The 57671-nt window shown below is 60.9% G+C and carries 48 protein-coding genes, 1 tRNA gene and 2 pseudogenes (1 of these 51 running past the window's edge); 17 read left to right on the forward strand and 34 right to left on the reverse strand.

Annotated elements, in window-relative coordinates:
* The 5 genes and pseudogenes from ACINK1_RS05670 to ACINK1_RS05690 form a co-directional block, all read right to left on the reverse strand.
* A pseudogene (locus ACINK1_RS05670) lies at positions 1-205 on the reverse strand (hypothetical protein); the annotation flags it as partial.
* Positions 206-241: 36 nt separating this feature from the next.
* Positions 242-1972 carry a flagellar basal-body MS-ring/collar protein FliF gene (fliF, locus tag ACINK1_RS05675; protein WP_376803146.1) on the reverse strand — a complete coding sequence of 577 codons (1731 nt, stop codon included), beginning with the start codon at positions 1970-1972 and terminating at the stop codon, positions 242-244.
* A gap of 232 nt (positions 1973-2204) precedes the next feature.
* Positions 2205-2480 carry a DUF1153 domain-containing protein gene (locus ACINK1_RS05680; protein WP_376801269.1) on the reverse strand — a complete coding sequence of 92 codons (276 nt, stop codon included), beginning with the start codon at positions 2478-2480 and terminating at the stop codon, positions 2205-2207.
* A gap of 167 nt (positions 2481-2647) precedes the next feature.
* Positions 2648-3370, reverse strand: coding sequence for a flagellar hook assembly protein FlgD (locus tag ACINK1_RS05685; RefSeq protein ID WP_376801270.1), 723 nt, complete (start codon positions 3368-3370; stop codon positions 2648-2650).
* A gap of 12 nt (positions 3371-3382) precedes the next feature.
* Positions 3383-4936: a flagellar hook-length control protein FliK gene (locus ACINK1_RS05690; RefSeq protein WP_376801272.1), complete on the reverse strand. Its 1554-nt coding sequence runs from the start codon at positions 4934-4936 to the stop codon at positions 3383-3385.
* Positions 4937-5289: 353 nt separating this feature from the next.
* Between ACINK1_RS05690 and mnmA the strand changes: the two genes are divergently transcribed.
* Complete coding sequence (gene mnmA, locus ACINK1_RS05695) at positions 5290-6471, forward strand: tRNA 2-thiouridine(34) synthase MnmA (protein ID WP_376801273.1); 1182 nt, start codon at positions 5290-5292, stop codon at positions 6469-6471.
* A 15-nt stretch (positions 6472-6486) separates the two neighbouring features.
* Entirely contained in the window at positions 6487-7131 is a 645-nt protein-coding gene (locus tag ACINK1_RS05700; RefSeq protein WP_376801274.1) for a class I SAM-dependent methyltransferase, read from the forward strand.
* An 8-nt stretch (positions 7132-7139) separates the two neighbouring features.
* Here the strand turns inward: ACINK1_RS05700 and ACINK1_RS05705 are convergent, their stop codons facing one another.
* Positions 7140-7406, reverse strand: coding sequence for a DUF6356 family protein (locus tag ACINK1_RS05705; RefSeq protein ID WP_376801275.1), 267 nt, complete (start codon positions 7404-7406; stop codon positions 7140-7142).
* A gap of 151 nt (positions 7407-7557) precedes the next feature.
* On the opposite strand from ACINK1_RS05705, the gene ACINK1_RS05710 reads away from it, so the two are divergent.
* The 4 genes from ACINK1_RS05710 (at position 7558) to ACINK1_RS05725 (ending at position 11076) form a co-directional block, all read left to right on the forward strand.
* Positions 7558-8031 (forward strand): Lrp/AsnC family transcriptional regulator, encoded by a 474-nt coding sequence (locus ACINK1_RS05710; protein ID WP_376801276.1) that lies wholly within the window; start codon positions 7558-7560, stop codon positions 8029-8031.
* Between the two features lie 112 nt (positions 8032-8143).
* Entirely contained in the window at positions 8144-9100 is a 957-nt protein-coding gene (locus tag ACINK1_RS05715; RefSeq protein ID WP_376801278.1) for a glycosyltransferase family 2 protein, read from the forward strand.
* A gap of 31 nt (positions 9101-9131) precedes the next feature.
* On the forward strand, positions 9132-9548 hold the full coding sequence (locus ACINK1_RS05720; RefSeq protein ID WP_376801279.1) for a GtrA family protein: 417 nt from the start codon (positions 9132-9134) through the stop codon (positions 9546-9548).
* A gap of 223 nt (positions 9549-9771) precedes the next feature.
* Positions 9772-11076: a UDP-glucose/GDP-mannose dehydrogenase family protein gene (locus ACINK1_RS05725; protein ID WP_376801280.1), complete on the forward strand. Its 1305-nt coding sequence runs from the start codon at positions 9772-9774 to the stop codon at positions 11074-11076.
* Between the two features lie 42 nt (positions 11077-11118).
* On the opposite strand, the gene ACINK1_RS05730 is transcribed toward ACINK1_RS05725, so the two are convergent.
* The 3 genes from ACINK1_RS05730 to ACINK1_RS05740 all read right to left on the reverse strand — a co-directional run bounded on the left by ACINK1_RS05730 (position 11119) and on the right by ACINK1_RS05740 (position 13910).
* Positions 11119-11195, reverse strand: a tRNA-Met gene (locus tag ACINK1_RS05730).
* 169 nt (positions 11196-11364) lie between these two features.
* Positions 11365-12633 (reverse strand): MFS transporter, encoded by a 1269-nt coding sequence (locus ACINK1_RS05735; protein ID WP_376801281.1) that lies wholly within the window; start codon positions 12631-12633, stop codon positions 11365-11367.
* Between the two features lie 74 nt (positions 12634-12707).
* Positions 12708-13910, reverse strand: a complete 1203-nt coding sequence (locus ACINK1_RS05740; RefSeq protein ID WP_376801282.1) for an alanine--glyoxylate aminotransferase family protein — start codon at positions 13908-13910, stop codon at positions 12708-12710.
* 135 nt (positions 13911-14045) lie between these two features.
* Here ACINK1_RS05740 and ACINK1_RS05745 point away from each other — a divergent pair, with 135 nt between their 5' ends.
* The gene (locus tag ACINK1_RS05745) at positions 14046-16979 is read left to right on the forward strand and encodes an FAD-binding and (Fe-S)-binding domain-containing protein (protein ID WP_376801283.1); all 2934 of its coding nucleotides are present in this window, start codon (positions 14046-14048) and stop codon (positions 16977-16979) included.
* A 57-nt stretch (positions 16980-17036) separates the two neighbouring features.
* Here ACINK1_RS05745 and ACINK1_RS05750 read toward each other — a convergent pair whose 3' ends face one another.
* The 4 genes from ACINK1_RS05750 to ACINK1_RS05765 all read right to left on the reverse strand — a co-directional run bounded on the left by ACINK1_RS05750 (position 17037) and on the right by ACINK1_RS05765 (position 22480).
* Positions 17037-19169, reverse strand: coding sequence for an acetate--CoA ligase family protein (locus ACINK1_RS05750; RefSeq protein WP_376803267.1), 2133 nt, complete (start codon positions 19167-19169; stop codon positions 17037-17039).
* A gap of 61 nt (positions 19170-19230) precedes the next feature.
* Positions 19231-19743, reverse strand: coding sequence for a tripartite tricarboxylate transporter TctB family protein (locus tag ACINK1_RS05755; RefSeq protein WP_376801286.1), 513 nt, complete (start codon positions 19741-19743; stop codon positions 19231-19233).
* Between the two features lie 65 nt (positions 19744-19808).
* Entirely contained in the window at positions 19809-20792 is a 984-nt protein-coding gene (locus tag ACINK1_RS05760; protein WP_376803589.1) for a Bug family tripartite tricarboxylate transporter substrate binding protein, read from the reverse strand.
* A 176-nt stretch (positions 20793-20968) separates the two neighbouring features.
* On the reverse strand, positions 20969-22480 hold the full coding sequence (locus tag ACINK1_RS05765; protein ID WP_376803588.1) for a tripartite tricarboxylate transporter permease: 1512 nt from the start codon (positions 22478-22480) through the stop codon (positions 20969-20971).
* Between the two features lie 345 nt (positions 22481-22825).
* Here ACINK1_RS05765 and ACINK1_RS05770 point away from each other — a divergent pair, with 345 nt between their 5' ends.
* The 8 genes from ACINK1_RS05770 (at position 22826) to modC (ending at position 33478) form a co-directional block, all read left to right on the forward strand.
* Positions 22826-23515 (forward strand): GntR family transcriptional regulator, encoded by a 690-nt coding sequence (locus ACINK1_RS05770; RefSeq protein ID WP_376802979.1) that lies wholly within the window; start codon positions 22826-22828, stop codon positions 23513-23515.
* 140 nt (positions 23516-23655) lie between these two features.
* Positions 23656-25395 carry an oxalyl-CoA decarboxylase gene (oxc, locus tag ACINK1_RS05775; RefSeq protein WP_376800552.1) on the forward strand — a complete coding sequence of 580 codons (1740 nt, stop codon included), beginning with the start codon at positions 23656-23658 and terminating at the stop codon, positions 25393-25395.
* A 10-nt stretch (positions 25396-25405) separates the two neighbouring features.
* The gene (frc, locus tag ACINK1_RS05780) at positions 25406-26683 is read left to right on the forward strand and encodes a formyl-CoA transferase (RefSeq protein WP_376800533.1); all 1278 of its coding nucleotides are present in this window, start codon (positions 25406-25408) and stop codon (positions 26681-26683) included.
* A 109-nt stretch (positions 26684-26792) separates the two neighbouring features.
* Positions 26793-28487 carry an NADH-ubiquinone oxidoreductase-F iron-sulfur binding region domain-containing protein gene (locus tag ACINK1_RS05785; protein WP_376800534.1) on the forward strand — a complete coding sequence of 565 codons (1695 nt, stop codon included), beginning with the start codon at positions 26793-26795 and terminating at the stop codon, positions 28485-28487.
* A gap of 14 nt (positions 28488-28501) precedes the next feature.
* Positions 28502-31270: a formate dehydrogenase subunit alpha gene (fdhF, locus tag ACINK1_RS05790; protein WP_376800535.1), complete on the forward strand. Its 2769-nt coding sequence runs from the start codon at positions 28502-28504 to the stop codon at positions 31268-31270.
* Positions 31271-31323: 53 nt separating this feature from the next.
* Positions 31324-32121, forward strand: a complete 798-nt coding sequence (gene modA / locus ACINK1_RS05795; RefSeq protein ID WP_376800536.1) for a molybdate ABC transporter substrate-binding protein — start codon at positions 31324-31326, stop codon at positions 32119-32121.
* A gap of 24 nt (positions 32122-32145) precedes the next feature.
* A complete protein-coding gene (gene modB, locus ACINK1_RS05800; protein ID WP_376800537.1) occupies positions 32146-32841 on the forward strand; it encodes a molybdate ABC transporter permease subunit in 696 nt (231 codons plus the stop codon).
* Positions 32834-33478, forward strand: coding sequence for a molybdenum ABC transporter ATP-binding protein (gene modC / locus ACINK1_RS05805; protein ID WP_376800538.1), 645 nt, complete (start codon positions 32834-32836; stop codon positions 33476-33478). Before modB ends, modC begins: the two co-directional genes overlap by 8 nt.
* A gap of 3 nt (positions 33479-33481) precedes the next feature.
* Here the strand turns inward: modC and ACINK1_RS05810 are convergent, their stop codons facing one another.
* The 21 genes from ACINK1_RS05810 to uraH all read right to left on the reverse strand — a co-directional run bounded on the left by ACINK1_RS05810 (position 33482) and on the right by uraH (position 54858).
* Positions 33482-34339 (reverse strand): carbon-nitrogen hydrolase family protein, encoded by an 858-nt coding sequence (locus ACINK1_RS05810; protein WP_376800539.1) that lies wholly within the window; start codon positions 34337-34339, stop codon positions 33482-33484.
* A 74-nt stretch (positions 34340-34413) separates the two neighbouring features.
* Entirely contained in the window at positions 34414-35118 is a 705-nt protein-coding gene (locus ACINK1_RS05815; protein ID WP_376800540.1) for an ABC transporter ATP-binding protein, read from the reverse strand.
* Positions 35118-35843 carry an ABC transporter ATP-binding protein gene (locus tag ACINK1_RS05820; RefSeq protein ID WP_376800541.1) on the reverse strand — a complete coding sequence of 242 codons (726 nt, stop codon included), beginning with the start codon at positions 35841-35843 and terminating at the stop codon, positions 35118-35120. Before ACINK1_RS05820 ends, ACINK1_RS05815 begins: the two co-directional genes overlap by 1 nt.
* The gene (locus ACINK1_RS05825) at positions 35840-36847 is read right to left on the reverse strand and encodes a branched-chain amino acid ABC transporter permease (protein WP_376800542.1); all 1008 of its coding nucleotides are present in this window, start codon (positions 36845-36847) and stop codon (positions 35840-35842) included. The genes ACINK1_RS05820 and ACINK1_RS05825 overlap by 4 nt, the downstream gene beginning before the upstream one ends.
* 14 nt (positions 36848-36861) lie before the next feature.
* Positions 36862-37731, reverse strand: a complete 870-nt coding sequence (locus ACINK1_RS05830) for a branched-chain amino acid ABC transporter permease (RefSeq protein ID WP_376800543.1) — start codon at positions 37729-37731, stop codon at positions 36862-36864.
* 85 nt (positions 37732-37816) lie between these two features.
* Complete coding sequence (locus ACINK1_RS05835; protein ID WP_376800544.1) at positions 37817-38746, reverse strand: hypothetical protein; 930 nt, start codon at positions 38744-38746, stop codon at positions 37817-37819.
* Positions 38747-38750: 4 nt separating this feature from the next.
* Positions 38751-40007, reverse strand: a complete 1257-nt coding sequence (locus ACINK1_RS05840; protein WP_376800545.1) for an ABC transporter substrate-binding protein — start codon at positions 40005-40007, stop codon at positions 38751-38753.
* Between the two features lie 132 nt (positions 40008-40139).
* On the reverse strand, positions 40140-40784 hold the full coding sequence (locus ACINK1_RS05845; protein WP_395760027.1) for a hypothetical protein: 645 nt from the start codon (positions 40782-40784) through the stop codon (positions 40140-40142).
* A gap of 123 nt (positions 40785-40907) precedes the next feature.
* The gene (locus tag ACINK1_RS05850; RefSeq protein WP_376800547.1) at positions 40908-41546 is read right to left on the reverse strand and encodes an SCO family protein; all 639 of its coding nucleotides are present in this window, start codon (positions 41544-41546) and stop codon (positions 40908-40910) included.
* 95 nt (positions 41547-41641) lie between these two features.
* Positions 41642-42148: a hypothetical protein gene (locus ACINK1_RS05855; protein ID WP_376800548.1), complete on the reverse strand. Its 507-nt coding sequence runs from the start codon at positions 42146-42148 to the stop codon at positions 41642-41644.
* Between the two features lie 18 nt (positions 42149-42166).
* Entirely contained in the window at positions 42167-42601 is a 435-nt protein-coding gene (locus ACINK1_RS05860; protein ID WP_376800549.1) for a hypothetical protein, read from the reverse strand.
* A gap of 236 nt (positions 42602-42837) precedes the next feature.
* Entirely contained in the window at positions 42838-43248 is a 411-nt protein-coding gene (locus tag ACINK1_RS05865) for a cytochrome c family protein (RefSeq protein ID WP_376800550.1), read from the reverse strand.
* 159 nt (positions 43249-43407) lie between these two features.
* On the reverse strand, positions 43408-44796 hold the full coding sequence (locus ACINK1_RS05870; protein ID WP_376803722.1) for a tetratricopeptide repeat protein: 1389 nt from the start codon (positions 44794-44796) through the stop codon (positions 43408-43410).
* Positions 44797-45298: 502 nt separating this feature from the next.
* Positions 45299-46468, reverse strand: a complete 1170-nt coding sequence (locus ACINK1_RS05875) for an OpgC family protein (protein WP_376800640.1) — start codon at positions 46466-46468, stop codon at positions 45299-45301.
* Complete coding sequence (locus tag ACINK1_RS05880; protein ID WP_376800641.1) at positions 46468-48087, reverse strand: thiamine pyrophosphate-binding protein; 1620 nt, start codon at positions 48085-48087, stop codon at positions 46468-46470. The genes ACINK1_RS05875 and ACINK1_RS05880 overlap by 1 nt, the downstream gene beginning before the upstream one ends.
* 132 nt (positions 48088-48219) lie before the next feature.
* Complete coding sequence (locus tag ACINK1_RS05885) at positions 48220-50271, reverse strand: M3 family metallopeptidase (protein ID WP_395760028.1); 2052 nt, start codon at positions 50269-50271, stop codon at positions 48220-48222.
* 51 nt (positions 50272-50322) lie between these two features.
* Positions 50323-51402: an FAD-dependent oxidoreductase gene (locus tag ACINK1_RS05890; protein ID WP_395760029.1), complete on the reverse strand. Its 1080-nt coding sequence runs from the start codon at positions 51400-51402 to the stop codon at positions 50323-50325.
* Between the two features lie 132 nt (positions 51403-51534).
* Positions 51535-52356: a helical backbone metal receptor gene (locus ACINK1_RS05895; RefSeq protein WP_395760030.1), complete on the reverse strand. Its 822-nt coding sequence runs from the start codon at positions 52354-52356 to the stop codon at positions 51535-51537.
* Positions 52353-53984 carry a histidine ammonia-lyase gene (hutH, locus tag ACINK1_RS05900; protein WP_395760031.1) on the reverse strand — a complete coding sequence of 544 codons (1632 nt, stop codon included), beginning with the start codon at positions 53982-53984 and terminating at the stop codon, positions 52353-52355. Before hutH ends, ACINK1_RS05895 begins: the two co-directional genes overlap by 4 nt.
* A 5-nt stretch (positions 53985-53989) precedes the next feature.
* Positions 53990-54502 (reverse strand): 2-oxo-4-hydroxy-4-carboxy-5-ureidoimidazoline decarboxylase, encoded by a 513-nt coding sequence (gene uraD, locus ACINK1_RS05905; protein WP_376802761.1) that lies wholly within the window; start codon positions 54500-54502, stop codon positions 53990-53992.
* Positions 54502-54858 carry a hydroxyisourate hydrolase gene (gene uraH / locus ACINK1_RS05910; protein ID WP_376802762.1) on the reverse strand — a complete coding sequence of 119 codons (357 nt, stop codon included), beginning with the start codon at positions 54856-54858 and terminating at the stop codon, positions 54502-54504. Before uraH ends, uraD begins: the two co-directional genes overlap by 1 nt.
* Before the next feature lie 166 nt (positions 54859-55024).
* On the opposite strand from uraH, the pseudogene ACINK1_RS05915 reads away from it, so the two are divergent.
* Together ACINK1_RS05915 and xdhA are read left to right on the forward strand one after the other, a co-directional pair.
* A pseudogene (locus ACINK1_RS05915) lies at positions 55025-56230 on the forward strand (urate hydroxylase PuuD).
* Positions 56227-57671: the 5' portion of a xanthine dehydrogenase small subunit gene (gene xdhA / locus ACINK1_RS05920; protein WP_376802764.1), read on the forward strand. The gene runs 52 nt beyond the window's last position; 1445 of the gene's 1497 nt are visible here — the first part of the coding sequence; its start codon is at positions 56227-56229; its stop codon lies off the right edge, out of view. Before ACINK1_RS05915 ends, xdhA begins: the two are co-directional and overlap by 4 nt.

Consider the following 57671-nt stretch of genomic DNA (forward strand, 5'->3'; position numbering starts at 1 on the left):
TCAGCGTCACGAACTCGACGAAGGTGCTCTCCAGCATCGAGGGCTCGACCGGCCCGAGTTTCGACATGGCCACCGAGATATCCCGGATCTCATCTTCGGAAAATTCCTGAAGAATGATCTTTGCCTTTTCCTGCCCGAGCGCCAGCAACAGCAACGCCGCCCGCTCCATGCCCTTCATGGTCGGCTTTGAATTGAGGCTGTTCATTGGGGCGGGCATGGAGGTTCAAACTCTTTTGCGGTTTCAGGCGGCAGCCGATTCATACATCCAGTTGCGGATGATCTGCGCGGCTTCCCTCGGGTTCTGGTTGACGATGTCGCCTATGCGCTCAACAGCCTGGGCGTGCATTTCCGAAGTGACGCTGGCGACTTCGATGGCGCGGGCGGTTGCACTTTCGGGCAGGACGATCTGGGCGGATTCGCTGACCCTGACGGAGCTCTTGGCGCCGTTATCGATCATAGCCTGCCCCGATGCCCCCTCGCCGCCTGCCCCGTGGCTCATCATCATGTGGTCGCCACTTGCTGCTTCCATGCTGGCTGCTTCCAGCATTTTTCCTGCAGCTTCGCGTCCGCTCAGCGCCGTTTTCAGCATCGGGCGGACGATGAGCAGCAGGATGAGGATGCCCAAAAGGAAGGTGAGGCCGATCTCCACGAGGTTGACAATCTCCTGACGGGTATAGCTCAGGAAATTCGCCGTAAAGTCCTTCGCTTCGGCCGCCGGCAGCGTCGGCCCCTCGGCAAAGCGCAGATTGACAACTTCGATCTTGTCGCCCCGCCCCTCGTTGAAACCGATGGCTGAGCGCACGATTGCCGCGATGCGCTCCAGCTCTTCAGCGGGGCGGGGCTGATAGGTGACGGCGTCGCCTTGACGCTCGTACACACCATCAACCACCACGGCGACCGAAATGCGCTTCAGCCGCCCGGCCTCAGTGACTTCTTGTCTCTGCGTTCGTGAAATTTCGAAATTGGTGATTTCCTCGCTTTTTTCACCGTTTTCGCGTTGCGCGTCAGCCGCGTTGGCATTGGCAGCCGGTGGCGCACCGCGGCCAGGCGCGCCGGGCAGTTCATTACCGACGGTGACCTGATTGTTGCCCTGCTGCGACGCTGATTTTTCGTTGCGTGTCTGCGTCGAGCGCACCACTTTCTGCTCGGGATCGAAGAGGTCCTGCGTCTGGGTGATGCGGTTATACTCGAGTTCAGCGGCAACCTGGACACGAACCCGTTTGGGGCCGACGATCTTGCCAAGAATATCCTCGATCTCGCCGCGCAAGCGGGTTTCCTGCGCCAGGCGCCGCTCGTCGAGGCCGCTCGCGGCAGCCGCCGCATCATCGCCCTTGGCGCTTGCCAGCAATTGGCCGTTTTCATCGATGATGGCGATATTCTGCGGCTTCAGCCCCGGCACGGCGGAGGCAACAAGATGCTGGATGGCGCGCACTTTCGATTGTTCAAGGGCACCACGGACGTTCAGCACAATCGAGGCGGTCGGGTCCTGGCGGTCGCGGGCAAACAGTGCCCGCTCGGGGACAACCAGATGAATGCGGGCGCCCTGGACACGATCAAGCGAGCGGATGGAGCGGGCGATTTCGCCTTCGAGTGCGCGCAACTGGTTGATGTTCTGGAGAAAGGCTGTTGTACCGAGGCTTTCACCCTTGTCGAAAATTTCATAGCCAACGCCGCCCCCCTTGGGCAGGCCCTGTTCGGCGAGGCGCATGCGGATGCGTGGCAGTTCCAGCTTGGGCACAAGGAGTGTCGCGCCTTCATTGCGCGCTTCGTACTTCACTTGCAGCCGTTCGAGCTCGCGGGCGATCTGCGCTGATTCCTGCAGACTGACATCGGCAATGAGGACGGTGTAGTCGGGTGTTTGCCAGCGCAGGATCAGGAATGCGAAAAAGCCGATGAGGATGACGGCAACCCCGCCCATGGCGGCGAGACGCGCGGCGCCCATGGCTCTGACGAAATCGGTAATGGCGTTCACGTTGTAACCCCGGCCTCTGGCACGAAACGTCATTTTTCGCGCTAGGCAAGTTTTGCCGGGTACATGGTAAAGGGACGGTTAATAACCGGGACGATGACGCGAAAAGACCATCCGGATAATCGTGTGACGTTCCGGTCCCCTCGATGGAGCGAGGCGGCAAGGATCATGCGCAAGGCAAAAAAGCGCCGATGGCTGTCCATCGACGCTCTCTGATCAGATCAGCCAAAAGCAGCTAGTGGCGGTACTGCTGAATGCGGGTCGTGCGCAGCCCCTGAAGGCCGTGGCGGTCGATCGAGGCCTGCCAGGAAAGGAATTCGTCCACTGTCAGCGTATAGCGCTTGCACGCTTCTTCCAGTGACAAGAGACCACCGCGCACTGCAGCCACGACTTCCGCCTTGCGGCGGATGACCCAGCGGCGCGTATGGCCTGGCGGCAGATCAGCCAGCGTCAGCGGGCTGCCGTCCGGCCCGATGACATATTTTACCCTCGGTCTCAAGTTATCGGTCATCTTACTCTCACACTCGTGTGACCATAAACACCAGCGCAGAATAAAGGCCGCGAGTTAAATAATTCCCACATAACTCCTTAAAAAACCTGCAATTTTGAGCGATTTATAACCCAAGTCTTAAATTGCGGACATTCCGTCTGACCCGAACTGATACGCTTCAGCCGCGATCAGCCGCCCGGCGTACTGACGGAGGTGACATCAGACAATTTGACCTTGGCGCCGTTGACGGTGAGGATCGCCTCGCCGTTTGAGAGGTCAACCGCAGTCACCCGGCCGCTCGATCGTGTGGAGACGGTTTGCTGCGTGCCGTCGGAGGAGCGGGCGGTGATGGCGATCTGGTAACTGCCATTGGCCTGCGCCACACCGGTATCATCACGACCGTTCCATTGATAATTGGTGCTGCCCGCCTGCAGGGGCAGTTGGTCGGTACGCACGATCTGGCCGGTGGCATTGGTGATGGTGATGGTGGCGTTGACATTGCTGGTGGCATTCAGCGTCCAATTCGCCTGACCATTACTCAATTGCGCACTATCGCCGTTTGCCACGACGTTATTGCCAAGAAAGCCCAGAGCCGAGGTGAGCGAGCCGCCGGACTGATTGTTCACGAGCCTTTGCAGGAGATCATTGGTTCTCAGCTGCTGTTCGACGCCGGTGTATTGCGTGATCTGCTGCGTGAACTGTTCGGTGTTGAGCGGATCGAGCGGGTTCTGGTTTCGCAGCTGCGTCGTCAGCAGCGTCAGAAAGGTGTCGAAATTGGCGTTCAGCCTCGTCTGCGCGTTGCTGGCGGCAGCAGGATTTGTCGCGGCGTTCGCTTGTGCGGTTGCCTGATTTCGCAGGGCCAGCGACAGGCCGGTCTGGCCGGAAGAGGTATTGGTTGGTGAAACGGCCACGGGGATGTCTCCTTACAGACGAACGTCGATGCCCTGCCGCGACGGAGCGACATAGGCGGCTTGAACGGCGGCAGCTGAATCGGCGGTGCCGCTGATCCCGTCGATGGCAAGAATGCCGCGACGGGTGCGGCGACCATCGCCGCCTTGCTGGCGATAGGGCTGGTTCTGGTCCTGAAGAGAAAATTGCAGAGAGCCGGAATCGGCCTTGAGGCCCGATTGGTTAAGCAGGCGCTCCAGATTGGGCGCATCGCGGCGGAGTTGATCGAGCGTCGATGCGTGCTCGACCACAAGATGGGTATTCACCTGGCCGCTGTCGTCAATGTCGATGCGCACATCGATGCGGCCGAGTTCGGGAGGGTCGAGGCGGACGGCGATTTCCTTGACGCCCGCCCGTGCGGTCGTGGCGATCTCGACACCCAGTCGGTCAAGCGGGACGTTGTCACGAATGATTTGTGTTGTCTCAGCCGGGGCCAGGCTTGGCGTGGCATTGGGCTGAAGGGTCGAAGCCGCGCCCTGGACAATCGGCGTCGTTGTTGGCTGCGTCGCGCCCGATGATGTCTGTGTGTCGGATAATGCGAGGGCCGGGGCGGCGATCTGTGCGTCTGGTTTAGGCTCCACGGGTGTGGCCGCTTGATTTCCCGGCGCAACAGCCGCTGGCGATCGCCCTGCTTCGCCATTGGGCAGGCCAAGCGAGGGCAGCAATTGCGGCGTGGGCAGATTGCCGAGGATTTTGTCGGAAGAGGCGGCTGGTTTTTTCTCTGATGCTGGCTTGGCCGCGTCGGCGTCAGTTTCAGGGATAATGACAGCGACGTCCTCGGGTTTCGTGATACCTGAAAGCAGCACGGTGGCCGACAGCGCGGCGGTTGCCTTTGCCGTGTTTTGATCGACAGCACCTGCGGTGCCGCCGCCTCCGCTTTGTACCGGCTGGTCTGGCGTCGCTGTAGCCTGAGTGGCGAGGGCCGTAGCAGCCGCCGCTGCCGCCTGGCTCGTCACTGTGCTGTCGGCGGCAACCGGCGCGTCAGGCGCGGGCGCGATATCGCCCGGCACGGCCGTATCGAGGAGCGCCGTTTGATCTGCGCCAAGTGCCGCACCAGCGTTTGCGGCGTCAATTTCTGGCGTTGGCGCATCGCTGGGTACAGCCTCTGCCGTGGCATCGGCGCTGTCCGTCGTTGCCGCAACGTCTTGATCGCCGGAGGGTTTTGCGGTCTGGCTTTTTGCGTCCTCGCTGCGCTCCGCGGTGTTGTCTGAGGTGGCGCGCGGTGGCGGCGCCGAGCGATCGTCAATGGCGCGCTGTGCGGTGTCGGCCGGGTTGCTGCCCGATGTGGCGGCGCGTGGATCGACCTTCACTTTGTCGCGGGTACGCAACGGCTCGTCGTTATCGATGTTGCCTGTGCGATCCTGTGGCGCCAGAGTGCCAGGACGGGCTTGAATGCGAGGCAAGGCCGATTGCACCAAACTCGTTTCGAAGCTTTCGGATGCTTTCACCGGGCGGGAGGCCGAAGGCCTGCCGGCGCCACGTGTGCCCGTATTCGAGGGTGTAAGCTGCAGGGGATCGAATGTCGCCATGGTCGATATCTCGCTCGTGAAGTCGCCCGCAGATGGATTGCGGCGCGGTTCTCGCCGGCAGGCCATCACTTTGATTATTGTTCGGTTTGCAACATCCGTGCCGCCCGCTCAGATAAAAATAATTTATAATTATCAAATAGATGATCTGATGTAACGGGTTGTGACGACGGCTTGGGGACTGTATAAATTGCCTATCGGCATATTCTGCCCGGTTGCGGCAAGTTGCACTCCATGCCTCCAGGCTGTACGCCTTCGGCGATGATACCTGTCATAACAAGGGCCATTGCTGCGAGAGATCGCTGTTTGCCTGCCTGATTGATCTATCCTGTTACTCCGATGCAGCTGCTGACCCCATGATGAATTCGCTTGATCTTCCCAAAAAGCCCAGCGCCACACGCGTTGTCGTGGCGATGTCGGGCGGGGTTGATTCAAGTGTTGCTGCGGCGATGCTGAAGAGCGAGGGATACGACGTCGTCGGCGTCACCATGCAGCTCTACGATCATGGCGCGGCCACCCATCGCAAGGGCGCCTGTTGCGCCGGGCAGGACATTGTTGATGCGCGCCGCGTCGCCGAGCGGCTGAATATCCCCCATTACGTTCTTGATTACGAATCCCGCTTCCGTGACACGGTGATTGCTGATTTTGCCGATGCCTATGTGGCGGGAGAAACACCTGTCCCCTGCATCTCGTGCAATCAACGGGTCAAATTCCAGGATTTGCTCTCAACCTCGCGCGATCTCGAGGCTGATGTGCTGGTCACGGGCCATTATATCGCCTCAGCCGCGCTTGATGGACGTCGCGCACTCTACCGGCCGCTCGATACGGCACGCGACCAGAGCTACTTCCTCTTTGCAACCACGCAGGCGCAGCTGGAGCGGCTGCGCTTTCCGCTCGGCGGGCTGACCAAGAGCCAGACCCGCGAGATTGCGCGCGCGCATAATCTGGTGGTGGCGGAGAAGCCGGACAGCCAGGATATCTGCTTCGTGCCGTCAGGCCATTATGCCGAAGTGATCGAGCGGCTGCGTCCGGGCGCGGCTGAACCCGGTGATATCGTCCATGTCGATGGCCGCATGCTCGGCCACCATCGCGGCATCATTCACTATACCATCGGTCAGCGGCGCGGTCTGGGCGTTGCCGCTGGCGAACCGCTTTATGTGGTGCGGATAGATGCCGCCGAGCGACGCGTGATCGTCGGGCCGCGGGAGGAGCTGGCGAGGCGGCGGATCGTTCTGCGCGATGTCAACTGGATCGGTGATGGCACGCTGGCTGATATCGGCAGCGATGGCATTGAGGTTTTTGTCCGCGTGCGCTCGACACGCCCGCCCCGCCCGGCGCAATTCATGATCGACAAGGGCGAGGCCGTCGTCATGCTGGCAACCAGCGAAGAGGGTGTATCACCGGGTCAGGCCTGCGTGCTCTACGATGCGGAGGCGGGTCAGGCGCGGGTGCTGGGCGGCGGCTTTATTGCCGCGACGCCGGACGCCTTGCAAGGCTGGCGTCAGGCCGGTGCCATGGGTATACCAGCGTCAGCATAACCACAGGACATCATTTTGGCAGTTCATTACGATCTTGACGGGCAGAAGCGCGCCTATGCGCGCTGGGCCGGTTTTTACGACAAGGTCTATCTGCGACTACTGTCGGACGCGCAGCGTCAACTGGCGCAAAAGGCGGCATCGGCCGGACCGCAAATCCTTGAGATCGGTGTCGGGACCGGGCTTGTCCTTCGTTATTACCCGCAGACTGCCAGCGTCATCGGCGTTGATCTGTCGGAGGCCATGCTGGCGCGTGCGCATGACAAGATCGTGCAGGACGGTCTGGCGCAGGTTGGCGGGGTGGCTGCCATGGATGCCTGCCGGCTCGGTTTTGCCGATGGAAAATTCGACGCCGTTACCTTTCCCTTCGTCATCACCCTCGTACCTGATCCTGAGGGCGCGCTTGACGAGGCGATGCGGGTCCTGAGGCCTGGCGGGCTTATCGTCATTGCCTCCAAGCTTGGCGATGACCGCGGGATCATCCCCACCATCGAGGAATGGGTTGCTCCGCTCGCCAAGTTGGTCGGCTGGTCGTCGGCCTTTCGTCTGTCACGCATTGCCCGCTGGGCTGAGCGACGTGGTGACGTCGTGCTTGCAGAAGTGCAACCGGCCTTTCCAGCCGGCTTTTTCCGGCTGGCCATCCTGCGCAAATCGGCTGACTGAGAAGCGCCTCAGATTCCCATACCGTAGAAAAATTCGCCAGTAGCGGCCGCAGCCGGCGGCGCGGTCTTGCGACGGCGATTGGCAACCATGCGCTCATGCAGATGGGTGATGGTGCGAGATCCCGTTGAGGTGAAGAGGAAAGGCAGCAGGCCGTGGAGCAGGCAGGCGATGCCGGCTGTAATCATGCGGGTGCCGAAATAGGTCGCCTGACCCATGTGCTCGACATAGCTCTCGCCGACGCTTTCGGGATGGTCGGTGAAAGAAATCCGGATCATCGGGTGCCCTCCATGTGTGATGCCTCGTGTGGCGCGTTCATCATGACCATTATGCCGCAAGGCGTGCGCAAATTGTTTGTGAATTTGATACGCGGATTGCGAAAGATTAGAATCATTTTGCGAGTTAAGAAAATTTCTGCAAAAATAATGCATGGATGACATTGATCTTAGAATTCTCAACTGCCTTCAGAGCGATGCCTCTTTATCGGTCGAGATGATCGCCGAGAAGGTGGGGCTGACGCCGTCGCCGTGCTGGCGGCGCATCCAGCGGCTCGAGGACAAGGGCATTATCGCGGCGCGGGTGGCGTTGCTTGATCCGCGCCATCTCAATGTCGGCGTAACGGTATTCGTATCAGTGCGCACCAATCAGCACAGCCTTGACTGGGCGCGCCGCTTTCTGGCGGCCGTGCGCGATATTCCCGAAGTCGTCGAATTTTACCGGATGAGTGGCGAGACGGATTATCTTCTGCGTGTCGTTGTTCCTGATATCGCGGCCTATGACGCGGTCTATCAGCGCCTCATCGCGTCAATCGAGCTGTCGGACGTGACCTCGAACTTCGCCATGGAACGCCTCAAATATACGACGGCGCTGCCATTGCGCTATGCGGTGCGGAAGGGGGCGTGACGGGTCGAGGCGAGGGCCCGGCGGGAGGCTTGCCGCGATTGCCACAGGCAGCGAATAATGCCACACGCGGGGTGAATGAACATTGGCCAGAAGCGTCTGGATTGCCTAGTCCATGAGCATAACGACCTTCAGTGGCGAGGCAGACAAGCGCAAGCCGGCGGTGGCTGTTCTGGTGCCATGTTACAACGAAGCTCTCACCATCGCCGAGGTGATTTCCCGCTTTCGCGACGCGCTGCCCGATGCCGCGATCTATGTCTACGACAACAATTCGAGCGATGACACGGCCGCAATCGCCCGTCAGGCGGGCGCCATCGTGCGCACCGAGCGGCGCCAGGGCAAAGGCAGCGTCGTGCGCCGCATGTTCAGCGATATCGAGGCGGATGTCTACGTGATGGTGGATGGTGATGCGACCTATGACGCCAGCGCCGCGCCGCGTCTTGTCGATGAGCTGCTCGCCGGGCCAAACGACATGGTCAATGTGGCGCGCGCGGCGGAGCAGGCGGGCGCTTATCGTTCCGGCCATGCCTGGGGCAACCGCATGCTGACAGCGCTCGTCCAGTATATTTTTGGCAATGCAACGAGCGATATGCTGTCAGGCTACAAGGCTTTTTCGCGGCGCTATGTGAAATCATTTCCTTCCGGGTCACGCGGCTTTGAAATCGAGACGGAACTCGTTGTTCATGCGCTTGAACTCAATATGCCGATTTCCGAACTTGTTGCGCCTTACAAGGAGCGGCCGGTTGGATCGCAGAGCAAGCTTCGCACCTATCGCGACGGGCTACGCATTCTCTTTCTCATCGGCTATCTGGTGAAGGAGGAACGCCCCATGGTGTTTTTCTCGTTTGTGGCGGCAGTACTCGCAGCGTTGGCGCTGGTGCTCGGAACAAGTGTCACGCTGGAATATCTGGCCACCGGGCTTGTGCCGCGCCTGCCCACAGCCGTTTTGGCTGTCGGCCTCATGCTGTCATCGCTGCTGGCAGTTTCCTGCGGATTTATTCTTGATACCGTCACACGCGGCCGGCGCGAGGCAAAGCTTCTGGCCTATCTGCGCTACCCGGCGGCGCGATGACCTGGCGCATCATAGCTGGCACCCGCCCGCAATGAGTGGCGGCAGGCTGCCCGTATTCAGCCGTTTCAGGCGTTTTCTCGGGGTGGGCGCCATTGGCTTTGTGGTTGATGCCCTGGTGTTTTTCGCCTCCTTGAACGGGCTTGGCCTGCCTCCACTGGCGGGGCGTATCGTCGCTTCGGCGATTGCCATTATCGCGACCTGGTTTCTCAACCGGCGCTACACATTTGGTGACCGGCCAGCGCGGCATCAGCTGGTGGCATTCCTGCGCTATGGCGCTGCGAGCCTGTCAGGAGCGGCCGCCAATCTGGCGGTTCTTGCCGTTTTTTCGGCACATGATGAAGCCTATGGGCATGTGCCGTCCTATCTGGCCGGGACAGCCGCCGGACTCGTCGTGAACTTTCTGCTCTATGACCGGGTGGTGTTCGCCAAAGGGCGCAAGCCGTCCTGAAGGCACAGCATGTGTCACAAAGCTGTCGTCGTTCCGTGGCTCTTTGCGCCATCACCTCGACTTGATGCGATTCCTACGCTGCTCCTTTCAAATCTGCACAGCCTTGCTATGACAGGCAGCTGAGATGACGTGGTGTCGATTGACCGCGTTTGGCCAGCGCGTCGCCGGCATGTCCTCATGCTTGCGTTGAGGTGATATCTCCGGACAACATGATGGTGGGACAATGCGTATTGCGATGGTGGGATCGGGCTATGTCGGTCTGGTATCGGGAGCGTGCTTCGCCGATTTCGGCCATCAGGTTGTCTGCGTCGATAATGACGCGGACAAGATCGCCGCGCTGGTTCAAGGCAACGTGCCGATCTTCGAGCCTGGCCTTGATGCCTTGCTGCAGATCAATTTGCGCGCCGGCCGGCTGACCTTCACTACCTCGCTTGCCGACGCGGCGCGCGAGGCCGACGCCATCTTTATCGCCGTTGGCACGCCGACCAGGCGCGGCGATGGCCATGCCGATCTCAGCTATGTCTACATGGCGGCTGAAGAGATCGCTGATGTTGCCCGCGACGGGACGGTGATCGTCACCAAATCGACAGTGCCGGTAGGGACGGGTGATGAGGTTGAGCGCATCCTCAAAGCACGACGCCCTGAGGCGCATCTGCCGGTCGTCTCCAATCCGGAATTCCTGCGCGAGGGCGCGGCGATCGAGGATTTCAAGCGGCCTGACCGCATCGTTGTCGGCACCGACGATGACGACGCGCGCCGGGTGATGAGCGAAATCTACCGCCCGCTTTATCTCAATCAGGCGCCGCTGCTTTTTGTCAGCCGGCGAACCTCCGAGCTCATCAAATATGCGGCCAATGCGTTTCTGGCGATGAAAATCACCTTCATCAATGAAATCGCCGATTTGTGCGAAAGATTGCAGGCGGACGTGCAGGACGTGGCGCGGGGCATCGGCTTGGACAATCGCATTGGTGGCAAGTTCCTGCATGCCGGGCCGGGCTATGGCGGCTCGTGTTTTCCCAAGGATACGCTGGCGCTGGTCAAGACGGCCGAGGATGTCGGCAGCCCGATGCGCATCATCGAGACGGTGATTGATGTCAACGACAAGCGTAAGCATCGCATGGCGCAAAAAATTATCACGGCATGTGGCGGCTCGGTTGCCGGCAAGCGCATCGCTGTTCTAGGCCTTGCCTACAAGCCCAATACGGATGATATGCGCGATGCCCCATCCCTCACCATCATTCCGGCGCTGATCGCGGCTGGCGCGACCATCATTGCTCATGATCCGGAGAGCATGGAATCGGCACGGCCTTTGCTGACGGGCGTCAGGATGATGGATGACCCTTACGCGGTGATCGACGGCGCCGATGCGCTTGTCATCATCACCGAGTGGAATGCCTATCGGGCGCTTGATCTGAAGCGCGTGCGCGAGACGTTGGCAAAGCCCGTTGTGGTTGATCTGCGCAATATCTACCGGCCGGCGGAAATGGCGGCGCTGGGATTTTCCTACCACGCCGTCGGGCGTGGCTGACGGTGGGAAGCGATTGAGCGATGGATGTGACAACGTCAAAAATGGTAGCGGAGGAGGGACTTGAACCCCCGACCCCAGGATTATGATTCCCGTGCTCTAACCAGCTGAGCTACTCCGCCCCGCACGATGGCGGACGCGCCAACCATCGCGGAAGGGCGGATATAGGAGGGGGGCTTCCGGCCTGTCAAGGGAAGGGCACTGATTGAGGTGAATTCCGGTAGCGGTCAATAACGGCTGCCGGAATTAAGGTCACACGGCCGGCAGGCGGCTTTTGCCGGCCATCATCGTTTACGCCATCGCTTTCATCGGCATGTCGCCTTCTGCATAGGGCAGTTCGGGGCGCATGAGGAAGGTCGAGACGGCGCCAACCGCCAGCAGCCCCATCGACATGATAAACGGCAGTTCCCAATTGCCGGTCCAGTCGATGACGTAGCCCGCCACGACGGGCGAAACGATCGCTGCGATTGCCGAGCCGGTGTTCATCAGGCCTGCGGCGGTGCCGGAGTATTTCGGCGCGATATCCATCGGTATTGACCAGATCGGGCCGATGATCAGCTCGGCGAAGAAGAAGCCGGAGGCAAGGCAAATCGCAACCGTGGTGATGTCGTGATAGTACAGGATCGGCAGCAGCGACAGGAAGGCGCCGACGAAGCCGAGCAGGATGATCGACAAGCGGGCGAGGCGGATATTGCCGGTGCGATGCAGGATCTTGTCCGACAAGACGCCACCCAGCGTGTCGCCGACCACACCGGCGAGGAATACGCCAGCTGCAAAAATCGCCGATTGCTTGATGTCGATCTTGTAGTTGTTGAGGAAGAAGAGCGGCAACCAGTTGAGGTAAAGCCACAACGTCCAGCCATAGCAGAAATAGGTGAGCGTCACGGGCCACATTCGCTTGAAGAGCGGGCCAAGTGGTGCCGACGGGCGCGGTCCAGGCCGCCTGGCTGGCAGGATTGCCAGTTCTTCCGGTGTGATGGCGGGATGGTCCTTGGGCTCGTCGCGGAAATACCAAACCCAGGCGATGACCCAGATGAAGCTCACCAGGCCGAGAATGACGAAGGAGCCGCGCCAGGTGAATGCCTCGGTCAGGGCGGCGACAATCGGCGGGGTGATGGCATTGCCGAGGCGGGCGAAGGAATGGGTGATGCCTTGGGCAAATCCACGCTGGCCCGGCGCCGTCCAGTATTGCATGGCGCGCGTTGCGGTCGGGAAGGTCGCCCCTTCGCCGATACCAAGGAGAAAGCGCACCAGGAACAGGCTGAGGAAGCCGCCGGCAAGGCCGGTGAGGACAGTTGCGGTTGCCCAGATAATGCCGCACCAGAAGAGCGTGCGGCGTGGTCCGAAGCGGTCGCCCATCCAGCCACCGAAGATCTGGAACAGGGCGTAGGGGTAGGCAAAGGCGGAAAAGATCCAGCCGAGCTCAATGTTTGAAAAGCCGAATTCCGTCTTGATAGCGCTTGCTGCAGTGCCGATGTTGACGCGGTCAACATAGGTGATGAAATACATCACGCACAGCAGTCCCAAGACGACGTGCGTCGCCTTGAACGGGCTCTTCATGAGCGTACCCTTCAGTTTCCGTCCCTGCCTTGCAGCAAAGAAGGCCCCCGGTTGATCCCGGGGGCGATTATTGTTCAGGCCGCTGCTTGCGAGGCTTGTGGCGCGCTAGAGAGGTAAGCCATGGCTGCGGCGACCCCTCCGGCCTTGTGCGGCACACCGGCGAGTTTAAGTGTCATTTCCACGCCGGCAAGCGTGCCGAGAATGGTGAGATCATTCGTGTCGCCCAGATGGCCGATGCGGAAGACCTTGCCGGCGAGCTTGGAGAGGCCGGTGCCCAATGACAGGTCGAAGCGATCAAGGGCAATCGTGCGGAAGCGGTCGGCGTCATGGCCATCAGGGAGAATCACGGCCGTCAGGACAGGCGAATAAAGACGCTCGTCGCGGCAGAGGATTTCCAGACCCCAGGCGCGGACCGCGCGACGGGTTGCCTCTGCGTGACGTTCATGGCGCGCAAACACCCGGTCAAGTCCCTCTTCGTGCAGCATGTCGATGGCCTCCACCAGACCATAGAGCAGATTGGTCGATGGCGTATAGGGGAAGAAGCCGGTGCTGTTGGGCTTCATCATCTCGTCCCAGGCCCAGTAGGATTTGGGCAGGTTGGATGTTTTCGTCGCGTTCATCGCCTTCTGGCTGATGGCGTTGAACGACAGGCCCGGCGGCAGCATCAAACCCTTCTGCGAGCAGGCAATGGTGACGTCAGCCCCCCATTCGTCATGACGGAAATCGACCGAGGCAAGCGACGAGATGGTATCAACCAGCAACAGCGCCGGGTGCCCTGCGGCATCGATGGCCTTGCGCACTTCGTCGATGCGCGACGTGACGCCCGTCGACGTTTCGTTATGGACAACGCAGACCGCCTTGATCTTGTGGTCCTTGTCCTGCTTCAGCCGGGCTTCGATCGGGCCGGCATCAGCGCCGCCGCGCCAGTCGGTCGGCAGGAATTCGGGAACGAGGCCGAGCCTCAGCGCCATGTTCTTCCACAAAGTAGCAAAATGGCCCGTCTCGACCATCAGGACCGTATCGCCGGATGACAAGGTGTTGACCAGCGCTGCTTCCCACGCTCCGGTGCCGGATGCGGGAAATATAACGACAGGGCCGGCGGTTTTGAAAATGGACTTCATACCCTCCAGTACGCGCTTGCCCAGAACCTGGAAATCAGGACCGCGATGATCAATGACCTGGCGCGACAGGGCGGCCAGCACGCGCTCGGGCACAGGCGAGGGGCCAGGGATCTGAAGGAAATGACGACCGGCATTTCGTGGGCTATTCTGGTTCACGTTTGTCTCCCCTTGAAAAAGTTGGGCCTTGATTAATTGGGCCTTGATTAACTCGGCTTACGGTGCAATGAATAATGAATTCAAAATTATGTCAAGTGACGTTTTGAACGTCGCGAAGGAAATATGAGGGAGAACATGGGCATCGTTCATCGTCCAGGCTTGGAACGTCGTTTGAAGGCGCAGATCGACGGAGAAGTTCATTTCGACAGCTTCAGTCGCGGTCGTTACGCGACAGACGCCTCCTCCTACCAGATGATGCCCATGGGCGTTGTCATCCCGCGCACCGGTGAAGCAGCGGTCGCAGCGCTTGCCATCGCCCGCGAGGAGGGGGTGGCGGTTACCGCGCGCGGTGGCGGCACCTCGCAGGCCGGGCAGACAGTCAACGAGACGCTGGTCATCGATTGCTCGCGGAATCTGACGAAGCTTGTTTCCCTCGACAAGACGGCGCAGACATGTGTGGTGGAGCCTGGTATTGTTCTTGATGAGCTTAACCGCCAGCTCAAGCCCCACGGCCTGTGGTTTCCAGTCGATGTGTCAACCGCTTCGCGTGCCACGATCGGCGGCATGGTGGGCAATAATTCCTGCGGCGGGCGCTCGCTGCGCTATGGCACGACGCGTGACAATGTCATCGGCCTCGATGCGGTTCTGGCCGACGGCAATGCGATGCATTTTGGTGCCGTTCGGGCCGATCTGTCCGATGTGAACGACCTCAGCCGCCGCGCGCTTTTCAGCGATCTGCTGGCGCTCGGCGCACGTGAAGCCGAGGAAGTGGCGGCCCGTTTCCCGGCCGTGCAGCGCCGCGTTGGCGGTTACAATCTCGACGCGCTGGTTCCCAATGGCGACACACATAACATGGCGCATGTGCTGGTGGGCTCGGAGGGTACGCTTGGCTTCACCACCAGGGCAGAGCTCAAATTATGGCCGCTTCTGGGTAAGCGCGGACTTGGCGTCTGCCATTTCGGCTCGTTCCATGCTGCCATGGAATCAGCCCAGCATCTGGTGAAGCTGAAGCCGATTGCCGTTGAACTTGTCGACCGGACGATGCTGGAGCTGGCAGCTGAGATTGCCGTGTTCCGCCCGACCCTTGATGCCTTTCTCAAAGGCAAGCCCGACGCGTTGCTGCTCGTGGAATTCGCGGAGAGCGACGAGGAAAACCGTGTCCGCCTCAAGCAGCTTGGCGAGATGATGGGCGATCTCGGCTTTTCATGGGGCGGCGAGGGCGCGCGCTGGGGCGGGGTTGTCGAGGTCTATGACCCGCTGCTGCAGGCTGGCATCACGGAAGTGCGCACGTCGGGGCTCAACATCATGATGTCGATGAAGGAGGCGCGAAAGCCCGTATCCTTCATCGAGGATTGCGCGGTGCCGCTTGAACATCTGGGCGAATATACCGCGCGCCTCACCGCACTCTTCGAGCGTAACGGCACGCGCGGCACATGGTACGCGCACGCATCCGTTGGCTGTCTCCATGTGCGCCCGGTGCTGAACCTCAAGCTCGACCAGGATGTCGCCACCATGCGGGCGATCGCGGAGGAAGCCTTCGATCTCGTCAAGCAGTTCAAGGGCTCGCATTCGGGCGAACATGGCGACGGGATCGTGCGCTCGGAGTTCCACGAGAAGATGTTTGGCGAACGGCTGGTCGGCGCTTTTGGCGAGATCAAGAAGCGCTTTGATCCGACCGATCTGCTGAACCCCGGCAAGATCGTCCAAGCGCCCAAATTCGATGATCGCAAGGTGCTGCGCTTCAACGATCACTATCACCCGGCCGTCCAGCAACCGGTGCTCGACTGGTCAAGTTTTCCCGGGGCGGCGGCCGGCCTGCAGGGTGCGGTCGAGATGTGCAACAACAATGGCGCCTGCCGCAAGCTTTCGGGCGGCGCCATGTGCCCGTCCTACCGGGCGACGCTGGATGAAAAACATGTGACGCGCGGGCGCGCCAATGTGTTGCGTCTGGCGCTCTCCGGCCAGCTTGGTGCTGACGCCTTCGCCAGTGACGATATGGCTGAGGCCATGAGCCTGTGCGTGTCGTGCAAGGCGTGCCGGCGCGAATGCCCGACGGGGGTTGATATGGCGCGCTTCAAGATCGAGGTGCAGGCAGCGCGACGCCAGAAAAAAGGCCTGAGCCTGCGCGATCGTCTGATTGCCTATCTGCCGCGTTACGCTCCCTATGCGGCGAAGCTGCCCTTCCTGTTCAATCTGCGTGACCGTGTGCCGGGTATGGCGCGGTTGAGCGAGAGCCTGCTTGGTCTCAGCGCCGAGCGTACGCTGCCAGCATGGCGGGCGGATATCTTCGCGCCGGATGCGGATGCGGTGGGGCCGGCCGACGGGCGCGAAGTGGTGTTCTTTGCTGATACGTTCAACCGCTATCAGGAAAGCGAGAATGCGCAGGCGGCGCTGAAAGTTCTGGTGGCAGCCGGTTACCGTGTTCATCTGCCAAAAGCGGCAAGTGGTGGTCCCCGACCGCTCTGTTGCGGGCGCACTTTCATCGCCACCGGGCTGGTTGACGAGGCGCGCAGCGAGATGGAACGTTCGCTCGCGGTCCTCGCTCCGTTTGCCGAGCGCGGTGTGCCGATCATCGGGCTCGAGCCAAGCTGCCTTTATGGTTTCCGCGACGAGGTGCCGGCGCTGCTGCCGACGCCGGCGGCAAAGGCAGTCGCCGCGCAGGCGATGCTGCTTGAGGAATTCCTGGCACGCGAAGCTCAGGCGGGGAATCTAAAGCTCCCGCTCAAGGCCATGAAAAAGAAAGCGTTTCTCCATGGACACTGCCACCAGAAATCGTTTGCCGGGATGGGTGCGGTGGAGCGTGTGCTTCGCCTTGTACCTGAACTTGATGTCGCGGTGATTGAATCAAGCTGCTGCGGCATGGCGGGTGCCTTCGGCTATCAGGCGGAAACCTACGAGGTGTCGAAAGCCATGGGCGAATTGTCGTTGCTGCCGGCGGTGCGGGCTGCTGACAGCGAGGCGATCATCGTGGCTGACGGCACCTCATGCCGCCATCAGATCAAGGATGGCACCGGGCGCCAGGCGATCCATGTGGCGCGGCTGCTCGCCGACAGCCTGGAGCGGGCCTGATAGAACGTAAAAGGGGCGCATCAAGCGCCCCTTTTCGGTTGTGCTGGCGGTCGCTGCTTACTTCAGCAGACCGGCGGCGCGCGCCCATTTATATTTGGCAGCGAGCACCTCGACCGGCTTTTCGGTGGTGTAGGGGTAGGCAACGATGCCGTGATCATAGAGATACTGGCTGGCTTCCTCGACCTCGACGTCACCGGCAAGAGAGGCGACGATCGGCTTGTGGATGCCCTTCTTGCGCATCTCGTCGACCACTTCGACCATGCATTTGGCAAAGACCATCGGCGGGGTGACGATGGTGTGCCAGTAGCCCAGGATAAGGGCGTGGATGCGCTCATCCGACAGGCCGAGGCGCACCGTGTTCTGGTAGGTTGACGGCGGCTCGCCACCGGTGATGTCGACCGGGTTGCCGGCAGCGCCAAAGGGCGGGATGAATTTGCGGAAGGCGGTATCGAGATCCTTCGGCATCTTCATCAGGCTGAGGCCGTTATCGGCGCAGGCATCCGACAGCAGAACACCCGAGCCGCCAGCACCCGTGATGATGACGACATTCTCGCCCTTGGGCGTCGGCAGAACCGGGATGCCGCGGGCAAATTCCAGAAGATTGTTCAAGCTGCGGGCGCGGATGACACCCGACTGCTTCAGCACGTCTTCATAGATCTTGTCATTGCCGGCAAGCGCGCCGGTGTGGCTGGCGGCAGCGCGCGCACCAAGCGAGGTGCGACCGGCTTTCAGCATGACAATCGGCTTCTTCTTGGAGACCCGGCTGGCAACCTCGGCAAATGAGCGACCATCCTTGAGGTCCTCGCAATGCATGGCGATGACCTGGGTGTTATCGTCATCTTCAAAGAAGGTGAGGAGATCATCCTCGTCGATGTCGGATTTGTTGCCCAGTCCGACAATGGCTGACACGCCCATCTTGGCCGAGCGGGAGAAGCCGATGATCGCCATGCCGATGCCGCCCGATTGCGAGGACAGGGCGGCCTTGCCCTTCACGTCATAAGGCGTGCAGAAGGTCGCCGACAAATTCTTGGGCAGATAGTAGAAGCCGTAAATGTTCGGCCCCATCAGGCGCATATCGTATTTGCGGGCGATTTTGATGATCTCGTCCTGCGCTGCGACGTTGCCGGTTTCAGCAAAGCCCGACGGGATGAGAATGGCCCCCTGGATCTTCTTTTCTCCGCACTCGATAAGAGCGGCTGGAACCAGCGGGTGAGGAATGGCGAAGACAGCAATATCGACATTGCCCGGAACGTCCTTGACCGAAGCATAGGCCTTGAGGCCCATGATTTCCGACTGCTTGGGATGGATGGGATAGATCTTGCCCTTGTAGCCGCCATTGATGAGGTTCTTCATCACCGAATTGCCGATCTTGCCGGCTTCGTTTGACGCGCCAATCACGGCAACCGCGTCGGGCTTCATGATGCGGTTCATCTGGCGGACAATGTCGGCCTGCTTCGGGCTGTAGCGCTTCACGGGTACCGTGAAATCGACAACCACGCGGACGTCAGCGGCAATCGCTCCCTTCTCGCTCGCGAAGACCGGGTTCAGATCCATTTCCGAAATCTCGGGGAAATCCGAAATGAGTTTCGACACCTTGGAGATCATGTCAGCGATGGCGCCGCGATCGACGCCCTTGGCGCCGCGCACACCCTTGAGGATTTCAGCAGCCTGGATGCCCTCGATCATCGATTTGGCTTCTGCCTCCGAGGTCGGCGCGAGGCGGAAGGTGATGTCCTTGAGCACTTCAACGAGAACACCGCCGAGGCCGAAGGCCACCAGCTTGCCGAAGCTCGGGTCTGTCACCGCGCCGATCAGCACTTCCTGGCCGCCGCCGATCATCTGCTGGATCTGGACGCCGTCGATCTTGGCTTTCTTGTTGTATTTCTTGGCATTGACGAGAATTTTGGCGTAGCCGGCCTTGACCTCTTCCGCGCTCTTGACGCCGACCATCACACCGCCGGCTTCCGTCTTGTGCAGAATATCCGGCGAGACGATCTTGAGGACGACCGGGAAGCCGATTTTCTTTGCAAGCTTGGCGGCCTCGTCAGCCGATGTGGCGACGCCTTCTTGCGGGACATTGATGCCGTAGGCATCGCAGATGATCTTGCCCTCGGGCGCGGTAAGTGAATCGCGCTTCTCCGCCTTCACCTTGTTGAGGATAGCGCGGACAGCATTCTTATCAACGGCCATTGAGTAATTCCTTGTCTTTGGTCATTTGGATCAGCGGATTCGATGTTTCGGGATCAGGCGGTCAGTATCCGAAGAATTCTTCCAGCGGGCCTTTGGGCAGGGGGACCAGGAACCAGATCTCGAACATGGCAAAGAGCCCAAGCGCGACGCCGGTGCCGACGGCGAGGCCCATGAAAATATTGTATTTTCCAAAGTGCCACATGAAGAGCGCGATATAAAGCGCCGAGGCGACATATATGCCGATGTACTCGATCGTGCCGACATAGATGATGAGCGGGATGAGCACGAGAATGACGCTGTTGAAACCCTCGCGGGTGACAAAGGTCTTGCCTGCGCCGACACGTTTGACCACGCCCTGAAACAGCACGATCAAACTCGCAAGCGCCATGATCACGCCGATGTAGAAAGGAAAATAGCCAGCCGCCGGGCCCTCGGACTCCTTCCAGCCGACACCCAGTTTCAAGCTGTCAAAGATGACGATGGAAGAGGCCAGCAGAAAGAATAACGCTGTCGCAATCTCCATCGCGCGGTTTGAGACCAGCGGGGTTTCGTCGGTTTGTTGTTCGGTGGACATGGCAGGCTCCGGAGGTAACATGGCGCAGACGGGGGGTGGCGCGAGGCCACCCCAACCAGAGTCGGTTATTTGCCGGTTGCGAGGAAGCCAGCTTCCTTCATCAGGTCGTAGTGGGTCTTCTCGGCGGTTGTGAGCCAGGTCTTGAAGGCGTCACCGCTCAGCATGGTCTGATTGAAAGCCCCCTGTTCCATGAATTCTTTCCAGTCCGGCGTTTCGGTGACCTTCTTGAACAGGTCGACGTAATACGCTGTCTGTGCCGGCGTGATGCCGGGCGCAGCGAAAATGCCGCGCAGCATCTGGTATTCGACATCCATGCCTGACTCCTTGCAGGTCGGGATATCGCTCCACGCCATGGTTGCCGTCACCTTGCCCGTATAGGTGCTGCGCTTGGCGTCGAAGATGCAGAGCGGGCGCAGGGCATTGGCGCGCCATTGTGACACCGCTTCAATCGGATTGTTGACCGTCGAATCGATATGCTTGCCGACAAGCTGTACCGCGACCTCGCCGCCGCCCTTGTAGGGGATGTAGGTCATCTTCTTGGGTGCCGCGAGCCGCTCGATGGCCACCGTGATGATCTGGTCTTCCTGCTTGGAGCCGGTACCACCCATCTTCATTTGCCTGTCTTCGCCATTTTTTACGGCGGCGATGTACTCAGCGGGTGTTTTGATCACGCTCTCGGCGTTCACCCAGAGGATGAACTGGTCGAGGGCCAGCATCGAGACGGGCGTGATTTCCTTCCAGTTGAAAGGGATATTGGTGCCGAGCGGTGTGGTGAACAAGTTCGACAGAGTGATGACCAGCTTGTGAGGGTCGCGGTTCGAAACCTTGATATCGAGGAAGGCTTCGGCGCCGGCGCCACCCGATTTGTTCACCACCACCATCGGCTGCTTCATCAGCTTGTGCTTGGTGATGACGCCCTGAATGAAGCGCGCCATCTGGTCGGCGCCGCCGCCCGTGCCGGCGGGAATGAGGAATTCAACCGGCTTGGCCGGCTCCCACCCCTGCGCCATGGCTGTGTCGGGCTGGAAGGCCGCCGTCGCAAGGAACATTGCAGCACCGCATGCGAGCGTTCGGCCTGTCATGCGTGACGTTATTCTCGATGGTCCGAAATTCAATGTGATCGTGGTCATGCTCACTCCCGTTTTTTTGGTTCTGCAAACATTATACCGGTTTCTATCCTGATCGCTTTTGCCTCAGTCTGGCAATATCTTCCTGCCTCGTAGCGTCAGGCCGATACCGATCCGCCCTGGCGGCGCAGCAGCCCCCGCAGCCAGCTGATGGCCGGCCACAGCAGCATGAGGACGCCGAGGGTCATGATGGTCGTGACCAGCGGATTGGCCCAGAAGATCGACAGGCTGCCCTGCGAGGCCAGCATGGCCTGGCGGAAGGAAGATTCGGCCGTATCACCCAGGACAAGCGCCAGAACCAGCGGTGCCAAGGGATATTTGAGCTTGCCGAAGACATAGCCCATCACGCCGAAGACGATCATCAGCCAGACGTCGAATATGGCGTTGTTGACCGTGTAGGCACCAACCGCACAGATCACCATGATCACGGGCGCGACGATGCTGAAGGGTACACGCAGGATTGCTGCAAAGGCAGGGACGCAGGTCAGCACGACAATCAAGCCGACGAGATTTCCCAGATACATCGAGGCAATCAGCCCCCAAACGAAATCGGGCTTTTCGACAAACAGCAGAGGGCCGGGTTGCAGGCCCCAGATCAACAGTCCACCGAGCAGGACGGCGGCGGTCGGCGAGCCGGGAATACCGAGCGTCAGCATCGGCAGCAGGGCGGCGGTGCCGGCGGCATGGGCCGCCGTTTCAGGTGCCACGATGCCTTCCGGATTGCCCTTGCCGAAGGTCTTGGGTTCCTTCGCGAAGCGGCGCGCAAGGCCGTAGCTCATGAAGGAGGCGGGAGTTGCGCCGCCGGGTGTGATGCCCATCCAGACGCCGATGAGGCAGCTGCGCAGCGATGTGGCCCAGTATTTCGGCAGTTGTTTCCATGTGCGCAGCACGGCATCAAGCCTGAGCTTTGCGTGCGCCCCCTTGAATTCCAGGCCTTCCTCCATGCTGGACAGCATTTCGCCAATCCCGAACAGCCCGATGACGGCAACCAGAAAGCCAAAACCTTTGAGCAGGGTGATGAAATCAAAGGTCATGCGCAACTGGCCGGTGATCGTGTCAAGGCCGACCGCTGCCAGCGCGAAGCCGAGGCACATCGCCATGATGGTCTTGAAGGGTGAGCCGGCACCCATGCCGATGAAGCTTGCGAAGGTGAGGAACTGCACGGCAAAAAACTCGGCAGGGCCGAACTTCAGCGCGAATTTTGCGACCAGTGGCGCCAGAAACGTGATGACGATGACGGCGAAGAGCGCGCCGATGAAGGAGGAGGTGAAGGCCGTTGTCAGCGCCTCGTCAGCCTTGCCGTTCTGCGCCATCGGGTGGCCGTCAAAGGTGGTGGCGACCGACCATGGCTCCCCTGGAATATTGAACAGGATGGAGGTGATCGCCCCTCCGAACAATGCGCCCCAGTAGAGACAGGACAGCATGATGATTGCTGATGTCGGTGGCATCGAAAAGGTGAGGGGAAGCAGGATCGCGACACCATTGGCGCCGCCCAGGCCCGGCAGCACACCGATGATGACACCGAGCAGAATGCCAACCACCATCAGTATCATGTTGTAGGGTGTCAGGACGACGGCAAAGCCGTTAAATAAAGCATTGATTTCTTCCACGACCTACCTCCCAGTGTGCCGTCTGCCGAAGCAGGCCACGAGAACGGTGCTGTCATCTTTTGGACAGTTTTCGCGTTCTGGTATACAGTATACCGCACAGTCAGAGCAGTTAAGTCAAGGGCCAGTTTTCTGCTGCGGGGCGCGTGTCAAATGTGCAGCGCGGCAAGTTTTGGCTGGGACACAGCGTTATATTGCAATGCACACAAAACATTTGCGTGATTGTGCTTCGCGTTGACAAGTTGGCATCTGGCATGCCAATTTTTGCTGGCTCGCAATGCGGGATGCAGCTGCATCAGAACAGCCGGACCGCGTTGATGAGACGAGCAACCTCTCAGGGAGGGAGTGATGACCGAGCTTGCCATTGAGCGCGTTGCGCCTGAAGTCACATTCAAGACGCGGGCCTATAGATCCATCAAGCAGGCGATCACAGCGCTTGATATCTACAAATCATCGGATGCGGTGTGGCTGGATGAGCGCAAGCTGTCGGAGCGGCTTGGTATCTCGCGCACCCCCGTGCGCGAAGCAATCGCCATGCTCGAGCAGGAAGGCTTCGTCAAGTCGATGCCGCGGCGGGGCATCGTCGTTCTCAAGAAGAATAATCGCGAAGTCGTCGAGATGATCGAGGCGTGGGCGGCGCTGGAGAGCATGGCGGTGCGGCGGATTGCGCTGCGGGCCAGCGATGAGGACATCGCCTCGCTGCGCCAGCATTTCGAACGCTTTCACGAGGGTCACCGGCCAACCGATTATCTGTCGGAATATTCAACCGCGAACGTTGCCTTTCACCAGGGATTAATCCGCCTTGGGGGATCGCAGACGATCATCGCGCTGACCGAGAACATCCTGCTGCATGTGCGCGGCATCCGCGAGCTGACGATTGGCCGCGACCAGCGTGCCGAGCGCTCGATTGAGGATCATCTGGGAATTATCACCGCGCTTGAGAAGCGCGATGCCGAGCGTGCCGAAAAACTGTCGCGTGACCATACGCTTGGCCTGGCTGCCTATGTCGAAGCTCATGGCGAGGAGATTTTCGGTTAGGTGGCCTACGTAGTCGTGCGTCAAGACGTGCCGCTGATTTTATCTGGAAATTCTATCTGCTTTTTGGATTGATAGCTGAGACCCCACACCTTCAAACAACGAGACGCCGCTCCAGCGGAAATGATCAGGGAGAGATGAGTATGAGTGCAGCAGCGCAAGGCGCCACCGCAATGGTCGCGGAAACCGAACAGGAGCTGACCGATGGTTTCCATCTTGTCATCGATGCTCTGAAGCTCAATGGCGTCAAGACGATCTACGGCGTTCCCGGCATTCCGATCACCGATTTCGGCCGCATGGCGCAGGCCGAAGGCATCCGCGTCATCTCGTTTCGCCATGAGCAGAACGCCGGCAACGCCGCCGCGATCGCCGGTTATCTGACCAAGCAGCCAGGCATCTGCCTGACCGTTTCGGCGCCGGGCTTTCTCAACGGGCTGACGGCACTGGCGAACGCCACGACCAATTGCTTCCCGATGATCCTGATTTCAGGCTCCTCCGAGCGCGAGATCGTCGATCTGCAGCAGGGCGATTACGAGGAGATGGACCAGCTGGCGATTGCCAAGCCGCTGTGCAAGGCAGCCTTCCGCGTGCTGCACGCCGCCGATATCGGCATTGCGGTTGCACGCGCCATCCGCGCGGCGGTCTCCGGGCGCCCGGGCGGCGTCTATCTCGATCTGCCGGCCAAGCTCTTCGGCCAGGTGATGAATGCCGATGCCGGGGCCAAATCACTGGTCAAGGTGATCGATGCTGCGCCAGCGCAGATTCCCGCACCTTCGGCGATCAGCCGGGCGGTCGACGTCCTGAAGAACGCCAAGCGCCCGCTCATCATTTTCGGCAAGGGTGCAGCTTACGCCCAGGCGGACGACACCATCCGCGCTTTCGTTGAAAAGAGCGGCATCCCGTTCCTGCAGATGAGCATGGCCAAGGGCCTGCTGCCCGACACGCACGCGTTGTCGGCGGGTGCTGCGCGCTCGACGGTGCTCAAGGAAGCCGATGTGGTGATGCTGGTCGGCGCCCGGCTCAACTGGCTGCTATCGCATGGCAAGGGCAAGACATGGGGCGCGCCGGGTACGCAGAAATTCGTCCAGATCGATATCGAGCCCAAAGAGATGGATTCGAATGTCGAGATCGTCGCGCCTGTGGTGGGCGATATCGGCTCGTGCATGTCAGCACTTCTCGAGGCGTTGGGCGGCAAGTGGCAGGTCCCTTCACCCGAATGGACGGGGGCCATCAACAAGAAGAAGGAAGAGAATATCGCCAAGATGGCGCCGCGGCTGATGAACAACAAATCGCCGATGGATTTCCATGGGGCGCTTGGCGCGCTGCGCACCGTCATCAAGGAACGGCCGGATGCCATCCTCATCAATGAAGGCGCCAACACGCTCGATCTGGCGCGCGGCGTCATCGACATGTACCAGCCGCGCAAGCGGCTTGATGTCGGCACCTGGGGTGTCATGGGCATCGGCATGGGCTTTGCGGTTGCGGCGGCGATTGAAACCGGCAAGCCGGTGCTGGCGATTGAAGGCGACAGCGCCTTCGGCTTTTCCGGCATGGAGGTGGAGACGATCTGCCGCTACGATCTGCCGGTGTGCATCGTCATCTTCAACAATGACGGCATCTATCGCGGCACCGACGTCAATGGCGCCAGCAATGATCCGGCGACCACTGTTTTCGTCAAGGGGTCGCGCTACGACAAGATGATGGAAGCGTTTGGCGGTATCGGCGTCAACGTGACGACGCCAGACGAGTTGAAACGTGCGGTGGATAAGGCGATGGATTCAGGCAAACCAACCCTCATCAATGCCGTCATCGACCCGGCCGCCGGTTCGGAAAGCGGCCGCATCGGCAATCTCAACCCGCAAAGCGCACTCAAGAAGAAGTGAGGAGGACACTATGACACAGGCTCTCAAAGGGGTTCGCATCCTCGACTTCACCCATGTGCAGTCAGGCCCGACATGTACGCAGCTTCTCGCCTGGTTCGGCGCTGACGTCATCAAGGTCGAGCGTCCCGGGGTTGGCGACATCACGCGCGGTCAGCTGCAGGATATTCCCAAGGTCGACAGCCTCTATTTCACCATGCTCAATCACAACAAGCGCTCGATCACGCTTGACACAAAAAACCCGACCGGCAAGGAGGTTCTCACCCGCCTTATCGAGGAATGTGATGTTCTGGTGGAGAATTTCGGCCCCGGCGTGCTCGACCGCATGGGTTTTCCGTGGGAGAAAATCCACGCCATCAACCCGCGCATGATCGTTGCCTCGATCAAGGGCTTCGGTCCTGGTCCCTATGAGGATTGCAAGGTCTACGAAAACGTAGCGCAATGCACGGGCGGGTCAGCCTCGACAACCGGTTTTCGTGACGGCGTGCCCCTCGTCACCGGCGCCCAGATCGGCGACAGCGGTACGGGACTTCATCTGGCGCTTGGCATCGTCGCGGCGCTCTTCCAGCGCACCATGACCGGCCAGGGGCAGAAGGTCACCTGCGCCATGCAGGATGGCGTTCTCAACCTGTGCCGCGTCAAGCTGCGCGACCAGCAGCGCCTCGATCACGGGCCGCTCAAGGAATACAGCCAATACGGCGAGGGCGTTCCCTTCGGTGATGCCGTGCCGCGCGCTGCCAATGATTCAGGTGGCGGACAGCCGGGCCGCATTCTCAAATGCAAGGGCTGGGAAAGCGACCCCAACGCCTATATCTATTTCATCACCCAGGCGCCGGTATGGGAACCCATCTGCGACATCATCGGCGAGCCGACGTGGAAGAGCGATCCTGATTATGCGACGCCGGCGGTGCGGTTGCCCAAGCTCAACGCCATCTTCGCGCGCATCGAGCAGTGGACGATGACCAAGACCAAGTTCGAGGCGATGGAAATCCTCAACAAATACGACATTCCGTGTGGACCTATTTTGTCGATGAAGGAAATCGCCGAGGATCAATCGCTCAGAGCCACCGGTACGGTGGTTGAGGTTGATCATCCCACACGCGGAAAATATCTGTCGGTCGGCAATCCGATCAAGCTGTCGGCCAGCCCGACCGACGTGGTGCGCTCGCCACTTCTGGGCGAGCATACCGAGGAAGTGTTGCGCAAGGTGCTGAATTTCTCCGATGAGAAACTGGCGGCCATCAAGGCGTCGGGAGCCATCGGGCAGGCGCCGGCGGCAGCAGCGGAATAGATCAAAATGCATCGAGGCGCGGCAGCGACACCGCCGTGCCTCCTGCCACGCGATGCCGGTCCGGCTGGCGGACAGGCACGGTCCATCTAGCTCAAGGAGCAGCGTTGCGATGAGTGGCGCGCATGACATGGCGGTCCTGAATTTTGCGCATCCCGGCAAGGGCCGCAAACGCGCGCAGTCGACACCAAAAGGTCGACAGGTCGATCCTGTGGCGCGAGCTGAGATATTGGCGCTTCTGGGCGATGGCTCGCGCGAGCGTGATCATCTGATCGAGCATCTGCATCTTATCCAGGATCGCTATCATCAGATTTCGGCTGCTCATCTCGCAGCCCTTGCCGACGAGATGAAGCTTGCCTTTGCGGAAGTTTTTGAAACCGCGACGTTCTATGCCCATTTCGATGTGGTGAAGGAAGGTGACCCGGCGATCCCGCCGCTCACCATCCGCGTCTGCGACAGCCTGTCGTGCATGATGGCGGGTGGCGAGGCACTGCTGGGCGCACTCAAGGCAGGCGTCGGACCAGGGGTCCGCGTGGTGCGTGCGCCCTGCGTCGGGCGCTGCGACAGCGCACCGGCGGTTGAGGTCGGCCATCATTTCATCGACCATGCGGATGCCGCAAAGGTATACGCAGCGATTGCGGCGAAGGATACCCATCCGCATCTGCCCGCCACCATCGATTACGACGCTTATGTCGCCGCCGGTGGCTACCAATTGCTGCGACGCCTGCGCGAGGGCACGCTGTCGGATGAGACAGTGCTTGATACACTCGACAAGGCAGGTCTGCGCGGGCTTGGCGGGGCGGGCTTTCCAGCCGGGCGCAAATGGCGCAGCGTGCGCGGTGAACCGGGCCCGCGGCTCATGGCGATCAATGGCGATGAGGGTGAGCCCGGGACGTTCAAGGACAGATATTACCTTGAAAGTGATCCGCACCGCTTTCTTGAAGGCATGCTGATTGGCGCTCATATCGTCGAGGCCGAGGCTGTCTATATCTATCTGCGCGACGAGTATCCGGCTGCTCGCGACATTCTCCTGCGCGAGATGGCCCGGCTGCCGGCGGGCGGGCCGGAGATCATCCTGCGGCGCGGCGCAGGCGCCTACATCTGCGGCGAGGAATCCTCGCTGCTTGAAAGCCTTGAAGGCAAACGCGGCCTGCCGCGCCACAAGCCGCCCTTTCCCTATCAGGTGGGGCTCTTTGGCACGCCGACGCTCATCAACAATGTCGAAACCGTGTGGTGGGTGCGCGACATCATCGAGAAGGGTGCCACCTGGTGGTCGAGCCATGGGCGCAATGGGCGCCAGGGCCTGCGCACATTCTCGGTCTCGGGTCGGGTGCGCCAGCCCGGCATCAAGGTGACGCCGGCGGGTGTCACCATCCGCGAACTCATTGACGAATTTTGTGGCGGCATGGCTGAAGGCCACACCTTCCGCGCCTATCTGCCGGGTGGCGCATCGGGCGGGATATTGCCAGCGGCGATGGATGATATCCCGCTCGATTTCGGTACGCTGGAAAAATATGGTTGTTTCATCGGTTCGGCGGCCGTGGTCGTCCTTTCGCACAAGGATGATCTGAAGGCTGCCGCGCTCAACCTCATGCGTTTTTTCGAAGATGAAAGCTGCGGCCAGTGCACGCCCTGTCGGTCAGGTACCGAGAAGGCCGTCAAGCTGATGGAGCGCGATGTGTGGGACAAGGCTTTGCTTGGCGAACTGGCCGATGTGATGCGCGATGCGTCGATCTGCGGCCTTGGCCAGGCGGCGCCTAATCCGCTTGTCTGCGTCATGAAATATTTCCCGGAAGAATTCGCCTGAAGGAGGCCTCGACGATGACCACGAAAATCGTCTTTGAACTCGACGGCAAGCAGGTTGAAGCGCAAGCCGGCGAAACCATCTGGCAGGTGGCCAAGCGCCACGCCACCGACATTCCGCATCTGTGCTATTCGCCGGCGCTTGATTATCGCGCCGATGGCAATTGCCGCGCCTGCATGGTCGAGATTGAAGGCGAGCGGGTGCTGGCGGCAAGCTGCAAACGCACGCCGGCCATGGGCATGAAGGTGAAGTCCGCGTCCGAGCGGGCGGTCAAGGCACAAAGGATGGTGATGGAGCTGCTGGTCTCCGACCAGCCGGACCGCGCGACCTCGCATGATCCGCAATCGAAATTCTGGGGCTGGGCCGACAAGGTCGGCGTCGATCAAAGCCGCTTTCCCGCCGCCGAGCGCTGGCAGGGCGATCACAGCCATCCTGCAATGAGCGTCAATCTCGATGCCTGCATCCAGTGCGGTCTATGCGTGCGCGCCTGCCGGGAAATCCAGGTTAATGACGTCATCGGCATGGCCTATCGCGGGGCGGACGCCAAGATCGTGTTTGATTTCGACGACGATATGGGCGCCAGCACCTGCGTTGCCTGCGGTGAATGCGTGCAGGCCTGTCCGACGGGTGCGCTCATGCCCTCAAGCCTGCTCGACGACAATCAGACGCGCGTCGTCTATGCCGAGCGCGAGGTCGATTCACTCTGCCCCTATTGCGGAGTTGGCTGTCAGGTCACCTATCAGGTGACGGACGAGGCGATCGTTGCGGCGGAAGGCCGGGCGGGTCCGGCCAATCGCAACCGCCTGTGCGTCAAGGGGCGCTTTGGCTATGATTACATCCAGCATCCCCATCGCCTGACGAAGCCGCTGATCCGTCTGCCGGGGATGGCCAAGCATGCCAATGATCAGGTCGATCCTGCCAATCCGTGGACGCATTTCCGCGAGGCGAGCTGGGAGGAGGCGCTTGATGCGGCCGCCGGCGGCCTTACAGCCATCCGCGAGCGTGAGGGAGCAAAGGCGCTTGCCGGTTTCGGGTCGGCCAAGGGGTCGAACGAGGAAGCTTATCTCTTCCAGAAGCTCGTTCGCACCGGCTTTGGCTCGAACAATGTCGATCACTGCACGCGTTTGTGCCACGCCTCGTCGGTCGCGGCACTGATGGAGGGGCTGAATTCCGGTGCGGTTTCAGCACCGTTCTCGGCGGCGATGGAGGCTGAGATCATCATCGTCATCGGCGCCAATCCGACGGTCAATCATCCGGTGGCGGCGACCTTCATCAAGCAGGCGGCCAAGCGCGGCGCTAAGCTCATTGTCATGGACCCGCGCCGGCAGGCACTGTCGCGCCATGCCAGCCATCACCTGCAGTTCAAGCCCGGCAGCGATGTGGCCATGTTGAATGCCATGCTGCACACCATCATCAGCGAAGGGTTGACCGACCAGCAATATATCGCTGGCTATACGGAGGGTTTCGAAGCGCTGAAGGAGCGCATCAAGGATTTCCCGCCGGAGAAGATGGAAGCCGTCTGCGGCATCCCCGCGGAAACACTGAAGGAGGTGGCGCGGCTTTACGCCACGTCGAAAGCCTCGCTCATTTTCTGGGGCATGGGGGTCAGCCAACACGTGCACGGCACCGACAATGCACGCTGCCTGATCGCGCTTGCGCTCACCACGGGCCAGATCGGCCGGGCGGGGACGGGCCTCCACCCGCTGCGTGGTCAAAACAACGTTCAAGGTGCGTCCGACGCCGGCCTCATCCCGATGGTTTTCCCTGATTATCAGTCGGTGGAGAAGGCGGAGGTGCGCCGGATTTTTGAGGAGTTCTGGGGCCAGTCACTTGATCCGGTACGCGGGCTGACGGTCGTCGAGATCATGAACGCCATCCACGCCGGCTCGATCAAGGGCATGTATGTGGAGGGTGAGAACCCGGCGATGTCGGACCCCGATCTTCAGCATGCGCGGCAAGCGCTTGCCAAGCTTGATCATCTGGTCGTGCAGGATCTCTTCCTCACTGAAACAGCTTTCCATGCGGATGTCGTTTTGCCGGCTTCTGCCTTTGCCGAGAAAGTTGGAACGTTCACCAACACCGACCGCCGGGTGCAGATGGCACGCCAGGTGGTCAAGCCGCCCGGCGAGGCGCGACAGGATCTGTGGATCATCCAGGAGATCGCCAGGCGCATGGGTTGCGAGTGGAATTACAACGGACCGGGGGATGTCTTCACCGAGATGGCACAGGTGATGCCGTCTTTGAAAAATATCACCTGGGAGCGGGTGGAGCGCGAAGGCGCGGTGACCTATCCAGTCGACCATCCCGACCAGCCGGGGAACGAGATCATCTTCGCCACCGGCTTTCCGACCACGAGCGGGCGTGGCAAAATCGTGCCGGCTGCCGTTACCTCGCCTGATGAGGTGCCTGACGCGCAGTATCCCATGGTGCTGTCGACAGGGCGTGTGCTGGAACATTGGCATACGGGTTCGATGACCAGACGTTCCGGCGTGCTCGATCAGATCGAACCTGAGGCGGTCGCCTTCCTGTCACCGCGTGAAATCGCACGTCTGGGGCTGGAGGCGGGCGCAATGATGCGCCTTGAAACGCGGCGCGGCGCGATCGAGGTAAAAGTTCGTGCCGACCGCGATGTGCCGGAGAACATGGTGTTCATGCCGTTCTGTTACGCGGAGGCGGCGGCAAATCTGCTGACCAATCCGGCACTCGATCCATTCGGAAAAATCCCCGAGTTCAAATTCTGCGCGGTGAGGGCGGTGGCGGTTGGCGCGGCGGTAGCGGCGGAATAGTCAAAAAAACCCGCATGCTTGCCGGCCTCATAAGGCCCGGCTAGATTGCGGGAATGATTAAACGTGCCCAGGATTTGAACCGCCGCCAGCTGATGGCTGCGGCAGCAACAAGTCTCGCCCTGTCATCGTCGCGGCTCCGTGCGGCTGAAAAACTGACAATCTTTGCTGCCGCCTCCGTGAAAGACGCCTTCGATGAGACCGCTGCCGCCTTCAAGGCGGGTGGCGGGCCTGAGACCAGCATCAGCTATGCAGCCTCATCCCAGCTGGCGCGCCAGATCGCTAACGGGGCACCTGCGGATATCTTCATCTCGGCTGATCTTGAATGGATGGACTGGCTTGAGCAGGGCGGTCATATCGAAAAACAAAGCCGCCGCACGCTGCTTGGCAACAGCCTTGTGATGATCGGGGGCGCTGACAGCACGCAGCGGCTGACGCTTGATAGCGGCCTTGATCTTGATGGTCTCATTGGTAACGGTCGGATGGTTATTGCCGAACCTTCAAGCGTGCCTGCTGGCCGCTATGCGAGGCAGGCGCTTGAAAATCTTGGCCTCTGGACCAAGAGTGAAAAGAAGCTGGTGTTTGCTGCCAATGTGCGGGCAGCATTGGCGCTGGTGGCGCGTGGTGAAGCGGGTTTTGGTATTGTCTATGCGACTGACGCGATGGCTGAGAGCAAGGTCAAGATCATCGGGCGCTTCGATCCGGCGCGCCATGCGCCCATTCTCTACCCCATCGCCAAAACCCGACAGGGCAGCGCAGGCGCTGATGCTTTCCTTGCCTTTCTTACCACGCCGCCCGCCAGAACCCTGTTCGAGCGTTATGGCTTCCGCTATCTCTTCGACAGCCGCGCCTAGGCGGCACGAACCGGCAGGCACCTGATGGGCCTCAGCAGCGAGGAATGGACGGCGGTTACGCTGACGCTAAGGGTGGCGCTGGTTGCATGCTTGTGCGCGCTGCCCGTTGCCATCGCTGTCGCCTACCTGCTCGCAAGGCGCAACTTCCCCGGCAAGGCACTGCTTGATGCGCTGGTCTATCTGCCGCTGGTCCTGCCGCCGGTTGTCACTGGCTATGCACTGCTGATCCTCTTCGGGCGCAAGGGCGTGATTGGGGCCTGGCTTGAGCAGTTCGGCATCGTGCTGGCGTTCCGCTGGACGGGCGCGGCACTGGCTGCCGCGGTCATGGCGTTCCCGCTGATGGTGCGTGCGATCAGGCTGGCGTTCGAAAGCGCTGAAACGCGCCTTGAGCAGGCAGCCTCTACTCTGGGGGCTGGGCCTTTCTGGCGGTTTTTGACCATCACTTTGCCGCTTGCCTTCCCGGGGATACTCGCCGGTTTTATCCTTGCCTTCGCCAAGGCGCTCGGCGAATTTGGCGCAACAATCACCTTCGTCTCGAATATCCCGGGCGAGACCCAGACGATTGCAACCGCCATCTACACGCTGATTGATATTCCCGGTGGCGAAGCGCGCGCTTTGCGCCTGGCTGCCGTGTCGCTGGTGATTTCCTTTCTGGCGCTGCTTGCCTCGGATGTCCTGTCGCGGCGTGCGGCCCCGGGCAGACGGCTATCCCATGATTGAAATCGCGGTTGAAAAGCGGCTTGGCTCCTTCAATCTGGATATCAGCCTGCGATTGGGCGAGCGGGTAACGGCGATCTTCGGTCCGTCCGGTGCCGGCAAGACGACACTGCTCAGCCTTGTTGCGGGCCTGATGACGCCTGAGCGCGGGCGGATCGTGGTTGAGGGGCGAGCGCTCTTTGACAGCCATGGTGGAATTAACCTGCCCTCCCATCGCCGACGCATCGGTTATGTTTTTCAGGACATACGGCTCTTCCCGCATCTGAATGTCGCTGCCAATCTTGATTACGGGCGGCGCGCACTTGGCCTTCCAAGGCAGGCGGCCGAGATGGAGCGGGTGACGGCGCTGCTCGATATTGGACGTCTGCTGAAGCGCAGGCCGTCAACGCTTTCAGGAGGTGAGGCGGCGCGGGTTGCCATCGGGCGGGCGCTCCTCGGCAAGCCTTGTCTGCTGCTCCTCGATGAACCGCTTGCTTCGCTTGATGCGGCCCGCAAGCACGATATCCTGCCCTATCTCCGGCGCCTTGCTGACGAGGGTGGCGTACCGATGCTCTATGTGTCGCATGCCGAGGAAGAGGTGCGCCAGCTCGCCCAGCGTATTGTGCGGATTGATAATGGGCTGGTATCAAGCGCTGACTGACGCCTATTCCGCTGCAATCAATCGTGACTTCATGGCTTCGCGACCGATGATGCGGTGCTGGTCAACGGGCATGTCGCGGCGCACCCGCTCGATCATCGCCTTGTCGAGCCTGGCGGTGACGATGCCCGGCCCGTCGGACGCCTTGGCGATGACATGCCCCCACGGATCGGCAGCCAGCGAGTGACCGTATGTCAAACGCTTGTCGCCGCGCGCGGAGGTGAAGAAACCGCATTGACCGGCAGCAAGCACATAGGCCTGCGTTTCGATGGCGCGCGCGCGCAACAGCACGTCCCAGTGATCCTTGCCGGTCTGGACGGTGAAGCTTGAGGGTACAGCGATGACGTTGGCGCCGGCATCCACAAGGGCCTGGAAGAGTTCAGCAAAGCGCAGATCGTAGCAGATGGTGCAGCCGATGCGGAAACCCTCGCAATCATAGGTGACGATGTCGCGGCCGCCGCGAATGGTGGCGGATTCACGGTATTCGACGCCGTCGGGCGTAACGATATCGAAAAGATGGATCTTGCGGTAACGCGCCACTTCCTTGCCGTCGCGGTTGAAGACGCAGGTGGTGTTGTAGACGCGCTCCTCGCCGGGTATGGCCTCCAGCAAACTGCCGGCATGAATCCAGATGCGGTGGCGGATGGCAAGCTGCCGGATGGCCTCATAGGCCTCACCGCCCGGCACCTGATCGGCGTGGGCAATTTTGTCCTTCGTGCCACCGCCTGCCCAGTTGAAATGCTCGGGCAGGAGAATCCAGTCGGGTTTTTCACTGGCCACCGCCTGGTCGATGAGGCGGCTTGCCTCGGCGATGTTGGCGGCCTTATCCGAGACCGAATTCATCTGGATCAGGGCGATTTTCATGGGTCCGGCTCCGCAGTATACGAGTTGGGAGATGACTGTGATGCGCGTCATCGCGCCGGTCAATATCAGCCTGGCTACAGCCCGAGATAGGCCTGCCGCACCCGATCATCGCCCAGCACCGCTGCGCCGCTGCCAGAGAGGACGATGCGTCCATTCTCCAGCACGTAGGCATATGCCGACAGCTTCAGCGATTGCGCGACGTTCTGTTCAACCAGAATGCAGGTCAGTCCCGATTGGCTGAGGCTGCCGATGGTGGCGAGCATGTCGCTGACCAGGGCAGGCGAGAGACCAAGCGAGGGCTCGTCGAACATGATCAGTTCCGGCTCGCCCATCAGGCAGCGGCCGATTGCCAGCATCTGCTGTTCTCCGCCCGACATCGTGCCGGCATTCTGCCGGCGCCGTTCGCTGAGGCGCGGGAACATGGTGTAGACGCGCTCAAGGTTGCGCTTCCTGCTGGCGCGGGCGCGCGGGAGCATGGCGCCCATCGCGAGGTTTTCCTCGACCGTCAGCGTCGGAAAGACCTGGCGACCCTCGGCGACCTGGCCGATGCCAAGATCGCACACCTGATGACCGGGAAGACCGGTGATGATGCGCTCCTTGTAGCTGATTTCGCCCGAAGCTGCGCTCAGCATGCCGGCGATGGTGCGGATGAGCGTGGTCTTGCCGGCGCCGTTAGCCCCGACGATGGCCGTGATGCTGCCGGCGGGGACGTCGAGCGAGACGTTATCCAATGCTTGCGCATCACCATAGAAAACAGAGAGGTTGCGAATGCTGAGCATCAGCTGGCAACCTCCGTTCCAAGGTAGCTTTCAATCACCTTGGGGTGGCGGGCAATCTCTTCAAGGCGCCCGGCGGCGATGGTCGCGCCATGGTTGAGAACATGGACATGGTCAGCAAGGGCAGCGACCGCGCGCATGACATGTTCGATCAGGAGCAGCGTGACGCCTGCTGCGGCGACATTGCGCAGGATGGCGACGATGCGATCAATCTCGCTCGGCCTGAGGCCGGCCATCACCTCGTCAAGCAGCAGCAGGCGCGGCGATGTGGCAAGGGCGCGCGCCACTTCGAGGCGCTTGCGGTCAGGCAAAGTGAGGGAGGATGCACGTTCAGCGCGGCGCGGGGCGAGATCGAGCTGGCGCAGGACATCGTCGGCATGGCGATGGGCGGCATCCATGTCGGCGCAATGCAGCATGGCGCCGATGACGACATTTTCATGGACGGTCATGGCCGGAAACGGGCGAACGATCTGGAAGGTGCGTGCCAGGCCACGCCTGCAGATGAGATGGGGCGCCAGGCCGTCGATACGCTCACCGCCGAAGATGATCCTGCCCTGATCGGGCTTGAGCGCACCGGAAATGAGATTGAAGAGCGTTGTCTTGCCGGCGCCATTGGGGCCGATGAGCGCGAAGATGCGACCTGCCTCGACCTGAAGCGAAACCTCATCTAGCGCCACCAGACCGCGGAAGCGATGCGTGATCCCCTGCACCTGCAGCAGCGCGGTCATCGGAGTGCTCTCGGGGCGAGGCCCAGACGACGCGACAGGCCAGGCCACACGCCGTTGGCATTGGTGGAGATGATCACCATCAGCAGCGCGCCGTAGGCCAGAAGGCTGGCGCCAGGTACGGCGTGACCGACAAGCCGCTCGGTGAGCGCGATCAATATCTGCCCGAGGGGGGTGAGGATCAGGGCGCCGATGACCGGGCCCATGAGCGTTCCCAGCCCGCCGACAATCGGCCCCATGATCATGATGATGGAGCGCGAGACGTCGAACGCATCGCTGGGGAAGAGGTTGCGCTGGTAAAACGCATAAAAGACCCCGGCAAGCGACGTGATGGCGGCTGACACGATGATGGCCGCAAGTTTTGCCCGGTAGATATCGATGCCGAGCGCGCGCGCTGCTTCCGGCTCCTCGCGGATGGCAAGCCATTCATGGCCGAGGCGCGAGGCACGCAGGGCCGCAGCCGCCACAAAGCTTGTGATCGCCAGCCCGAGCATCAGATAGTAAAATTGCAAAGGTCCGCCGGACAACGTCCACAGCCCCGCATCGGCTGCCGGTATCAGCGGGATGAACAGGCCGGCTGCGCCGCCGCCGCCGGCCCAGTTATCAAAGGCAATACGGGCCATTTCAGCAAAGGCGATGGTGAGGAGCGCAAAGTAAACGCCGCCGATGTCATAGCGAAAGGCAAGCCAGCCGATGACAATGCCGCAGGCACAGGCGATGCCCATCGCCGGCACGGCCGCAAGCCAGGGTGGAATGCCATAGTTGACCCATAACAGAGCTGCGACATAGCCGCCGATACCGCTGTAGAGGCAATGGCCAAGCGAAAGCTGGCCGCAGAAACCCATCATGATGTTCCATGCCTGCCCGACGGCGGCGTACCAAAATACGAGGATCATGATCGACATCAGGTAGCGATCAAGGAAGGCCGGGCCGAGAATGAGCGCTCCGACAAGACCCAGAAATGCCAGACGCTGGCGGCGGTCAAGCTGGCCCAAGAGGCGGTGCAAGGTCGGATGCATGATTATCCGCCCTTTCCAAACAAACCTTGCGGGCGCAGCACCAGCACCAGGACAAGCACCGCGAATGACGCCAGCGATTTCATTGACGGCGCCATCACCAGCGAGGACAACGCCTCGGCCACCCCAATGAGAATGCCGGCAAACAGCGCACCGATCAGCGAGCCCAGCCCGCCGACGATGACGACCGTGAAGGCGAGCAAGGTCATGCCCGGCGCCAGGGAGGGATTGGGATCGATGATCGCCGTCTGCATGGCGCCGGCCGCCCCGACGCAGGCCAGACCCAGCCCGAAGGTGAGCGCATAAAGGCGTCGGGTATCAAGGCCGACAATTGCTGCAGCCAGACGATTGTCGGCGCAGGCGCGAATGGCGGTACCGGTGTCGGTGAGGCGAAAGAAGGCAAGCAGCATCAGGGCGACAACAAGCGAGCCGATGGCGGCATAGACGCGCACCGCGTCAATGATGAGAGGGCCGGCGAGCCAGCTGTCGAGCGAGTATGACAGCTCGGCGTGACGCGCCTCAGGGCCAAAGATCATCAGGCAGCCATTCACCAGCACAATCGCCAGCCCGACCATGAGGATGAACTGGTCATGCTCGGCGCGGGCAACGAAGGAATTGATGAGCGCGCGCTGGAGCAGGTAGCCAACGCCAAAGAACAGCGCCGCAATTGGCAGGGCGGCCAGGAAGGGATCAAGTTTGAGCCAGAAAAACAGCAGATAGGCGATATACATGGCGAGCACGGCGAATTCACCATGAGCGAAGTTGACCACCCGGACGATGCCGAAGATGACCGACAGTCCAAGCGCCATGAGCCCGTAGACGAGCCCGGTCAGAACACCCTGGACGATGACACTGGCTGAGAGCGTTAGTGACATGATGACGGGCCGCAAATGTGAGATGGGCTTGATGTGTGCCGGGCTTAATCCATTGCCGTGCCTGCGCGCAACCGTCGCCCGGGCACTAGCGCGTTTTGGTACTGCGTCCGCGCGGTTCAATGTTGAGGACAAGCCGGCAGCGACCGGACGCGCCGACGGTGCGGCAGCGATTGCCGGATGTCACGGCGTGGCGCTTGCGCCCACGCCATTTTCTCGGTGGCGCGGGGCCTTCCACCGCTTCAGGGAGTGCGTCGGATGGCGCGGCGATTTTGGGGGCGGCGGGGCGGGCGGCGATAGCGGCGAGGAGAGCGATGGGGGCTGCGAGTGTCTGCTCGCTCTCGGTATCTATTCTGGCGCTCGTGAGGCTTGCCGCTTCCGGCGTCGATGCCCCCTGGCAGGTGGCAGCGCAGACCTGGTCCTTGGCCTGACGCCGGGCAAGAGTGATCGATATATAGTCTTCGATTGCGGGTGCGGCATCGGCGACATCGACGGCGCCGCCATATGCTTTGCGCAATTCAGCGATCAGTGATTGGCGGTCGAGCTCCGGCGCCGGGCAGGTCCTGACGCAGGCATTGATGCGCTCAGCCGCCGGGGCAATCGCCTCGCTCGCCAGAGGTGGTGTAATCGGCTGCCCGGTCGCGTCGCGCAGGCGGCCATCGCCGGTTACTTCGAGAACATGATGACCCTGCTGGCAGATTTCTCGGTCAAACGACAAGGGCGCCAGCTGGAATCGCGGAACGGCTCCGGTGACGGTTGGCAAAGGGCCACGCTCGGGATGGGGAACGGCGCGCACGATCGCATACTTCACATCATGGCCGCAGCGATTGAGGATAGCGCCGTGAAAGCGGCAGGTATCGCCGGTTTTCTCAACCGATTTCAGCCGCTCGACGGCCAGGCACGCCTCCTGCGCATCAGCCGGCATCGCCGCCAGGCCGACGGTCAATCCAAACGCCGCAATGACGGCGATGGATAGCCGCGCCGATGGTGAGCCGCGAGCCGGCATCGTTGCTGTCACCAATTCAGCTCCGGCCCTGCCAGCCTGGCATCGGCATGACCGGCGCTGTAGTGGCGATATCGGCTGGAAGCACGACCGTCGGGGTCCGCTTGATGTTCTGGACGCTGACAGACGCAATATTGGGATTTTGTCCCTTCGCGTCGAAAGTGATCGGCCCACCGGTCATCACATGCTCAGTGATATTCGAGGCGCGAATGGCTGCCATCAATTCGGGTCCGTTACTGGTGCCGGCGCGCTTGAAGGCGTCGGCGGCGATAAGGAAAGCTTCAAAAGTAAAGCCGGCGTTGAGACAGTCGACCGCGAAGCGGTTGCTCGGATTGGCCTTGGCAAAGGCTTTTTCGAGCGCGCTCGTCATTGCCGATTTCGGATTTACCCAGGGAACGTTGTAAATCATGAAATCTGACAGCGGGCCGAGCGTCTGGAAAAACTCCTCATCATATAAGCCGGGTGAACCGGGCGATATGATGGCCTTGGGCTCAAAGCGCTGGCGCACCATGTCGCGCACCAGTTTGACCGCATCGCCCGCGCGAGTGACGACCATGACGATGTCCGGGCTGAGCGAGCGCAGGCGGGTGACTTCGACCGACAGATCCTGGGCACGCGGATCATAGGCAATCGAGTCAAGCAGCTTGAACGGCAGGTTTGCCTTGGGAAAGAGGGCATCCATGGCGCCGCGCTGGGCGGTGCCGAAGGTGTCGTTGGCATGAAGAAAGACAGCGCTCTGGTAGCTGAGTTTCTGCGCATCGAGAAGTGATGCGATCAATTTCAGGCCGTTTGCCACCAGTTGGCCACCAGTCTGGAAATTGCGGACCAGGAACTGGTAGCCCTGTTCGGTCAGTTGCGGGGCAGCGGCGATGTTGACGATGAACGGAACCTTGCGCTGCTCGCAGACCTGGGCGATTGCCAGCGCAGCGCCTGATTCAAAAGGGCCAACGAGGGCCTGCGCGCCCTCGTTGATGGCGCGTTCGGCCTGCGTGCGGGCGGTTTCGACATTGCTTTCAGTGTCGATGTGAACGATCTCGATCGCGTGGCCCAGATCGGTCAGAAGGGCCTGGGCCGCCAGGGCGCCGCGATGACAGCTTTGTCCGGCAGGTGCGAGGAAACCAGATCGTGGCAGCAGGCTGGCGACGCGCAATGATTTTGCCTGGGCGCGCGTGGCCGGTGGAGCGGCAAGCGTGGCGAGGCTGAGAGTTGTGCCTGCAAGCAGAAGGGTGCGCCGGTCAACACGCGCGGCGCCGAAGTGTGGTCCTGATCGTGACATGTGCCATCCTCCCCGGTTGTGTCTGGAGGGATGTTAGGCGTCGAAGACGCGGGCGGCAATCACCCCGAAGCGGCGACAGGCTGACAGCCGATGTATGCCCGCACCCGCCGCATGCGTGAGAATAAACGGCTGCTACATCGCCGGTTTCTGGCGATCTTCCAGTTTTTCAAAAACGAGTGCTGCCAGATATCCGTAAATGACGTGGCCAACGAGGCTCATATAGGACAATTCGCCGCCCTCGCCGAGGAGGTAAAAGGACAGCCCGGCAATCGGCGCCATCAGGCCGAGCGCGAAGAACCACGTGAAATTGCCCCAGCTGATGCAATTGGCAATACGCTCATCGCGGTTGATCAGGCGGCTGAAGACGAGAGCGATGACGGCAGTCAGAAACATGAACTTTGCCGGCGTAAACATGCCTGCGCTGATGTCGCGGAAAATACTGAAGCTGAAGGTTATGATCACGATGGCATCGAGAATGACCGGCCAGCGCGGGACATGGCGCGATACAGCGAAATATATGATCGGATAGCCGACGAGACCGATGCCATAATGGACAGCCTCGCGGAACAGGCGTGGCAGATTAAGACCTGCCAGATGTTGGGCCAGCGCATCGAGAAGACCTGCAGGTTCCAGCGGGTAGCCGACGATGAGCGGGGTGAACAGACGCGCCCAGCACTCCCAGACAAAAAGGCCGATCGCCCCGCCAATGACCAGATTGATGATGGTTCTGGTGGAGGGAATGATGAGAGATGAAGGGGCGGGCGTCTGCATGCTCATGACTTTCCGGCAAGTCGCGAAGGATTTCAACCCAGCCGTGCCGCAGGCAGGGAGTTGCAAAAATATTCCATATATATCTGGCACATATGGTGATGGCGCTGAACTTGGTAGTAGGCAGGATCGTTATTTCACGTAGCGGTCAAGATTGCGCGCGATCTTTTCGGGGTCAGAATTGTTGGGAAAAAGGGTAACGAATTTGCCGTCCGGTCCCATGAGGAACATCAGTGTTCCGTGGTCGATGATGTAAGGGTGGCCGTTGCTGGACGGATGCAGCAATTTATGGCGCTGCACACGGTAGGCGCGGGCGGCGGCTTCGACTTCGGCGACGCTGCCGGTGAGGCCAATGAGGTTTGGATTGAAATTGGCGACATAGGCCGACAGCACTGCCGGGGTGTCGATTTCGGGGTCAACGCTGATAAACAGAGGCTGGATTTTTTCAGCCGTTGCCGGCGATACCATCTGCAGCGCTGCCGTCATGTTGGCCATGTCAATCGGACAGAGGTCGGCGCAACTGGTAAATCCGAAATAGACGAGCAGATAATGACCGCGATAGGTCTCGTCGGTAACCCGGTTGCCACGATGATCGGTGAGCGTGAATTTGCCGCCAAAGCGGTTGGCGAGCGGGTCGCGCGCCAGGTTATCGGCATCCTCCTTGTCGGACGTCGGTGGCACGGCGATATGGGGCCCAGTGCCATGCGCGAACAGGGGCGATGCCAGCAGAGCGCTGGCAATAACAGCGAACACGGCCATGATACGAGACATAGCGGTCTGATTCCTATGCAGGCTTGCGTTCAAACGACGAACTATTATCCAGCGGTGCCAGCCCGAGCCATGTAAGCGGTGTTTTGCGCTCAATCTTACGGCTTGGGCGCAAGCCCCGGAATGCCCAGGGGGCCGCTTTTCTTGACGATTTCGACGACCAGCGGATCCTTGCGGAACCATTCGTCGGATTCGCCGTTCCTGGCCTTCCACGCAACCTCGAAGCCGTCGGCATCCTTCCAGTCCGCGCTGCCAGCAGCACGATAGCGCTGAACGAACAGCAAGGGCATTTTTGGATTCTTGATCAGCAGGCCATCCACTTCGATCGGCTTGGCGCAGAAGGGCAGAACCGATTCATTGGCATTGGCAAAAAGCGGCGGGCCCTTGGCAATGAGATAAATCGTGCTGTCGTCGGTCTTGAGACCAAGAACACGTTTACCCTCGCCGCATTCCTTGGTGCAATTGCCCGTCAGCTCACAGACGATATCGACGATCTGTCCCTTGAGAACGATCTCGTTTTCATATTGCGCGCCGACGCTTTCTGCAGCGAACGTCAACGACGGAGCGGAAACCGCCAGCGCGAGGCCAAGAAACAGATAACGCATTCTTCGCGATCCCCTCAATCAATTGCCAAACGGCAAGATGCCATGCTCATCATGGGTCAGGTTCACAACCCCTTTGTCGTCAGCGACCTGCGAGACAAGAATATACTTGACGCCATTGCGCTCGAGCAACTCGCCATCAGCCGTTACGTGGTGGGCCTGGATGGTGAGAAGCTTGTTATTGATGATCGTGTTCGTATCCTCATTAATCTTCAAAACGACGTAAAATTCGCCGTCATCGCCCTTGATCGATACCGGAACACCGCCCGCCGCGCACCAGACCGAGCACTGATAATGGGCGGTGCCATAGGCGTACATGATTTCGGAGACCGAGCAGAACGTGTCGACGATCTCACCCTTGACCTGCACCTGCTTGCCGGCGGCTTGGGCAGGCAGGGACAGCGAGGCAAAGCCAAAAGCTGCGAACGCAAGGCCCAGGTAACGGCGCGTCTTCATTTCCAGTTCCTTTTCGTGTCCAAGCGCATTTCGTATCCAAGCGCAGCTGACGACCTGTCTGTCAGCTTCAATAGGCTCAAGTTAAATCCAAAGAGACACTCATGCCAACTCACTTCTCTACACACGCGCGTGACAAACGGATACTGCTTCCCTGTTTGCCGTCAAGAGACCAATGTGGGCGTCAAGACTGGGTCGTTCGCCGCGCGCGTATTCGCGAATGCGCCTATGTGTTCACATTATTGCGATTTCTTGCCGTCGGCGCCGTACTGCTTGAGGAAAGCGATCAGATCAGGGATCTGCTGTTCGTTCTTGATGCCGGGGAACGTCATCTTGGTGCCAGGCACATCACCGCGGGGATCGACGATATATTTGCGAAACACTTCTTCCGTCCACACCCGGTCAAGTGCCTTGAATGCGTCTGAATAATTGTAATTTACGGCTGTTGCCGCCTTGCGGCCAATAACGCCGTTAAGCTGCGGTCCGACCAGATTTTTGGCCGTTTCGCCGATCTGGTGACAGGCGCGGCAGGGCGCGAAGACCTTGGCACCGGCTTCGGCATTGCCTTCCTGAGCGTGAGCGGCAAAGGAGGAGATCGTTGACAGGAGGGCGGCGGCAGCGAGGGACCGCAGGCGATGGGCAACGGGCATATTCAGCAAACTCCATGCGAGTAGAAAGGGGGGTGAGCGTAACTCACGGCGCTTTGAGACATAAAAGCAGAAAATTGCAGGTGTATAAATCCCCTGAATGAAACAGGCGGGACGACAGGCTGCCTCGCCTATAACATCGCTGCGTGTTCGAGCCTATTCCTAATGATGCGTAGCTGCGGGCAAGGCTTCCATCAGCAGAGCACCGATGCGCGCCGACTGGTCGCGAGCTGATTGCAGACGGCCCAGACGCGAGGATGCGAAGCGGTTTCTGGAGCGCGCAGACAGGCGCGCCTTCAAAATTTTCTCCGCCCGGTCAAGATCGCCCGAGCGCAGCAGGGCTTCAAGGGTCACCTGCTCGAAGACGTCGCGCTGGGCGTGGCTGCCGCCCATGATCTGGCGCAGATCGCGGCCGCGCATTAAATGCCGGGCAGCACTTTGATATCTGCCGGCAGCAAAGTCGACGAGCCCCTGGGCGATATGAGCGCCGGTCTGTTCAGCGACCCGGCTGTTGTAACAGGAGCCGGACTGCGCATCAGCCAGCATGGTTGCAACCAGTTTGTTGGCACAATCAAGCCGCTTGCCGCCGAGAAGGGCCAGCAGATAATGGAGGTCGGCAAACACCAGCTGACCATCATTCACCCGGCGTGAAGCAATATCCGCCAGTTCGCTCCAGCGATCACCAACGTCGACGCCTTCAAGTTCGAGGCGCTGGAGAATGGATGCGCCGTTGGCGACGTCGCGAAAATCGTCGGTGTGATCACGGCGTATCGCGCCATCGTGAAGGGCGAGCACTTCGTTGACGCGTCCAAGCTCGAGAGCAAACAGGGCGCGATGCCAATGAATATGATAGCCGAAATTGTTGCAGTGCTCGTAATGAGCCGCACCGCCGAGCCACGCATAGCCTTCTTCCGCGCGCCCGTTCATCTCGAGAACATGGGCAACGGCGTGAAGCCCCCAGGCATCGCGCGGCGCCAGTGCAACCGCCTGCCTTCCGGTCGTCTCGGCTTCGCGGTAGCGGCCATTTTCCTCCAGCGCGAAAGCGCGGCATCCGAAGATGTAGCCGGCGAATGGCGTGTCATCGGTGAAATGCGATGCGGCCTTGTCGATGCCGTGCAGCATACCCTTCAAATCGCCAATCATGAAGCGAATGGCGTGTGCCAGTTTGATAGCCATGGCATCAAGAGGATAAAGGCTGGCGATGCTTTCCAGGCAGTCGACGGCCAGGATGATGTTGCCGTCGAGCCAATGGCGCAGCGCATCAATGTAGCTGCTTTCGCGGGCATTCGGGGGCTGGATTTTTGCTGCGGCCTCGGCCTGCGCCAGACACTGCCTGGCGAACTGGGTCATCTCGCTGCGCGCCAGCGTCAGCACCATCAGACCCTTGAGCGCGTAGGCCTGCGCGAAATGAGGGTCCTCGGCCAGAACGATCGCCAGCGCTTCGGGCGTGCGCTTGGCGTGGGCGAGCATCGCCTCGGTCGTTTCATCCCAAGCCAGCGCGGCCTGCGGCGAGCTGATCGTTGTGGCATTTCCCAGAATGTCGCGACGCATGGTGTCTCCCCTTTCCGACGGGACCGACGAGGGGAGATAAATATTCTCCCGACGATGTAACGCGGCGAAACTTATCCCCGACTATATGAACGGATAAGAAAAAGGGAACTGGCAAAATGAACACGCTTGCGTGAAAATGTTGTCAGGACAAGGGTTTAGAGCCGTTAATATTGACGAACGCGAATCTGCCGGGGCCTAAGTGCAGAATTCAGCAACTTAGGGTCAGGACCCATTAATTTGGGCAAAACGGTGGGAGGGACATGGCGCGAGGTTGAGGAGCAGGCCTGCAGGAAGTCGTCTGACTTGCAAAGGCTTGCGACATAAAGATCGCGTCATTTCACCCCATCCGAAGGACAAGGCACGAATGGCAAACTGGTTCGTCGACGCCCTCAACCATACCAAAGGGTATGCTTTTCGGGCGTCTCCTGCCATTTTGTCCATTCGTGCCATGCCGTTTTGCCTAAATTAATGGGTCCTGACCCTAACGAAGGGTGCTTGATCTTCATTCGGCCGGTGATCCCAGCTTGACACCACTGGACGCTTCCTGCGGCAGGGGCTGGCGTTTGGGGGACGACCATGGCTGGGATTTGATCCATGTCACGACATAAGCCGTGGCGATGATGAGGGCAAAACCCGCGAGGTTCAGGGCGGCAACCTCAACCGGTGTGCCCATGCCCTGCTTGATGGCGATCGATACGGCCCGTGCCGTGACAATGCTGACAAGGAAAACGGCAAGCGACTGACGGCCAACCGTAATAATGATCTTGCCGATACCCTGGTTGAGCAGGTGGCGGCGTGGATTGACGAAGGTCAGCGCGATATAGCCCAGCGCCAGGAAATGGATGACGCGCAGAATGTGCAGATTGGATTTCTCCTCATCTGCCAGCAGCCACATGTGAATGTCGGCGAAGAACCAGACATTGTCGATAAAGCCCCAGAAGTTGACGGGCACCGAGACGACAAGGAAGGCAAGGCAGATGATCACCAGCGGGCGGTTGCCGAAGGGCGGCGGCTTGATCCAGCCGCTGCCGAAGAAAAACCCGCAGAAGAAGATGAGCTGCCAGGCGAACGGATTGAAGAACCAGCCAAAGCCGGTCCATGGATTGCCGACCAGTTTGACACCCAGAAACCAGGTCGAAAGATAAGACGCGGCAACAAAAAGGAAAGGCAGGGCCGGATGCAGCCGGCGCAAGATCATGATGATTGGTATCATCGCCAGAATGACGAGATACATCGGCAGGATATCGAGATAGGCAGGCAGATAGGACAATGTCAGCATGCCCAGCAGGCCGCGCATGGGGTCGCTAAACAGCTCGCCGAACGGCTCGTCCTGGAAGCCGCCATTGGGCCACAGGCTGTGAGCGATGATGACGAGTGCGATGGTCGCCAGGAAGACGCAGATATGCGCCCAGTAGACCTGCCAGCAGCGATAAGCGATGCGCATGGTGCCAAGGAAAATGCCGCGGCGCAGAAATATCGCGCCAAAGGCGATCGAACTGGCAAAGCCGGAGCAGAAGACGAAAAGCTCGGCGCCTGAGGAGAAGCCGAAGCGCGCCGGAATCCAGTTATTCCACGGATTATCCGGGCCGTGGGCGACGAAGATGATGAACATTGTCAGGCCACGGAAAAAATCGAGGCGAACATCCCGTTCTTTTTTGACAGGGGGCGTCATCAGAACTTACCTTCATAGGCTCGCCGTCCGATACGGATGGCAAGGACGGTGAATGTCGAACGGTCAAACGCGGCGCGGGCCTCGCTTGCCAGGGTTGCGGCATCGTCGATCCAGACGCCATGCCCCCCCAGCGCGGCGGCAATGGCCGGAAAATCACTAGCGCCGAAATCAACGGCCATATTAGGGCGTTGGGTTGCCCGCTGCTTCATTTCGATGAGGGCGAGGCTTTCATCAACCAGAACGGCGATGACAACGCCAAGGGAGCGATCGCGCGCGGTTGCGAGTTCACCCAGGACCATTTCAAGCCCGGCATCGCCAACAAAGGCCAGCACCGGCACCTGCCGGCTGGCGAGCTTGTAGCCGAGCGCCAGCGGCACAGCGCAGCCCATGGTGCAGAGCGCGGTGGATTGCAGCATGGTGCGCGGGGTAAAACACGACCAGACCTGGCTCGCCAGGATGCGATGCGCGCCGCTGTCGACGGTGACGACGGTGTCGCGCGGGGCGACTTCGCGCAGCGTGGTAAAAGCACGGGTCGGGCCCCACCCTTCCTCGGGAAGGAATGCTGTCACCAACGCCTGACGGACGCCTGCCGGTTCCTTGTTTGCCCATGACGAACGCGGTGTCAGCTCGCGACCGAGCACGGCAAGGCTCGCAGCAATATCGCCCACGAAAAGATGGGTCGCGTGATGCATGCCATGGGTCATCGCTTCGGCGCAGACATCGATGAGGACGGTGTCGGCGGCAAAGGGGTGACGCCAGCCGATGCGCATCTCGATCGGGTCATAGCCGGCAAGGACGATGACGTCGGCTGCCTGGATGAGCGGCATGAGGAGCTTGTCGGCCTTGGGCGAGAGGCCGGCGCCACCGAGCGCGCGCGGCATCGTCTCGTCGATGACCCCCTTGGCCTTGTAGGTGGTGATGAGCGGCGCGTCGAGGCAGTCAGCCAAAGCCAGGACTGCCGCGCCCGCTCCCTGATTGACGACGTCAAGCCCGGCGATGATCAAGGGTCGCTGCGCTCCGGCCAGGGCAGCACGGGCGGCGCTGAGGCTCGCGCTCTCGGCTGGTGCCTGAGGGGCAGCGGTCACGGTGATTGTGAGCGGACCAGGGCGGGCAGGTCCTTCGGCGACGCTGATCGGCAGATCGATATGCACCGGGCCGGGGCGGCCGGAAAGGGCGATGGTGATGGCCTTGTCGGCGACCAGATCGGCCGTGTCTGCGGTCGCGCGGAAAGAGGCCTTCACGATCGGGCGCAGCAGGGCCTGGTGATCGAAAACCTGGTGGGTATAGCTTTCAGCTTCGGCCTGATCGACGCAGCCGGTGACGAAAATGAGTGGTACGCGATCCTGAAAGGCGTTCGCCACCACGTTGATGGCGTTGGCAACGCCTGGGCCGAGGGTGGCATAGAAGAGCCCCGGCGCGCCGGTGGCGTGCCAGGTGCCTTCAGCCATGAAACCTGCTGAATTCTCGTGTTTCACCAGAACCGGCTCGATCCCGGCCTGCTGAATTGCCTCGACAAAGGCCAGGACTTCGCCGCCGGGAATGCCATAGGCGTGGCGGATGCCGGCCGCAGCGAGGCGTTGCGCCAGGCGGTCGGCGCCGGTCACAGCACGTGTTATCATGCCTGGGCTTTGAGGGTTTGCGGCAGGGCCAGCGCTGTCCATGAACATATGTTTCCGTAATGTTGTCAGTCTCATGACCGCAGCGAAGGCTCCGGCCAAAGCACGTTTACGTGAGTGTATGGTGACAGATCATCAGGCCGTCAGTCCCCGCTTCTCCAATAAGCCATCAATCGTTGGCAAACGTCCTCGAAAGAGCACGTAAGCGTCTTCCGGATCGCGCATATTGCCGGCGGAATAGATAAACTTTCCCAGCCGCTCCGCGATCTGCGGATCAAAAACATCTCCCGCTTCAGTGAAGGCGCGGAAGGCGTCAGCATCGAGAACCTCCGACCATAGATAGCTATAATAGCCAGCGGCGTAGCCATCCCCGGAAAAGACATGAGAAAAATGGGCGGAACGATGGCGCATGACGATATTATCGGGCATGCCGATATGGTCGAGCACCGATTTTTCGAACTGGTCGACGTCGAGCGGTTGCGGCACGCCCGGCAGGTGGTAGTCGAGATCGACAAGCGCGCTTGAGGTGTATTCGACCGTCTGGAAGCCCTGATTGAAAGTGCGTGCGGCGAGCAGCTTGGCCAGAAGGGCGGCAGGTATCGGCTCGCCGGTCTGGTGATGAAGGGCATGGCGCGACAGCACGTCGGGGTGCGACATCCAGTGCTCGTATAATTGCGAGGGCAGTTCGACGAAATCGCGGGCCACCGCGGTGCCGGCGAGGGAAGGGTAGGTCACATTCGACATCAGCCCGTGCAGCCCGTGACCGAATTCGTGAAAGAGCGTGCGCACATCGTCGAAGGAGAGCAGGGAAGGCTTGCCTTCCTCCGGCTTGGCAAAATTCATGACGTTGACGATGATGGGGCGCTCGTCGCGCGTGAGTTTCTGCTGGCTGCGGAAGGCGCTCATCCAGGCGCCGGAGCGTTTGCTCGGGCGGGCGAAGTAATCGCCGAGAAAAAGGCCAACAAAAGCCCCCTCTGTGTCACGTACCTCGAACACACGGACATCGGGGTGATATCCGTCAAGATCGCGGCGCTCGGTGAAGGTGAGAGCAAAGAGCCGGCTGGCTGTGTCGAACGCAGCCCTGATCATCGCCTCCAGGCTGAAATAAGGTTTGATCTCGGCCTCGTCGAAAGCATGGGCGCGGCGACGCTCCTTTTCTGCGTAATGGCGCCAGTCCCAGGCTTCAAGCGGGTGATTGCGCCCTTCATTGTCGATGATGGCCCGCAGCGCGTCGGCCTCGCGCCCCGCCTTGGCACGCGCTGGCGTCCACACGGTTTCCAGCAGATCGCGGACGGCAGCAGGCGTTTTCGCCATGGAATCGTCCAGTTTGAAGGCAGCAAAACTGTCAAAGCCAAGGAGACGCGCCCGCTCGCGGCGTAAGTCCACCATTTCGGCGATGAGCGCGCGGTTATCGGTCGCGCCTCCGCTTTCGCCGCGTGCGATCCATGCCTTGAAGGCGGTCTCGCGCAGATCGCGGCGCTCGGAAAAGGTGAGGAACGGTTCGATGATCGAGCGCGATAGAGTGACCGCGTAGGTGCCAGCCTTGCCGCGATCGTTTGCCACCCGCGCCATCGCTGCGCGCAGAAAATCGGGGCAACCGGCAAGATCGTCTTCGTTTTCAAGAATGAGGGCGTAGGCGGCCTCATCAGCCAGAATGTTCTGGCTGAAACTCGTGCCCAGGGTCGACAGGCGTCCGGCGATCTCGGTCAGGCGCGCGCGCTGCTCCGCCTCAAGGCCGGCGCCGGCGCGGGCAAACCAGCGATGGAGGCAGTCAAGGAGGCGGCGTTGCTCGGGGTTGAGGGCGAGCTGGTCGCGTTGAGCGTGTAATGTTTTGATGCGGGCGAAGATGCGGGCATCCGTCATCAGCTCAGCATGGAAGCGCGCCAGTTTCGGGGCGATCTCGCGTTCGATCGCCTGCAGCTCCGGCGTCGCGTCAGCGCCGACAAGGTTCCAGAAGACGCCGCCTACCCGGCTCGCAGCCTCATCCGCGCTTTCCATCGCTTCAACTGTATTGGCAAAGTCCGGTGGCGCGGGATTGGTGGCAATGGCGTCGTAATGGGCTTTCTGTTCGCTCATCGCTGCCTCGAAGGCAGGCAGGAAATGTTCAGGCCGGATAGCGGCAAAAGGCGGCAGGCCGAAGGGATTTGTCCATGCGGCGAAAAACGGATTAGTTGAATCATGGCTCATGACGGTCCTGCCTTCTATTTGCCGACTGGCTAGGCACTCGCTGATCGGCGGTCAAGCAAAGCGCGCCATGAAGCGGCGATCAATGGCATCCTTGAGCCACCAAACAAGGCGCCCATCCAGCGTCAGCCCGCTCCGTGCGCCAATCGCGCTCCCATCGGCATTCGACAACAATACCAGCATATCCCCGTGCGGGTTATGTGACAGCAGGGGATGGCCTGCGACATAATTTCGTATGTTCTGCGCCAGTATCGGTGCCTGACGTACCGCCTGGACGCCCGCTTTGGGGCGCGGCGGGTCGAAGCTTGCCATGTCGCCACTCACAAAAATGCGCTCGCTGGTCAGGCTTTGCAGGGTGGGGTGGACGCGCACGAAGCCGCCTGCATCAAGCGCCAATCCGCTGGTTGAAAGGTCAAGTGCTGGAGCCGCACCGCTTGCCCACACGACATGGTTTGCCGGGCACAGGCGCCCGTCCTCCAACCTCAGGCCCTGATCATCACGGCTCAAGACCCGTACCGAGGTCAAAACCTCGATGCGACGCTCTCGCAGCTTGCACCACGCCAGGCGGCGCGCTCGCGGCGGCAGCGCCATGAGGATGTCGGGTGCGTCGGTGAGGAGGGTGAGGCTTGTGAGCTGGGCGCTGAGCCGGTGCGACAGGGCGAGCGCCAGTTCAAATCCGGCCGGCCCGCCACCGACGATGGCAAGCGATAGGGGCGTGCCCGATGCCGCGATCCCGCCGAGTTGCGAGAGAAAGGGCGCCAGCGGTTTTGGCGCCAGATCCCGCGTTGTCACGCCGGCGACATGCCGGCGCTCGGGCACCGAACCAAGGTCGATTGAAGCGATGTCGAAGGCGTGCTGCCCCTTGCGCGTTGTTACGGTTTGCGCTGTCGCGTCGATACCGAGGATGTCATCGACGATAAAGCGGGCGCCAGCGCGCTCGGCGAGTTTTGCCAGATCGATGTGGATGTCGTCATGGCAATAAAGCCCGGCGATCAGCCCCGGCAGCATGCCGGAATAGGGCGAGACGCGGTCGCGGCTGATGAGCGTCAGCGTCACGCCGGGTGGCGGCCGGGTGCACCAGTCGAGAAGCGCCAGTGCATGGGCATGCCCGCCGCCAAGCAGGAGGAGATGCATTCGTGCAGCCTTTGCCCGAGAACCGTGTACTGCTTATACGCATCGAAACGGTTCGGCCATAGGCAACCAGGACGGAGACTGAAGGGGCGACGAATGGAGGCCTCTTTGCGAGACGCCAGCAGGCATGCGTTCTCAAGCTTGCCCGAGGGCTGCCTTCCACAAGGGAATATGATGGTGGAAATAATCTGCCGCCTTCAGCATGCGCGCGCCGTGCCAGCCGAACATCTCGCCATCGACCAGGACGACCCTGGCCCCGGGGGCAAGCCGGCGCAGTTCCGGCACATATTTTTCCGAGAAGGGAAAAGGCTCCGAGGCCGCCAGTAAAAACTTCGGCGGCCTGGCTTCAAGCGTCCGGGCGTCGAGAATGGGATAGCGCCCGGTGGTGCCGGCGATATTCACGAAGCCAAGACGGGCCATCACATCACCGATATACGTACCGTGGCCGGCGACCATGAAGGGCTTGCGCCAGATGAGATAGGCAGCCTCGCAATGATCGAGCCGTGGGAGGGCATCGAAGGCGTCAGCGATCGCTTGGGCGAGCGCCAGCCCTTGTGCCTGGTGGCCGACAGCACCGCCCAGAAGACGAATGCCGCGCAGGGCGGAAGCGATATCGACGGGATCGAGGATCAGGACAGGAAGGTCCTGGGAAAGCGCCGCGATCTGCGCTTCATCGTTTTCCTCGCGGATCGAGACGACGAGATCAGGCGCCAACGCCCGCAGGCGGGTTTCATCGACCCGCTTGGTGCCGCCGATCGAGGGAAGCGCCACGATCGCTTCCGCAGGATGACGGCAGTAATCGGTGCGCGCGACCACGCGGCCTCCCGCGCCAAGCGCGAAAAGCGTTTCGGTCACCGACGGGCAGAGCGAAACGATGCGGCAAGGGGACGCCGCGAGGCGCAGGCTTCGGCCCAACTGATCGGCAAGCGTGCGCAAGGCCGGCGCTTGCGCGCTCATTCCAGGGTGCCGGTGACGGCCTCAACCGCGGCGACGATCTCATTGCTACGTACGAGATCGCGGGCAGCGATAATGTCGGTATGAAACCAGCGGTCGCCGTGAAGGGCTGGGGGGATCTTCGCCTGAATGGCTTCAAGCGCGGCGCGGCTGCCCCGTCCGAGCGCATATTTTCCGGCAATGGGTTCAATGAGTGCCAGGGCCTGGGCCGCCATCAGCATCTCGCCGCCGATGATGTATTCGACGTTGTCAACGATCTGGCGGGCCTTGCGGGCGCACCAGGTCGAGTTCGAGACATGATCCTCGGCATTGCCCTTGCCGGGAATGGAATCAACCGAGCCTGCCATCGACAGCGTGCGGTTTTCCATGACCAGCGCCGACATCGAACACTGTACGGTGCCAAAGCCGGTATTGAGGCCCTTGCGCCCGGCGTTGAGATTGCGCGGCAGGCCGTAGCTCATGCCGGGGTCGAGCAGGCGGGCGAGGCGGCGTTCGGAAATCGAGCCGAGATCGGCGATGGCAATCGCCAGCAGATCCATCGCCTGGGCGACATATTGTCCGTGGAAATTGCCGCCCGAGATGACGCGGTAGCCGCCCGCGCCATCATCAAACATCAGCGGATTGTCGGTTGCGGCGTTCATCTCGACGGCGAGAATGCGGTCGATGTAATCCAGCGCATCGCGTACCGGCCCGTGGACTTGCGGGGCGCAGCGGATGGAATAGACATCCTGGATGCGCGGCGGCGGGGCGACATCGGCCTTGCGGCTTTCCTCGGGGTAGAGGAGATGGCGGGCGGCTTCCGAACAGCGCTGCGAATCGCCGGCAATGCGGGTGACGTTGCGGGCGCTTAGCCGCTGGCCGGGATGGGGGCGCGCCATATGGATCGGCGGGGCAAAAGCGATCAGTTCGCCGCGCATCGCTTCAAGCGACAGGGCCAGCGCCACGTCAGCGGCTTTGGTGATCCGCCTGGCGTCAGCGGCGGAGAGGACGCCGAGGGCGAGCGACACGGTCGAGCCGTTGATGAGGGCGGAGGCGTCCTTGGCGCCAAGCGTGAAATCACCCGACAGGCCGGCGCGACGGATCGCTTCGGGGGCCGGGTAGCGTTTGCCCCTATAGTCGATCTCGGCTTCAGGAAAGCCCGCCATGGCGCCCGCCAGATAGGCAAGCGGCGCCAGATCGCCGGAGGCACCGACCGAGCCTTTTTCCGGGATCACCGGGTGCAGGCCCTTGTTGAGAAAATCAAGCAGGCGATCAACAACAGCGAGCGCGGGGCCGGAATAGTTCGAGGCGAAGGCGTTGGCGCGCAGCAGCATGGTGGCGCGCACGATATCCTCGGCGAGCGGCTGGCCAAGCCCGGTGGCGTGCGCCTTGATGACGAGTTCCTGATAAAGCGCCATATCGGCAATCATCACCCGCTGATCCTTGAAGAGGCCAACGCCGGTGTTGAAGGCATACATCAGCGGGGCGTCGTCATGGAGCCAGTTGGCTTCAATGAAGGCGCGGGCGTGGCCCAACGCTTCGCGTGATCTGGGATGAAGCGCCGCCTTCTCAAAACGGCCGGACGCAGCCGGCCTTGCTGCTGCCATGACCTGTGAGGATTTGAGTTTCAGGCCGTCGAGGCGAATGGTCATGACGATTATCCGTTGCTGGAAGCAAAGAGGTCCTCGAGGCGCATGCGGCTGATCTTGGCGATTTCACCGAGGGCGGTGTGGAATTCGCGATCATGATCGTGCCGCAGGCGCTGTTCGAAGCCTGCCAGAATATCAGCCTTCGTCGCGCCGCGCACCGCCATGATGAAGACGAAGCCGAAGCGCGCCTTGTAGGCGTTGTTGAGGTCTGTGAAGCGGGCAAGCTCATCGGGGGTCAGACGATCAAGCCCAGCGGATGATTGTTCCGCACGTGATTCATCGGTAAGCGCATCAGCAAGTGCAAGTTTTCCGGCCAGATCTGGATGAACGTTGATGAGAGCCAGCTGGCGTTCGGCTGACGCCTCGCGGATGACGCGAAACATGGCATGATGCAAGGCATCGGCGGTATCGCAGTGTTGCGTTAGCCCCCGGTCGAATGCTTCTTCGGCTATCCACGGAGAATATTCGAAGATCGAAGCAAAGCGCGCCAGAAAGCGCGCACGGTCATCGGATGATGCCATCACGATCCCCGATACGTCGAATAAGCGAAGGGCGAGGCAAGGAGCGGCACATGATAATGTGCCGCGCTGTCATTGATGGCAAAGCGCACCGGCACCATGTCAAGAAAACTTGGCCCGGCCTTTACCAGACCAGTCCGGCGGAAATAATCGCCAATGGCAAATTCGATTTCGTAGAGGCCAAGCTCAAAGGCATCGCCCGCCAGCAGCGGCTCATCGGTGCGCCCATCGGCGTTTGTGGTTTTGCGGGTCACCAGAGCCCGCACGCCAGCGGCGTCAACTGCGTAAAGTTCGACAACGACACCTGCGGCCGGGCAACCACCGGCGGTGTCGAGGACATGCGTCGTCAGGCGCCCCATGTGATGCTCCCGTGCTCAGACTGTCTCCATGCGTGAGGATTTTGCGGATTTCAAACAGAATCTTCTCTTGAACAGCTGCCAGACCGCCTTGCTAATGATCTTGTCCGGCATAAAGATGGGATCATGACCTTCCAGTCCTTCGGACGTTGGCGATGCGGCGGTGATGATGGAACAGGCAACGGCGATCACTTTGGAATGGGGTGGCTTGCTGTTGCGCTGGCTGCACGTCATCGCCGGCATCGCCTGGATCGGTTAGTCCTTTTATTTCATCGCCCTTGATCTGAGCCTGCGCCAGCGTGATGGCCTGCCGGAGGGCGTATCAGGCGAAGCATGGCAGGTGCATGGCGGCGGGTTTTACCGCATGCAGAAATATAATGTGGCGCCGCCGGAACTGCCCGCTCACCTCACCTGGTTCAAATGGGAGAGCTATGCGACGCTGTTCTCGGGCTGGGCGCTGCTGGGCTGGATCTATTATCTGCAGGCAGACCTGTTCCTGATCGACCCGTCGGTACGCAGCATAAGCCCGTGGCTGGCTGCGGTGATCGGCTTCGGGTCACTTATCATCGGCTATGTCATTTATGATCGCCTGTGCCGATTGTGGCGTGGCAATGACACGGCGCTGGCCCTCATCGGACTGGTTGCGCTTGTCGCGGCTGCCTATGGCTACCAGCAGGTATTCGGCCCGCGCGGCGCCTTCATCCATGCGGGCGCACTGATCGGTACCATCATGTCGCTGTCGGTGATGCATGTCATCATCCCCAACCAGCGCATCGTCATCGCCAATCTCATGGCCGGCCGGGTGCCTGATGCCAGTTATGGAAAAGCAGCCAAACAGCGCAGCCTGCATAACAATTACCTGACGCTCCCCGTTGTCTTCCTGATGCTGTCGTCGCATTCACCGCTCAGCTATTCCTCCCCCTATGCGGCGCTCGTTGTAGGCTTTGTGATTCTCGCCGGCACGGCCATCCGCCATTTTTTCAATGAGGGTCATGCCGGGCGTCGGCAGCCCTGGTGGGCATGGGGCGTGGCGGGGATGGCGATGGCGATGGCGATTGCGCTCAGCCTGGCCGGGCCATTGAAAGCGGCAAGCAATGAGCGGGCGGGCGCCGATGAAGAGCAAAACCCGCTTTTCATCGAGGCGGTGTCCATCATCCAGACCCGTTGCGCCATGTGTCACGGCGCCGAGCCCTTATGGCCGGGGATGGTCGTGGCGCCCAAGGCGGTGCGCCTTGATACGCCGGCGGAGATTGCCCGGCACGCCCGGCAGATTTATGTGCAAAGCGTGCTCACGCGCGCCATGCCGCCGAACAATATCAGCGAGGTGACGGCCGAGGAGCGGCAGATGCTGGCGGCGTGGATCGCCAGCCGATGAGCGGAATGCGCAACGAGATCCGTTTCCTCCATCGTGGTCGGGCGGTGGCCTGCCACCTGCCGCACCCTGACATCACGCTCCTTGACTGGTTGCGCGTCCAGCAGCGCCTGACCGGAACCAAGGAAGGGTGTAATGAGGGCGATTGCGGCGCCTGCACGGTGGTGCTCGGGCGGCTCGAACAGGGGCGGCTGGTGCGCCGTGCGGTCAATGCCTGCATCACCCTGCTTGGCCAGGTCGACGGGGCGGAGCTGATCACGGTTGAGGACCTGGCGCGGGGCGGCACGCTTCACCCGGTGCAGAGCGCGATGGTGACGCATCATGGCTCGCAATGCGGCTTCTGCACGCCTGGAATTGTCATGAGCCTGCTGGCGCTCACTCATGACAAGCCGTTGCCGCTGACGCGCGAGGCGATCAATGAGCGGCTGGCTGGCAATCTGTGCCGCTGCACCGGCTATCGTCCGATTGTCGATGCGGCCATGGAGCTTTGCAGTCAGTCGATGCACGACCAGTTCACGGCCGCAACCGGAGATGTCATAGCCGCGCTGGCAGCACTTGACGACGGCGTCGACGTGATGGCGGGTGATGAGGCGCAGTTCTTCGCGGCGCCCGCCACACTTGCCAGCGCGACTGCTCTTGCATCTCGTGTTCCGACTGCCACGCTGTTGGCCGGCGCCAGCGATGTCGGATTATGGGTCACCAAGCGGTTGCAACCGCTTCGTCGCATCATCTGGCTCGGACGTATCGAGGACATGCGCGGCATCGCGGCGGATGGCGATGGGCTGCGGATGGGCGCTTGCGTGCGGCTGGGCGAGGCATGGGCGCATCTGGCTGCCATCGACCCTGATCTTGGCGCGTTGATGCAGCGCTTTGCGTCAACGCAAATTCGCAATAGCGCAACGATTGGCGGCAATATCGCCAATGGCTCGCCGATCGGAGATCTTGCGCCGGCGCTGATCGCCCTTGGCGCCACTATCGAACTGCAATTGGGTGATATTGTCAGGCGATTACCGCTTGAACGCTTTTTTGTCGCCTATGGCCGGCAGGATCGTGCGCCTGGGGAAATCCTGACCGCCATTACCATTCCCCGCTTGTCGCCTGATGAACGGTTCCGCTGCTTCAAGGTCAGCAAGCGCGTGGATGAGGATATATCCGCCGTGATGGGGGCGTTCCACGTCACGATCGCGAATGGGCGGATCGCCGGCGCGCGGTTCGCGTACGGAGGCATGGCTGGCGTGCCGCAGCGCGCGGCGGCTGCCGAGCAGGCATTGACCGGCCTGAGCCTCGATGATGAGCAGGGTTTGCGAGCCGGCGCGGACAGGCTGGCGCAGGACTTCTTGCCGCTCAGCGACATGCGCGCCAGTGCTGCCTATCGCCTCGATGTGGCGAAGGCGTTGCTGCTGCGGGCACTCGATGAGATGGCGGGACGACGCGGTGACAGTGA

The sequence above is a fragment of the Raskinella chloraquaticus (SeqCode) genome (genome assembly GCF_021731865.1).
Classification (GTDB): domain Bacteria; phylum Pseudomonadota; class Alphaproteobacteria; order Rhizobiales; family UBA4765; genus Raskinella; species Raskinella chloraquaticus.

Bases quoted from the DNA above. Each gene is read 5' to 3' on its own strand.
- oxc (WP_376800552.1), top strand. From the start codon at position 23,656: ATGAGTGCAGCAGCGCAAGGCGCCACCGCAATGGTCGCGGAAACCGAA.
- ACINK1_RS05865 (WP_376800550.1), bottom strand. From the start codon at position 43,248: ATGCCCGTTGCCCATCGCCTGCGGTCCCTCGCTGCCGCCGCCCTCCTG.
- frc (WP_376800533.1), top strand. From the start codon at position 25,406: ATGACACAGGCTCTCAAAGGGGTTCGCATCCTCGACTTCACCCATGTG.
- ACINK1_RS05810 (WP_376800539.1), bottom strand. From the start codon at position 34,339: ATGAAAATCGCCCTGATCCAGATGAATTCGGTCTCGGATAAGGCCGCC.
- ACINK1_RS05820 (WP_376800541.1), bottom strand. From the start codon at position 35,843: ATGACCGCGCTGCTGCAGGTGCAGGGGATCACGCATCGCTTCCGCGGT.
- modC (WP_376800538.1), top strand. From the start codon at position 32,834: ATGATTGAAATCGCGGTTGAAAAGCGGCTTGGCTCCTTCAATCTGGAT.
- mnmA (WP_376801273.1), top strand. From the start codon at position 5,290: ATGATGAATTCGCTTGATCTTCCCAAAAAGCCCAGCGCCACACGCGTT.
- ACINK1_RS05720 (WP_376801279.1), top strand. From the start codon at position 9,132: ATGAGTGGCGGCAGGCTGCCCGTATTCAGCCGTTTCAGGCGTTTTCTC.
- ACINK1_RS05875 (WP_376800640.1), bottom strand. From the start codon at position 46,468: ATGACGCCCCCTGTCAAAAAAGAACGGGATGTTCGCCTCGATTTTTTC.
- ACINK1_RS05850 (WP_376800547.1), bottom strand. From the start codon at position 41,546: ATGTCTCGTATCATGGCCGTGTTCGCTGTTATTGCCAGCGCTCTGCTG.
- uraD (WP_376802761.1), bottom strand. From the start codon at position 54,502: ATGGCATCATCCGATGACCGTGCGCGCTTTCTGGCGCGCTTTGCTTCG.
- ACINK1_RS05755 (WP_376801286.1), bottom strand. From the start codon at position 19,743: ATGTCCACCGAACAACAAACCGACGAAACCCCGCTGGTCTCAAACCGC.
- ACINK1_RS05680 (WP_376801269.1), bottom strand. From the start codon at position 2,480: ATGACCGATAACTTGAGACCGAGGGTAAAATATGTCATCGGGCCGGAC.
- ACINK1_RS05710 (WP_376801276.1), top strand. From the start codon at position 7,558: ATGGATGACATTGATCTTAGAATTCTCAACTGCCTTCAGAGCGATGCC.
- modB (WP_376800537.1), top strand. From the start codon at position 32,146: ATGGGCCTCAGCAGCGAGGAATGGACGGCGGTTACGCTGACGCTAAGG.
- ACINK1_RS05770 (WP_376802979.1), top strand. From the start codon at position 22,826: ATGACCGAGCTTGCCATTGAGCGCGTTGCGCCTGAAGTCACATTCAAG.
- fdhF (WP_376800535.1), top strand. From the start codon at position 28,502: ATGACCACGAAAATCGTCTTTGAACTCGACGGCAAGCAGGTTGAAGCG.
- ACINK1_RS05690 (WP_376801272.1), bottom strand. From the start codon at position 4,936: ATGGCGACATTCGATCCCCTGCAGCTTACACCCTCGAATACGGGCACA.
- ACINK1_RS05890 (WP_395760029.1), bottom strand. From the start codon at position 51,402: ATGCATCTCCTCCTGCTTGGCGGCGGGCATGCCCATGCACTGGCGCTT.
- ACINK1_RS05760 (WP_376803589.1), bottom strand. From the start codon at position 20,792: ATGTTCCTTGCGACGGCGGCCTTCCAGCCCGACACAGCCATGGCGCAG.
- ACINK1_RS05785 (WP_376800534.1), top strand. From the start codon at position 26,793: ATGAGTGGCGCGCATGACATGGCGGTCCTGAATTTTGCGCATCCCGGC.
- ACINK1_RS05830 (WP_376800543.1), bottom strand. From the start codon at position 37,731: ATGTCACTAACGCTCTCAGCCAGTGTCATCGTCCAGGGTGTTCTGACC.
- uraH (WP_376802762.1), bottom strand. From the start codon at position 54,858: ATGGGGCGCCTGACGACGCATGTCCTCGACACCGCCGGTGGTTGCCCG.
- ACINK1_RS05725 (WP_376801280.1), top strand. From the start codon at position 9,772: ATGCGTATTGCGATGGTGGGATCGGGCTATGTCGGTCTGGTATCGGGA.
- ACINK1_RS05750 (WP_376803267.1), bottom strand. From the start codon at position 19,169: ATGGCCGTTGATAAGAATGCTGTCCGCGCTATCCTCAACAAGGTGAAG.
- ACINK1_RS05860 (WP_376800549.1), bottom strand. From the start codon at position 42,601: ATGAAGACGCGCCGTTACCTGGGCCTTGCGTTCGCAGCTTTTGGCTTT.
- ACINK1_RS05745 (WP_376801283.1), top strand. From the start codon at position 14,046: ATGGGCATCGTTCATCGTCCAGGCTTGGAACGTCGTTTGAAGGCGCAG.
- ACINK1_RS05895 (WP_395760030.1), bottom strand. From the start codon at position 52,356: ATGAGCGCGCAAGCGCCGGCCTTGCGCACGCTTGCCGATCAGTTGGGC.
- ACINK1_RS05840 (WP_376800545.1), bottom strand. From the start codon at position 40,007: ATGTCACGATCAGGACCACACTTCGGCGCCGCGCGTGTTGACCGGCGC.
- ACINK1_RS05870 (WP_376803722.1), bottom strand. From the start codon at position 44,796: ATGCGTCGCGACATTCTGGGAAATGCCACAACGATCAGCTCGCCGCAG.
- ACINK1_RS05855 (WP_376800548.1), bottom strand. From the start codon at position 42,148: ATGCGTTATCTGTTTCTTGGCCTCGCGCTGGCGGTTTCCGCTCCGTCG.
- modA (WP_376800536.1), top strand. From the start codon at position 31,324: ATGATTAAACGTGCCCAGGATTTGAACCGCCGCCAGCTGATGGCTGCG.
- ACINK1_RS05735 (WP_376801281.1), bottom strand. From the start codon at position 12,633: ATGAAGAGCCCGTTCAAGGCGACGCACGTCGTCTTGGGACTGCTGTGC.
- ACINK1_RS05885 (WP_395760028.1), bottom strand. From the start codon at position 50,271: ATGAGCCATGATTCAACTAATCCGTTTTTCGCCGCATGGACAAATCCC.
- ACINK1_RS05715 (WP_376801278.1), top strand. From the start codon at position 8,144: ATGAGCATAACGACCTTCAGTGGCGAGGCAGACAAGCGCAAGCCGGCG.
- ACINK1_RS05815 (WP_376800540.1), bottom strand. From the start codon at position 35,118: ATGCTCAGCATTCGCAACCTCTCTGTTTTCTATGGTGATGCGCAAGCA.
- ACINK1_RS05880 (WP_376800641.1), bottom strand. From the start codon at position 48,087: ATGATAACACGTGCTGTGACCGGCGCCGACCGCCTGGCGCAACGCCTC.
- hutH (WP_395760031.1), bottom strand. From the start codon at position 53,984: ATGACCATTCGCCTCGACGGCCTGAAACTCAAATCCTCACAGGTCATG.
- ACINK1_RS05845 (WP_395760027.1), bottom strand. From the start codon at position 40,784: ATGAGCATGCAGACGCCCGCCCCTTCATCTCTCATCATTCCCTCCACC.
- ACINK1_RS05705 (WP_376801275.1), bottom strand. From the start codon at position 7,406: ATGATCCGGATTTCTTTCACCGACCATCCCGAAAGCGTCGGCGAGAGC.